The following is a 55,473-nucleotide window of genomic DNA, read 5'->3' as shown; positions in this document are numbered from 1 at the left end:
CGAGGCGGCGATCCAGACCGAAGACCAGGCACTTTCGGCCCGCCTGACCCATCTGGCCGGCGAGAAGCTGGAGCAGTTCAGCATCGTCAACGAGGCGCAGGCGCAGGCCACGCGGCAGAGTCTGCTGGACCAGGCCCGCGGCAAATTGCGGGTAGTCCGGGTCGAGGAGAGGGAACGCAAGCGCAATCCTGCCGCGCCTTTCACGACCTCGACCCTGCAGCAGGAAGCGGCCAGGAAGCTCGGCTTCACCACCCGCCGGACCATGACCGTGGCCCAGCAGCTTTATGAGGGTATCGACCTGGGCGGCGAGGCGGTGGGGCTCATCACCTACATGCGTACCGATTCGGTCAATCTCGCCCAGGAGGCCGTCCAGGAATTGCGCGCGCTGATCGAGTCGCGCTATGGCAAGGACAATTTGCCCGCGCAGCCGCGGCTTTACAAAACCAAGAGCAAAAATGCCCAGGAAGCACACGAGGCGATCCGTCCGACTTCGGCGTTCCGGACGCCGGAGTCGGTCAAGGCACATCTGACGCCGGATCAGTTCAAGCTCTACAGCCTGATCTGGAAGCGCAGCGTGGCCTGTCAGATGGTCCATGCCACCTTGAACACCGTCACCGTGGACTTCGCCTGCGGCAGCGTCGACAACCTGTTCCGCGCCACCGGTTCGACGGTGATCCATCCGGGCTTCATGTCGGTGTACCGGGAAGGACGGGACGACATGCCGGAGGAAAGCGACGAAATCTATCTGCCCAAGCTGGTGGAAGGGCAGGAAGTCGACCTGAAGGACGTGACTCCTTCGCAGCATTTCACCGAGCCGCCGCCCCGCTACACCGAGGCCAGTCTGGTCAAGGCGCTGGAGGAATACGGCATCGGCCGGCCGTCGACCTACGCGACCATCATTTCGACGCTGCAGCAGCGGCATTACGTCGAGCTGGAAAACAAACGCTTCCGTCCCACCGATCTGGGGCGGGTGGTGAACAAGTTCCTGACGGAGCATTTCAACCGCTACGTGGACTACAACTTCACCGCCAACCTCGAAGACGACCTGGATGCGGTGTCGCGGGGTGAGAAGGACTGGATTCCGCTGATGCGGGAATTCTGGGGACCCTTCCATGCCCTGATCGGCGAGAAGGATGAAAGCCTGAAACGGGCCGACGTGACGCACGAGGCGATCGACGAGAAATGCCCGGAATGCGGAAGCCCGCTTTCGATCCGGCTGGGGCGCAACGGCCGGTTCGTCGGCTGCACCAACTATCCGCAATGCAAATACACGCGGAATCTGGCCGGCAAAGAGTCGGAGCAAACCGAGCCCGAGGTCGTGGAGGGAAGGCAGTGTCCCAAATGCCATTCGCCGCTCGTCATCAAGACCGGGCGCTATGGCCGCTTCATCGGCTGCAGCGGCTACCCCGCCTGCCGCCACATCGAACCGCTGGAGAAACCCACCGACACCGGCGTGCCCTGCCCCGAATGCGGACAGGGGACCCTGACCAAGCGCAAGTCCCGCTTCGGCAAACTGTTTTACTCCTGTTCGACTTATCCCAAATGCAGCTATGCGGTGTGGAATCCGCCGATCGCCGAGGCCTGCCCCGCCTGTCAGTGGCCCGTGCTCACACTGAAGACCACCAAGCGCCGCGGCACCGAGAAAGTCTGCCCGCGCAAGGAGTGCGGTTATGCGGCGCCCTACGAGGGTGAGCCGTTGACCGATTTCGCTGCCTGAGCATCGGTTCCGCGCATGGGCTGGATTTCCGGCTTCCGCCTGAGGCTTGCCGCGAATGCGCTGCGCAACGGCCGGATCGTGGCCTACCCCACCGAGGCCGTTTACGGTCTGGGATGTGATCCGTTCAATGAGGATGCCGTCCGCAAGCTGCTGGCGCTCAAGCGCCGCAGCCAGACCAAGGGCCTGATCCTGATCGCGGCGGATGTGGAAGCCGTCGAGTCACTGGTCGACCTGGCCCGCGTGCCGCTCGGCGCCGAGGTCCGCGCGGGCTGGCCCGGTCCCACGACCTGGCTGATCCCGCCCCGCCCGGGCATTCCCGACTGGCTGCGCGGTGCCCATGATTCCCTGGCGGTCCGCGTCACCGCTCATCCCGTGGCGGCGGCGTTGTGCCGCGTTTTCGGCGGGGCGATCGTGTCGACCAGCGCCAATCTGTCTGGACACCGGCCCGCTCGAACTCCCGTGCGGCTGTGGTGCCAGTTTCCCCGGCGGGCGATCCATTTCCTGCCCGGCCGCCTCGGCGGCGCCGTTCGTCCCACCGCCATCTTCGACGCCATGAGCGGGCGGCGTATCCGCTGAGCGGCGTCTGTCGCAGATCCGACAAAGGCGCGTCCAGGCGCCGCCCGAATGTCGAAATCAGCCGGCACGGATGCTTCCGGCAGGATCGTACCGGAGCCTGCGAATCCCGCCAGACCACGGTCTTCGGAGCTCTTCGCGCACTCGCCGAGGCGATGGAACGCTGTTTGCTGGGAATCGTCAGACGATCCCGGAATGTGAGGAGCCACCATGCTCGAAATTGCCATCGTCGGCGGCGGACTGTGCGGCTTGGCGCTTGCGCAGGGCCTCGAGGCCAGGCGGTGCGACTTTGCCCTGTTCGAGGCTCGCGGCCGTCTGGGCGGACGCATCCTGTCGGTGCATAGCGAAAAGGCCGGGATGGCGCTGGACCTCGGGCCCGCCTGGTTCTGGCCGGATATTCAGCCGCGCATGTTCGAGCTGGTGACCGATCTCGGCTTGCGCAGCTTTCCCCAGCACGATACGGGGGAAGTCCTTTACCTCACCGATCACGACAGTGCGCCGGATACACTGAGCCGGCCCGGTCTGCACGGGGGCGCCCAGCGTGTCGAAGGCGGCATGGCGAGCCTGGTGGCGGCGTTGAGCCAGCGCCTTTCTCCCCAAGCATTGAGGCTGGGTCATGAGCTGACCGCCGTGACCGACCGCGGCGATCACGTGGAACTGTGCTTCGTCCATGGCGGGAAAACCATCGTCGTCGCCGCGCGCCGGGCGGTGCTGGCGTTGCCGCCGCGCCTGGTCGATGAGCGCATCCGTTTCGAGCCGGCCCTGGACGGCAAGGTACTCGAAGCCTTGCGTGACACCTATACCTGGATGGCCGACCAGGCCAAGGCACTGGTGGCTTACGACAAGCCGTTCTGGCGCACGGCAGGCCAGTCGGGAAATGCTTTCGTCCGGCATGAGCATGTTGTTCTGGGCGAAATCTTCGATGCCTGTGACGCCAACGCCATGCGGGCCGCCCTGGGCGGCTTCGTGGCACTGCCCCCGGCGGCGAGGGTCGCGTTGTTGCCGGGCATGCCCATGTTGGTTTCGAGCCAGATGGTACAGGTCTTCGGCAGTGCGGCCGAGCATGGCGAGCTGCACTTCCAGGACTGGGCGGCGGAGCCCTATACCTGCAGCCGGAGGGATCACGTGCCGCTGGACAACCAGCCGGAATATGGCCACCCTCTGTTGCGGCGGCCGCAATGGGGGGGGCGGCTGCATTTCGGTGGTTCCGAGACCGCGAGCTACGGCGGCGGCTACCTCGAAGGCGCACTGGAGGCGGCCGCCCGGCTCCAGAGGGGCCTCATCGTGGAGCAGTCTCCGCTCGCAGCGGCTGGCGGGTGGAACGAGCAGGCTGTTGCCGGCTTCGGCGAGTGGGTGGCTGCTCAGCGCGGGGTCGCGCTCGAACGCTACAAACGTCTGGTCCATCAGAATCTCGCGAGCCAGCGTGCCGAGCAGCTCACTCAGCGGGCCGTGCTCGGCGTCATGGAGCAGCTTTACAGCGAAGCCTTGGCAAGACTCGACGGGCTTTCCTTCCATCCCCCTGCCGGAAGTATCGAGACCGGCCTCGCGGCACTGGCGCAAGACCTGCTGGCGCCCTTCGTCGGTTTCAACAAGTTCCTGCTCGATGAAGCCATTGCATTCAATGGCAGTTCCTGTGCACTGTCCAATTTTCCGTCCGAGTGCCGGCCTTCGTCCGACTATCTGGAAACCACGGCGCGCGATCTGGCGGCCGCCTGGCGTGAGTTCGCCTACGACGTGAACGTCCTCCTGGCGGGCCGCTTCATCGTGCGGACGGCGGCATGATGGAGGAGCGCCCGATGCTTGAACTGGACGTGAAACTGAGCCGGGGCCATTTCGATCTGTCCGCCCGGCTTGCCATCGACAGCCCGATGACCGCATGTTTCGGACCGCCGGGCGCCGGGAAGAGCACCTTGCTGGGCATGATCGCCGGCGTCGTCATGCCGCAGCGGGGCTGGATCCGGCTGGGCGGCGAGACGGTCTTCGACAGCCGCCGAGGCGTGCGGATGCCGGCGGGCCGCCGCCGGATCGGCCTCGTGCGGTTCGATCCGGCCAGCCATCCCCGGCAGACGGTCGGCGAACTGCTTCGGGATACCCACCGGAATTCGGTTCGAAGGGGCACCTTCGGATTCGCCGGCGTGGTCGATCTCCTGGAACTGGAGCCTCTGCTCGACAGTGGCATTCAGTCCTTGCCCGCCGGCGACAGACAGCGGGTGGCACTGGCGCACGCGCTCATCCCGGCGCCGCGCCTGCTGCTGCTCGACGATCAGCTCGAAGTCTCGGGTGTCTCCAACTCGGCCCTGCTGCCCTATCTCACGCGGATCCGAGATGAACTGAACGTTTCCATCATCTACGTCAGCCATTCCCTGGGCGAGGTATTGCAGCTCACCAACCGCATGGTGCTGATGGTCAACGGGCGCATACTGGGATTCGGTGATCCGCATGAAATCATCACCGACAAGATCCTTTCCACCGGCGCCCCGTTACAGGGCATCGAAAACGTGCTTCCCGTGACCGTGCTGGGCCATGAAGCCGAAAATGGCTGCACGATCGGCTACTACCACGGCAGCGAGCTGGTGCTGCCGATGGCCGCGCATCTGGCGCCGGGTGATTTCGTCAATGTGTCCATCCGCTCCAGCGACATCGCGCTGTCGAAGCAGTATCTGCGGGGAACGTCGATCCAGAACCAGATCAAGGGCCGGCTATGCGCGGTCATCCGGACGCCGGGCCACGCGGTCGTGCAGATCGACTGCGGCATCACCCTGCTGGCGGGCATCTCGCTGAAAGCGCTCCACGCAATGGCTTTGCGGGAAGGAGACACCGTGTATTGCCTGATCAAGGCGCATGCGTTCTCCTACCTGGGCAACCCGTCAAGGGACGGACAATCCCTGGACTCCAGGGAAGTATCACTCGTTCACTGAAGCATCGGGCTCATTCCCAAGGCAGAGATCGATGAGTACCTTTATCAAGAGCACACAGGACGGCCGCAAGGTCGAAGTCATCGGACTGGCCGTATGCCTCGACGGCCACAAGGAAGCCACCCGTCTGGTTCCCGTCAGCGAGCACCCCAACCGGGAGGCGATCCTGGCGGCGGTGCCGGCGGCCACCCACATGGCGGGCCGGCTGCCCCTCACGGCGGAGGAGGCCGCCGCCGCCCAGGCGGCTCTGGATGCGGCGCGGGAAGCTTATGCGCGCAGCCCCAAGGGGCTTTCGGAACGCATTCGCGCGGTCCAGAACCAGGCCCTGGCCAACCGCGACGGCTGACCGTCCCGCATTCGGGGATGACGAATCCTTACGAAATCTACGACCTGCTGCAGGATTACGCCGGTGCGCCGGTGCCGGTGGGCACAGTCGTAATCGGTCTGGTCTGGACGCTTTGCGAAACCGATGCGGTGGGGCTCTCGATGAGCCCGGGCGTTCAGACCCGGACGCTTCCCTGGGCCGGTACGCTGCGCGGCAGGACTCTGTCCGAACTGGTCGCCTGGGTGCGGGAGTTCGACCCGTATCGGGCCACGGTGGGCATGGCGGCCGTCAATGCCGGCATCAACCGGCTCGGTAGGCTTCCGGACGGCGTGACGCTGGCGCCCAAAGACGGCGCGGACAACAACCTTGCCGTCTTCGAGCATTTCCTCGGCGAGATGCGCGGCAAACGGGTCGTGGTGATCGGCCGTTATCCCGGACTGGACCGCTTCGCTCATGCGCATGCCCTGAATCTGACGGTCCTGGAGCGCCAGCCCGGTCCGGACGACCTGCCGGATTCGGCCTGCGAATACCTGCTTCCGGAAGCGGACTGGGTGTTCCTCACCGCCACCTCGATTCCGAACAAGACCTTTCCACGTCTTGCGGCCCTGGCACGCGATGCCACCACGGTACTGATGGGGCCGACCGTCCCCTGGCTGCCGGAACTGCGGCATTTCGGCATCGACTATCTGGCCGGCGTGGAGATCGTCGATGCCGCAGTCCTGAGGGATACCGTGTGTGAAGGCGGGGGCGTGCGGATTTTCGATGCCGGGGTGCGTTACCGGATCGCGCCGATCGGCCCGGAATCCACCAAGGCATGGGCCCGCCATATGATCGCCCAGGCGACGGCGGAGCGGGAGCGTCTCAAAAAAGACATGGAGGCATGGTACGGCCGGGGCAACGCCGCCCGTTTTCCGCAGTATGCGCAACTGGAAGCGGTCGACCGCCGTCTGTCGCGTCTCGATACCTGTTTCAAGCGGCTCTGGGACGCCTCCCCCGACCCCTGACGGTACGGTTTTCCGCCGTTTCTCTACGAGCCGATGCCACCGGCCGTCATTGGATGCGTCAATAACCATTCAATTTGACGGGTTTTGTCGCGGCAGTACAATGCGGTCGGAATCAAGCCTTTTGTGGAGACGGTCTCGATGGTTGCTGAAGTCAGAGTTTCGCCCGAACACGATGCGGACGCGCCGGTCCGGTTCGACGGCCACCTGTTGGACCGGCTCTGTAAGGACACATTGGCTTCTCCCGGCGACGCAGTCCTGCTGGACCGGCTGCGCCAGGCCTATCCGGGCTATCCGCTGCATATCGCCCGCCTGGGGCACCAGTGGTACCGCCTGGGCGGCATCGTCAAGCCGAACGGCGCGAGAGTCGCGGCGGACATCGGTGAGTGGGCGGAGCGCACCTACATCGAATGCGGGCAGAATTTCAACACGCTGTTGGCCCACTGTGAGGAAGGCGGTTTCCTGGCCACCCACCACACCGGAGTGACCCTCTACCTGGTGGCCCAGACCGGACCCCGGGCGGAGGATTTCGTCCAGATCGAAGTGGACCGGACCCAGGAAACCGCGGACCGTTACCTGGTCGCCCCGGAAAATCCGCCGGAGGATCTGGAGGGGTTGATCGATCCCATCGACCCGGTGGGAGTCCAGCCGTTCGCAGTGGGGGCCGCCCGCTACACCTACCGCCGCAAGACCGAAGTGGCCCTGTTCATGCGTGAGCTGGGGCGGCATCGTGCAGACCGTCACCCCGCCCAGCGTTTCATGGACGACTGGAATGCCAGCAGCGCGGGCCAGCACAAGGCTTTCTGCGAAGACTGGAGTCTGCGCCTGTTCCAGCACATCGGCCGCCATGGCGAGCAGGTCATGAACGTCGAGATCGTCCTCAACCGCACCCGCGAAGTGCCGCGTCTGGAAGGCCCGGACGGCAAGAAAGGCAAGGCCCTGGCGGTGCTCCTCAACCGCTTCGATGCGCAGGCGGGCCATCCCTTCGCCTGGTACTTCTACATGCTCAAGGGGCTGGTTTCCCCGCATGTGGGCGAAGCGGTGCAGCGCGATCTGGCCAAGGACTACGCCTATCTGCCCGACCGCGACACCGTCGTGCTGAAGCAGTGGGCCACGGCGCCTTACTGTCTGTGAGTGGCGCTTGCCGTCGGCCTAGGCCGCGGTCCTGAACTGTGTTAGAAATCCCGGGAGGACGAACGGAGTGCAGGCAGACGAGAATGAAGTTCCTCCCTCAGTGGGTGCGCAGGTCGTGGTGCAAAGCGTTCGCGGTGGTGTTGGCGCTGACCGGACTGTACGCGCTGCTGGGGTTTCTAATACTGCCCAAACTGGTCGAGCAGTTTGCTCCGGAGCTGGCCGCCAGGTATCTCAAACGGCAGCTCTCGATCGCCGAAGTCGGCTTCAATCCGTTCCGCTTCAGTCTCGAGCTGCGGGGCTTCGTCCTGGCTGAGGTTTCGGGCGAGCCCTTGCTGAGTTTTGGCCGCCTTCTCCTCGATTTCGAGCCGGCCAGCCTTCTGGAAGACACCTGGACGTTTTCCGAAGTTCTGATCGAACAGCCGTCGGCCGACCTGGTGGTCGATGAGGAGGGGCGGCTGAATCTCGCAAGGCTCGGCGACGAGTTGCCCAAATCGCCGGAAGCCGAGAAGGGGGAGGGCCAGCCCCCGGCTCTCAGTTTCAAACATCTATCGATGGTCGGTGGCAAGGTCAGGTTCGCCGACCGGTCGAGGACGGCGCCTTTCGACGAGACCTTCGAGTCCATAGATATCGAAGTCGCCGACCTGTCCACCTTGCCCGAGGTCCAGGGAACCCAGCACTTGACCGCCAAATTCCGTGAGCGCGCCATCCTAGACTGGCAGGGCAGGGTATCGATCAATCCGCCCTATTCGGAGGGTCGATTGCGAGTCGGAAACTTCCCGCTCGCGGCCCTCTGGCCATTCGTGAAGGAAAGGCTCGCTCTGGCCGAGCCGGCCGGTGAACTGGGGGGCGTCGCGCACTACAGGCTGGCCGAAGGGCCGGCCGGACTCGCTTTGAGCGTGAGTGACCTGAGCGCGCAGATCGAGGGACTGAAGCTGACTCCGGAGGGAGGTTCGGAACCGATACTGGCGCTGGGCCGCCTCGAAGCGAGGGAGGCCGATTTCGACCCGGCAAACCGTCGGGTCCGCATGCCGAAGTTCGAGATCCGCGAAGGCCGCCTGCGGGCGGCCGTGGACGAAGCCGGCGAAATCGACTGGCTGAAATTGTTCAGGCCGAAGGCAGCGGCCGCCGCCTCCGCCATGTCGAACGATCAGCCGGAACCTCCGTGGCGGATCGAGGTCGGTGCTTTCGGTGCGGCCAAGATCGGCGTGGATTACGCCGATGTCAGCCGGCATTCGCCGATCCACCTCGGCATCGGCGCGCTCGATCTCGCGTTTGCCGCCGCCATCGAGGTTGGGACGGAGGATTGGAAGGCGGCGATAAGCCGCCTGGCCCTCCGCCTGGACAATATCGCGCTGAGCACGGCCGGCGCTTCAGGACAGGGGGATGACCTGGCGACCCTGGAATCGCTCACGGTCGAGGACGCAAATCTGGACTTGGCCAAACGCGAAGCCGCCATCGGCCGGATCGTGTTGAAAGGCGGCGGCACCCGCATCGTGCGCGAGACGACGGGCGGCATCATGCCGGCGACGGCGCTGGCGCCCACGTCCGCCGGCAGTCGTCCTCCTCGACCGTCGGAGCGGGGGGCATGGCGCTATGCAGTGCAGCAGTTCGTCCTCGAGGATTTCGGTTTGGCCTTGGCCGACCGGACCTTCGCCCCGGCAATCGCTTACGACCTGGAAAATATCCGGCTGAGCTTGGGGCCGATCGCCAGTGACGAGGGGAGACCGATGCGTTTCGACGCGGCATTCGTGGTCGGGCAGGGCGGGGAGTTCAAGGCTTCGGGCTCCCTTTCCCAAAGCTTGGACCAGGCCGAGGGGGCAGTCCGGCTGGGGCGGATCGATCTCAAGTCCCTGCATCCCCTGGTGGCCCGCTTCTCGGGCCTCGAGCTCGAAAGCGGGGATTTGTCCGCGCAGCTCGAATTCGGCTACCGGCGGGATGCCGGCACGGCCTTGAAGGCCAAGGGCGATTTGAGCGTAGGCGGACTGCTGTTGAAAGAGACCGCCACCGGCAAGCGTTTCCTGTCGTGGAAGAATCTGTCCGCGGAAGCGCTCGACTTTGGCCTGGCGGAAAGGCGGCTGGCGGTCAAACAGGTGCGCGTCGCCGAGCCGGGCTGGAATATCGAGATCTTCGAGAACCGCTCTACCAACATCCAGAGGGTTGTCGCCGGCGGCCGCCCGGCCGGCGCGGCCCCGAAACCGGTCGGAGGCCGGCGCCGGTCGGAAAAGCCCGAGCCGTGGCTCGTCACGGTGGAAGCCGTTCGGGTCGAGAAGGGCGACATCGATTTCAGCGACGGGTCGCTGGTTCTTCCCTTCGCCACCCATATTCACGATTTCTTCGGTACCGCGGCGGGCCTTTCGACCCGGTCCGAGGCGCGGGCGCTGCTCCAGTTCCATGGACAGGTCGACCGCTACGGCGCGGTCGACGTCTACGGTCAGTTGAGTCCACTGGCGCCGAAACATTTCGGCGACGTCAGCGTGGCGTTCCGCAACGTGGATATGCCTTCCCTCTCACCCTACAGCGCGACCTTCGCAGGCCGGGAGATCACCTCGGGCAAGCTCAATCTGGACATCCGTTACCAGATCGACGACGGCCGGCTGAGGAACGACAACCGGATCGTGCTGGAACGATTCGCCCTGGGTGAGCGGATCGAGAGCCCCAAGGCGGTCTCGCTGCCGCTCGACCTGGCGATCGCGCTGCTGACCGACGGCGATGGCAGGATCGACGTATCTGTTCCGGTCGAGGGTGATCTCGGCAATCCCAGATTCGACTACGGCAAGGTGATCTGGGAGGCTTTCGTCAACGTGGTTACCCGGACGGTCACCGCGCCGTTCAGGGCCTTGGGCCGCCTGTTCGGCGGCGATGGCGAGGAGATCGGGGGCGTGCTGTTCGAACCCGGCAGCGCCGACGTCGGGCCGCCGGAACGCGAGAAGCTCAACAAGGTCATGGTTGCCTTGGCACAGCGTCCTCGGCTCAGTCTGGAAGTGCATGGCGGAGTCGATCCGGAGTTGGATGGTCGTGCGCTGAAGTCCTCGCAGGTACGGCGGTCCGTTGCTGCAAAGCTGGGTTTCCGGTGGTCGCCGGAGGAGGAGCCGGGGCCGGTCTCCTTCGACAGTGCCGCCACCCAGTCGGCACTTGAAGAGCTGGCCGGCGAGCAGGGCGGCCCGAATGCCGTGGAGGAGGTTCAGTCCGCCTTCGCAAGGAAGGAAGGCAGAAAGGCCGAGCGCATCGGTCGCATTTCCGCACTGATGGGGCGCCCCAGCCCGGATTCGGCGTTCTATCGGGCCTTGTTCGACCATCTGGTCGAAACCGCGCCGCTGTCGGCCCAGGATTTGGCGACTTTGGCCGGCCGCCGTGCCCGGGCGGTGGTCGGCGTGTTGACGCAGCGGGGCGCGCTGGACCCGGGCCGCATCCGGATCGGCGAGACCACATCCGGTGATGTCAGGGACCGGCGGATCGTCACCCGGCTGGCCGTGAAGCCCGGAGGGAGCTGACCCCGCACGACATCGGTACGGGAATGAATGGGGCGGGCGGCGCCCGGGGCGATGGAATCAGCCGCGACGGGGGTACTCTCCGATTGGCATAGGCTCCGCATCCGCGTGTCCGGCCAAGGTGTCGGGCTCGAGTAACGTCGAGGTGATGTCGCATGACGATGCTACCGATCCACGCTCGTCCACTGCTTGCCGTCGGGGGAAGGTGTGGCCGCCGCCTGCTCGCAGCGGCATTCCTGCCGGTCGGCCTGTTGGCTCTCGCTTCGGTTCCCCCCGGCTGCGTTCTCGCCCAGCCGGACGACTACGCTGCGGCCCGCATCCGCATGGTCGAGCTGCAGCTCGAGGGCTCCGGGTGCGACGTCCGCGATCCACGGGTGCTCCAGGCGATGGCGGAGGTGCCTCGGCACGAATTCGTGCCTCCGCCACTGCGGGAATACGCCTATAGCGACAGCGCGCTGCCCATCGGCTTCGGACAGACCATCTCCCAACCCTATGTCGTCGCCTTCATGACCGAGCGGCTCGAACCCAAGCCCTCAGACAGGGTGTTGGAAATCGGGACCGGTTCGGGCTATCAGGCGGCGGTGCTCTCGAAGTTGGTGGCCGAGGTTTACACCATCGAGATCGTCGAGCCGCTGGGACGGAGGGCCGAGGCCGATCTTCGGCGTCTGGGCTTCGACAACGTGCGGGTCCGGATCGGAGACGGCTACCGGGGCTGGCCGGAAGCCGCGCCTTTCGATGCGATCATCCTGACCAGTGCGGTGAGCGAGGTGCCGCAGCCCCTCATCGGACAGCTCAAAGACGGTGGCCGCCTGATCGCCCCCCTTGGCCCGTCGTCTTACCAGGAGCTGTACCTGCTGAAAAAGCGCGGCGAGAAACTGGAACGGCGGGCGATCCTGCCCGTCCGGTTCGTCCCCATGACTGGCGAGGTCTTGAAGGGGGCGCCGCCGTGATGCGGCATCGAGCGCTGAGGATGCACGAGGTACGTCGATTGGGTCTGCCTTCCGCCAGCTTGCTGGTGGTGGCCAGCATGGTCGGTTCCGGTGTTTTCACCACCGGTGGCTTCCTGCTGGAGGCGTTGCGGTCGCCTTGGCTGGTCTTGCTGGCCTGGCTGGCCGGCGGAGCGATCGCCGCCTGCGGCGCCCTGAGTTACGGCGCGCTGGCGCAGCGTTTCCCGGAATCGGGGGGAGAATATCTGTTTCTGTCCCGTACCCTGCATCCCGCCGCCGGCAATGTGGCCGGGTGGGTGTCCGTGGTGGTGGGTTTTTCCGCGCCCATGGCTGCTGCCGCCTACGGTTTCGGTGAGTACCTGGCGCCCTGGATGCCCTGGCACGCGCCTCGGCTCACCGGAACGCTGCTGCTGGCCGCGTTCGCCTTGCTCCACGGCGCACACGGTCCAGCGGGTGCCTGGGTGCAGAACTTCGCCGTCGTGTTCAAGCTTGCGCTCATGGCGGGTTTCGTCCTGCTGGCCTGGCCGCGACTGGCCCTTGAAACGGGCGCCGCGGCGCGCGGCGAGGGGGGAGGCTTCGGCGCTTTTTTTTCTGCGCTCATCTGGGTGTCGTTCAGCTATTCCGGCTGGAATGCCGCCGTCTACCTCGGCGGGGAAGTGCGCGATCCCGAACGCAACCTGCCGCGGGCGTTGCTGCTGGGCACCGGCCTGGTCACCGTGCTTTATCTGGCGCTGAATACTGCCTTCATGTTTTCTGCCGCACCCGAGGCGCTGGCGGGCAAGGCGGACATCGGCCGCGCCGCGGCGCTCGCCCTGGGCGGCTCCGTCTGGGCGGATTTCATGACCCTGCTGGTGGCTTTCGCCTTGTCCCTCTCGGTCTCGGCCATGATGATGGCCGGGCCCCGCGTCAGTGCGTGCATGGCGCGGGACGGCCATCTGCCACCCTGGCTGTCGCTGCATGAAGATGGTACGCCCCGACGGGCGACCTTCCTTCAATGCGCTCTGTCTTTGCTGCTGCTGTGGAGCGCGGGCTTCAAGGACTTGCTGACCTACACCGGTTTTACCCTCGGGTTGAGCACTGCGGCGACGGTCTGCGGCCTGATCCGGCTCCGGCTCAAGGAAGGCGATGCCTGTCCCGTCATCGGCTGGCCCTGGGCGCCGCTGATCTACCTGCTGGCGGTCCTCGCCATGACCGCCGCCGCCTTGGTCCGCCAGCCCCAGGCCGCCCTCGGAGGTCTGGCCACGTTGCCGGCGGTGTGGGTGCTTCGGCGCATCGGTGCGAGCTGGTCTGGAAATGCCCGCTCCGAAACCCGGTAGATCGGTCCGGTTGACGGACTTCCCGGCCGGGGATGGCGCCTCGAAACCAAAAAAATCGCGTAGGAAAGACATGCCGAAAAGACCACACCCACCGCACGCAGGCGGGTGACCGGCCCGAGCATTGCGCGCCTTTCCTCGCGCGGTGACGGACATGGTTTGCGCGGCGCAAACGCCCCTGCCGGCCGAACCCGGCCAGCGCCACCCGCATCGTCGGTGGCGCGGCGCGGTGGGTCACCAGCGGACCGCGTAGTTCATGATGTCGATGTTCTTCTTGAAAATCTCGAGGGCGAAAGGCTGGGCGAGTTGGTAGAGATCCAGGATGGAATAATCGATGCCCGGTCGCGCGCCGCCCTTCTTCAGGCTTTCTTCCACGTTCCTGGCGATGACCAGCAGCAGGTCGTCCAGATTTTCCGGGGCCAAGGTTTCGATGTCTCGCAGCAGCTGATCACTCATGGTGGTTCCCCTCGAAAAAGCGTCGTCGGGATTCGCAGACCGGTGTTCATCCGATCAGGTGGTGTTTCCCTTCGACCCGTACCGAGCTGGCCTGGGGGCCTTCCTCGCCCGTTTCTTCGGCGAAGCGCACTGCAGTGCCGACGGTCAGCCGGTCGAAGTCAGAATTCACCACGCTGTGCCGGTGAAAATAGATTTCCCGGCCTTCCGGCGTCTCGATGATGCCGAAGTCTTCCGCCGGGATCAGCCGGGAAATCCGGCCGTGCGCCTGTACCTCGTGCGTCTTGACCTGAGAGCGCCGGCGCCGTTCCAGGTCTTCCAACTGCCTGCGCGCCGCGTCGAAGGCGTCCCGGATCGCGACATAGGCGTCCTCGTGGGCATGATCGAGCCCCGGGTCCCGGCTGACCGCCAGTTCATGGCCGGGCACGGTGAGATCGATCCGCACGTGGTAGACGTTGCCCTGATGGTGGTGCTTGTGGGATGCCTCGACCATGACCCGGCAGCTCATGATCCCGTCGTAGAACGAATCCAGCTTCTCGATCCGCTCCAGGATGTTCCGTTCCATCGCCTCGGAGGGCGACATGTTTCGAAACGTGATCTGCGGCGACAGTCTCATTGCCTTCCCCTCGCTCATCTCGGCCCGATGATCAACGATAGACCTTTTCGGTCCGCGTCGATAGGGCTTGTCTCCCCGCGTCCGGGGCGCGTTGGCTTCAAGGCGCCTCGCGCTGTTTCATCAGGGCCAGCACGTAGGCCACGGCAGACCTTGGGGGCTTGATTCCATGGCGGGCGCGCAGCTGGCGGACGGCCTCGTCCAGTGTCTCAGGGCGGGGTTGCATGGCAGCGATGAAACCGCTCAGATCCTCGGTGAGGGCCCAGGGATAGATGAGCCAGCGCCAGGAGACGATTCGCCGCCCGTAGTAGTCCGGCACGACGGGGGACACCTTTTTGTGATGGAGTACCGCAATCTTGATGTCCAGCGGCCCGCAGCATCGAAGCTGCTCCAGGGCCAGTCGGAGGGTGTCGCCGGTGTCGCTGCAATCGTCGGTCAGCAGCACTTTGAGGCCGCGAACGTTCGCGGGAGGCGGCGAATGACAGCGCGCCGTTTCGTTTTTGCGTGCTCCCCCCTCGTAGTGGCCGATACGGATGCTCTGGAGATCGTACACGCCCAGGGCATCGCACAGGAGCCGCGCCGGTACGTAACCGCCTCGGGCGATGGCCACCACGGCGTCGGGCCGGTAGCCGGACGCGCGGATGTTCTCGGCCAAGCGCCGGGACAACCGGCACACCTGGCTCCAGGTCACCAGCTCGCCGCGGAGGAAGGGATCGCTCATGGTCGGAGGCCCACCCATCATTTCAGGCATCGGGACGATTCAGCGGCGCCAGGATACGCGCAGCAGCGCCTCCTCGTCGGTGTAGCGTGACTCCAGCTCGCCCTGGTAGGCGTGCCGCAGTGCTTCCGCGGTGCCATGGGTGAGATGTTTGTCGGTAAAGGTGATGACGGTACGGTCGTCCTCCTCCTCGATGGTCATGATCCGCTCCAGCGGGTGCTCGGCACGGGCAGCGGCTTCGGTGTTCCGAACGAGGTTGAGGATTTCCGGGCGGTGGGCGCCGAAGAAAGGACCGCTCAGCGTCAGCTCGCCGGCTGGCAGACGATCGCGTATCCGTTGGCACGCGGGACAAAGGTGCCGTTCGGCATCCGGCACCGCCGCTCCCCACCGCCAGCGTCCCTGCTGGAAGACGGCGCCGCATTCGGGGCACACCGTCGGTTCCGGCCATTTGCCGCGAGCGCGGTAGGGATCCTCCACATGCTCTTCGAACATGCTGTCCCTGCGCGGTTGGTGCGCGGGGTCGAGTCGTTTGCCGGGTCCGGTCATGGGGTCACCTCGCATGGCTCAATGGGCAGTGGTCCGGACCGCATCATCGGCCCCCCTCACGCGCCCGTCAAGCCATGCCGGAAGGTGTCGCCGCGCTTTCCGGCGGTTCCGGACCGTCGTCCGCTAGCTGACCTCGTCGATCCATGCCATCTGGATCGCTTCCAGAATTTTCTCGTTGCATCGGTCGGTGCTGTCGGCGAAGCCGTCGAGCGCCGTGATCCATGCCAGCAGATCGGTGAAGCGTACGTACCGCGGGTCGACGTCCGAGTGCTTGTGGGCGAGGGCGGCGGCAATGTCGTAGGTGTCGTTCCATTTCATGGGCGGGTCCCGGAGTTTCTTCTGAAGAGGCAATGCCATCGACGGAGCAAATTCGCGGCCAGGCGTTTCCGTCCCGCGGATATCCCATGGGCTGACCTGCCGGGTTTGTCGTAAAGATGACAAAGCCCTATGAAACGGAGGGGCATGTGCAATTCCCGACAAGGCGGGGGCGGGCGGTCGCTGCGTGGGGTGCTGCAATGACCCAAGGTTGACGGGGGAAGGGCCCCGGTTTGCCATTGGCATGCGTTGTGCCTGAAGCTGGCTAAAACCCTCGAGGGAACCTTAGGCGTGAACGACTACCTGATGCTGCTGCTCGGCACGGCCCTGGTCAACAACGTGGTGCTGGTCAAGTTCCTCGGACTGTGCCCTTTCATGGGGGTGTCCAGGAAGCTCGATTCCGCCGTCGGCATGGGATTCGCGACGACCTTCGTGCTGACCCTGACCGCGGTGGCGAGCTGGCTCATCGAGCATTTCGTCCTGATGCCGCTGGGCATCGGCTTCCTGCGCATCCTCTCGTTCATCCTGGTGATCGCAGCGGTGGTCCAGTTCACCGAGATGGTGGTGAAGAAGACCAGCCCGGTGCTGTATCAGGTGCTGGGCATCTTCCTGCCGCTGATCACCACCAACTGCGCGGTGCTGGGAGTGGCGCTGCTGAACATCCAGCAGGAATACGATTTCATTCACAGCGCGCTGTTCGGTTTCGGTTCGGCGCTGGGGTTCACCCTGGTCATGGTGATCTTCGCCGGCATCCGAGAGCGGCTGGCCCTGATGAGCGTGCCCGAGGCATTCACCGGCCCGCCCATTGCCTTCATCACCGCGGGCATCCTCTCCCTGGCGTTCATGGGGTTCGCAGGATTGGCCACGCATTGAACCGACACCCGAAGGAGAGTCTATGTACATTCTGTTCGCCATCATCAGCCTCACCGGCATGGGGCTCGTGCTCGGGTTTCTGCTCGGTGCCGCGGCGCGTTATCTGAAAGTGGAAGAAAATCCGCTGATCGACGAAATCGAGGCCATGATGCCGGGGTCGCAATGCGGCCAGTGCGGGTATCCAGGTTGCCGCCCGGCGGCCGAGGCTCTGGTGGCGGGCGAGGCACCGGTAACCCTGTGTCCCCCAGGCGGGCGGGCGCTGGCCGAGCAGTTGGCCAGCAAGCTGGCGGTCGACCTGGATCTGTCGGAGGTGGAGGATCAGGTGCCGATGGTGGCGCGGGTGGACGAATCCACCTGCATCGGCTGCGCCCGCTGCTACAAGGTCTGTCCGACCGATGCCCTGGTGGGCGCGCCCAAGCAGATCCATGCCGTCATCGCCGATGCCTGTACTGCCTGCGGCAAGTGCGTGGACGTCTGCCCGACCGAGTGCCTGCGGCTCCATCCCGTCAAGGTGACGCTGCGTAATTGGCGCTGGCCCAGTCCGGACATGGTTCCGGCGAAGGCGGCTTGATCATGGCGGCGCTCAGCTTCTTCCCGTTCGGAGTCGCCGGCAGGATTCGCGGCGGCGTCCATCCGGAGCCGCGTAAGGAGTCCACCGCCGATCGGCCCATCGAAACCGCGTTTCCACTGCCGGAGCGGCTCTATCTGTCGCTGCAGCAGCATGCCGGCCAGCCCGCCGAACCCGTGGTCCGGGTCGGTGACAAAGTGCTCAAGGGCCAACTGTTGGCGGCGGGACAGGGCACGATTTCGGCACCGGTGCACGCGCCGACCTCGGGCGTGGTGACGGACATCCTGGAGTATCCCGCGGCCCATCCGTCCGCCTTGCCGACCCCGACGCTGCTGCTCGAACCCGATGGGGAGGATCGCTGGATAGAGACACGGGGGAGCGCCGATCCGTTCGGTCTGCCTCCCGAGGAAATCAGCGCCCGGGTCGGTGCGGCCGGGGTGGTGGGCATGGGCGGGGCGGCTTTTCCTTCCGCCGTGAAACTGAACCTGGGGCGCAAGACCCGGATCCAGACACTGTTGATCAATGGGGGCGAGTGCGAGCCCTATCTCACCTGCGACGACCGGCTGATGCGCGAGCGGGCGGCGGACGTCGTCGACGGCATCCTCATCATGCTGCACGGGCTGGAATGCGACCAGGCGATCGTCGGCATCGAGGACAACAAGCCCGAGGCCTTCGCCGCGATGTCGGCCGCCGCGGCGCCGCATGGCGGCAGGGTACAGGTGCGGCAGGTGCCTTCGCTTTACCCGATGGGCTGGGACAAGCAGCTCATCCGCTATTTCACCGGCAAGGAGGTGCCGGCCGGCGGGCGTTCCGCCGACATCGGCGTCCTGATGCACAACGTCGCCACGGCCTATGCGGTGCAGCAGGCGGTGCGGCACGGCCGACCGCTGGTCAGCCGTATCGTCACGGTCAGCGGTCTGGCGGTGAGCGCGCCGCGCAACGTCGAGGCACCGATCGGGACGCTCTTGGCCGACCTGCTGGCGTTCTGCGGCCATCGTCCCGAGGATACCGCGAGCTACGTCATGGGCGGTCCCATGATGGGCGATTTTCTCCCGCATCCCAGGGTGCCGCTGGTCAAGGGCGCCTGCGGCATCCTGGCGCTGTCGCGGCGGGAGGTGGCCGCGTCCGACGCCAAGGCCTGTATCCGCTGCGCGCGCTGCGTGAGCGCCTGTCCTGCGGGACTCCTGCCGCTGGAGATGGTGGCGCGGATCCGGGCCGGACAACTGGAGTCCGCGATTGGTTATGGCCTGAAGGACTGCATCAGTTGTGGGTCCTGCTCCTATGTCTGTCCTTCGGAAATCCCGCTCGTACACTATTTCAAGTACGCCAGCGGCGAGCTCGTGGCGCGGGAACAGATGAAGCATCGGACCGAGCAGACCAAGCGCCTGGCGGAGGAACGGCAGGCACGGTTCGAGCGCCAGAAGCGGGAGCAAGCGGCGCTGGCCGCCCAGCGCAAGGCACAGGCGCAGCGCAAGACGGAGGAGGCCGCATGAGTCTGTCGCTGTCGAGCGCGCCCTTCACCCGTTCGGACAGCCAGGTCCAGGGGATAATGGCGGCGGTGGTTCTGGCGCTGGTGCCGGCCACCGTGTTCGGTGTGGTGATCTTCGGCTGGCCCGCGTTTTTCCTGTGGACGGTGACCGTCCTCTCGGCTCTGGTGTTCGAGGCGGCTTGTCTCACCCTGGCGGGCAAACCGGTCAAGGCGGTTCTACTGGATGGCTCCGCCCTGCTGAGCGGTTGGCTGGTGGCCATGACGCTGCCGCCCTGGGCACCGTGGTGGATCGGCGTGGTGGGTGCCGGGATCGCCATCGTGGTCGGCAAACAGGTGTTCGGCGGTCTCGGCCAGAACCCGTTCAATCCGGCGATGCTGGCGCGTGTGGCCCTTCTGGTGGCGTTCCCCCTGGAAATGACCACCTGGGCGCTGCCTTCGCTGCCGTTTTCCTCGTCCGCGCCGGGACTGTCCGACGGCCTGGCCATCACCTTCGCCGGCGCGTCTGCGGTGGACGGCATGACCGGACCGACGCTGATCGGCAACTGGAAGACCGAACTTTCCCAGGGGCGGGGATTGAGCGAATCGCTGGTTTCCGGCCATTACAACGTAGTGGCTTCGCTGCTCGGCTGGAAGGCGGGCAGCCTGGGCGAGACCTCCTCCCTGCTGGTGGCCCTGGGCGGACTCTGGCTGCTGAAGAAAAAGATCATCGGCTGGCACATCCCCGTGTCGCTGTTGGCGACGGTGGCGGTCTTGGCCTCGGTCTTCGCCCTGATCGATGGTGAGCGCTACGCCGGCCCCGTCTTCCATCTGACTTCCGGCGCCGTGATGCTGGCGGCGTTCTTCATCGCCACCGATTACGTCACTTCCCCCAGCAGCCCGGCCGGCCAGTTGATTTTCGGCGCGGGTTGCGGCCTGTTCATCTTCGTCATCCGCACCTGGGGAGCTTACCCGGAAGGCGCCGGGTTCTCGGTGTTGCTGATGAACGCGCTGACGCCGGTCATCGACCATTACGTGCGGCCGCGCGTCTACGGACGCGATCTCAAAGGCCGGCCGCTGGACCTGCCGGGAGGGCGGCGGTGAGCAGCATGATGCCCAGGAATCTGCGGGGGGAAGCCATCAGCCGGTGGGTGCGGCTGCGGCAGCGGTTCGACGACATGGAGACTCTGCGCCAGCGGCTGGACTACCAGACCGGGCTGCTGGCCGCCGCCGGACTGCTGGCCAGTCTGCTCCTGGGGGTGGGAGACCTGGCCACCCAGGGAGCCATCGAGCAGCGCCAGGCCGAGGACCTGCTGGCGACGTTGGAACAGGTGCTGCCTCCCGATCTGCACGACAACGATCTGCTGCACGACGTGAAAACAGTGTCCGACACCGGGCTGGGCGAGACTCGGGTGTATCTGGCGCGTAAGGACGGCGAGGTCACCGCCGTTGCCTTCAGACTGTCGGCCACCGGCGGCTATTCCGGCCAGATCGTCCTGGTCATGGGGGTGAAGGCCGACGGTACGGTGCTGGGGGTGCGGGTGGTGGCCCATGCTGAAACCCCTGGGCTGGGCGACAAGATCGAAATCGCCAAGTCGGACTGGATCCTGTCCTTTTCCGGCCGTTCGCTGGACAACACCCCGGAAGAGCGTTGGCGGGTCAAGAAGGATGGCGGTGATTTCGACCAGTTCGCCGGCGCCACCATCACCCCGCGCGCGGTGGTGGGCGGGGTGTTCAGGGGCCTTGAGTTCTTCCGGCGGCACCGCATTGAGCTGATGTCGGCCGCAACAGGAGGTCAACGATGAATCCGGACTTTCGCAAAATCACCCGCGACGGCTTGTGGGACAACAACATCGTCTTCAGTCAGAGCATCGGCCTGTGTCCGCTGCTGGCCGTCACCGGCACCGCCACCAATGGGCTCGGCATGGGGCTGGCCACCCTGGCGGTCATGGTCGTATGCAACGTTCTGGTTTCCTGGGTACGGGTATTGATCCCCTCCGAGATCCGCATCCCGGTGTTCGTGGTGCTCATCGCCATGGTGGTGACGCTGGTGGACATGGTGATGAATGCCTGGTTACACGAGATGCACAAGGTGCTGGGCCTGTTCATCCCCCTGATCGTGACCAACTGCGCCATCCTGGGGCGGGTCGAGGCCTATGCTTCGCGCCATCCCGTGGCGCATGCGGCGATGGACGGGCTGATGATGGGACTGGGTTTCACCCTGGCTCTGGTGGTGCTGGGGGCGGCCCGGGAAGCGCTCGGCGCCGGCACGTTGTTCGCCAGTGCGCGCCTTTTGATGGGCGACTCGTTCGCGTGGCTGGAAACGACGCTCATTCACGGCTACCGCGGGTTCCTGCTGATGGCGCTGCCGCCGGGCGGGTTCCTCATGCTCGGTTTCCTCCTGGCCGGGAAGAAACTGATCGACAAGCGGTTGGCCGCCCGCCAGCGCCGGTCGATCGCGGTGGGCGAAACGCTGGTGGAGACTTGAGGGAGGACGGCATGAACGTGGGCGTGTGCTACGCGGACGCCGACCGCCAGCTGTGGCTCCGGATGGAAATGCCGGACGATAGCACGGTCGAACAGGCCATCCGCTATTCCGGCATTCTGGAACGGTTTCCGGAGATCGATCTGAGCGTACAGAAAGTCGGAATCTTCGGCAAACTGGTGAAACTCGACGCGCCGGTGAAGGAAGGCGACCGCATCGAGATATACCGGCCCATCACAGCCGATCCCAAGACGGTGCGGCGTCGCAAGATCGCTTCGGACGACGATGACGACGACGATTGACGCCGATGTCCGGCGCCGCGGCGAGGCCGTCTGCGCAAGGCTCCTGGACGAAATCGAGAAGTTGGGTATCGCCCCGGGCCGGCTCGCGCGGCTGCCCCTCTATGACCAGGCGGAGTTCGAATCCAGCCGGGACCCCTACAGCGGAGAAGAGACCCTCTGCGGCCGTTGGCGTGACGCCCGCGGTCATGGCATCGGGCAGATGAAATTCCATGGCGACGGCTCTTTCTACGCTGAATTCGACGTCGTCCTGCCTCACCCTACCGATCCGCATTGGTTTGTGGAGGGGGTGACGGTCTGGGGACGCGGCGATGTGATCAAGAGCGAGGCGAGGCTGCTGGAGGCTCCGAGGGAGTGATCCACCCCTATCGTGAAGCCTGGGTTCCCGTCAGTTCGTTTCGACGGCGACCGGTTCCTCCAGCCAGCCGCCGCCGAACGCCCGGTATAACGACACCAGTGCGACCAGCGCGGTGGTCCGGGCTTTGACGGCTTCGCCCAGGACGGACAGTTTCGAAGCTTTCGAGTCCAGCACCGCAAGGTAATTCGCCGCTCCCCGCCGATACAGCGCTTCGGTCGAGTGCCGGGCATGTTCCGCGGCGGCTTCCGCGTCCGCCAGATGGAGGCAGCGCTGGTTCGCCGTCCGGTGGGCGAGGAAGGCGTTTTCCACGTCCTCCAGCGCCTGCAGAAAGGTCTTTTCATAATTCGCGGCCACCTGGTCGAGCCTTGCGTCGGCGGCGGCGATCTGGGCGCGGATGCGTCCTGCGTTGAAAATCGGTGCAGTGAGGCCCGCGCCGAGGGCGTAGACGCTTTCGCTCAGGCTGGGGAACCCGCCGACCGCCAGGGCCCCGAAGCCGCCGCTGGCCGAGAGCACCAGTTTCGGCAGCAAGTCCGCACGGGCCGCTCCCAGGCCGGCCGCCGCGGCGATGACTTCGGCCTGGGCCTGGCGAAGGTCGGGGCGTTGCGCGAGCAGGCTGGACGGCAACAGCTTGGGGATGATGGGGGTCGATGCCGGCAACGGCCGGGGTTCGGCCAGGCTGGCCTGCAGCGTCTGCGGCGGCTGACCGGTCAGCACGCTCAGGCGCTGGATCAGGCGGATGGCGGTTTCGTTCAGTGCCGGCAGGGCCGCTTCCGCGCTTTGTAACAGTGCTTCCTGTCCGGCGACGGCGGCTTCCTCGGCGAGACCGGCGCGGTAGAAGGCCTTCAAGGTTTTCAGCCGCTCGCGCTGCACCTCGAGATTGTCTTCGAACAGGGCCGTCTGCCGCTGCACGCCGCGCAGTTCCAGGTAATTCGTGGCCACTTGCGCCAGCAGGCCGACCTGAGCCGCATGCAGCGTTTCTTCCACGCCCAGCGCCTGGGCCGCCGCCGCTTCCGCTTCCAGGTGACGCTGGCCGAAGATGTCCAGCTCCCAGCGCGCAGAGAGTCCGCCGGTCACCATGTCGGCGGTGGGGGTGATCAGCTGATAGCCCTGTTTTCCCGGCACGGCGATGATGCGGTCGATCCGCTTTTCACGTCCGCCGGAAGTGAAGAAATCGAGGCTGGGATAAAGTGCGGATTCGGCGACGACCACCATGGCCGCGGCTTCCCGGACCCTCGCCTGGGCACTCCGGAGGTCCGGGTTGGCGGCCAGCGCACGGTCGATCAGGTCGTCCAGAACCGGATCATCGAATTTCCGCCACCACTGCTTCAGGATGGCGGGGGCCGATACCGGCGTCTGGGGCGCCTGAGCCCAGTTTTCGGGGGCCGCCGGCGCCGGCGGGAGAGCGACCCGGGTCGGCGTGCAGCCGCACAGGAGAGTTGTGGCCAGCGTACCGGCCAATGCCTGACGGAACGGTCTCATGCGCGCCCTCCTGGATGAGGCCCTTCGGGTAGCCTCCGGCTGTCCGAATCCGCTCCCGACGAACTTGTCATGCCGCCCCCTCACGCCGTTCGACTTTGAACCAGGCCGCATACAGCGCCGGCAGGAAGAATACCGTCAGCAGGGTGGCGACCGTGAGCCCGCCCATGATGGCTATCGCCTGCGGGGCGAAAAAATCGTTGGTGGACAGCGGGATCATGGCGAGGATCGCCGCCGCCGCCGTGAGCATGATCGGCCGGAAACGGCGGACCGTGGATTCGATGATGGCGCGGCGGGTGTCGAGGCCGGCTTTTTCGTCCTGTTCGATCTGGTCGACCAGGATGACCGAATTGCGCATGATCATGCCGGCCAAGGCGATGATCCCGAGCAGCGCCACGAATCCAAATGGCGCCCGGAACAGGAGGAGGGCGAAGGCGGCGCCGATCACGCCCAGGGGCGCCGTGACGAAGACCAGAAAGGTCCGGGACAGATTCTGCAATTGCATCATCAACAGCAAGAGCGTGGCCACGAGCACCAAGGGAATCCAGACCAGGATCGATTTCTGTGCGGTCCACGCGTCCTCCCGGGCGGCGCCGGTTTCGACGAAATAGCCGGGCGGCAGTTCATCGATGATGGGCTTGAGCGCCGGTTCTATTTCCGCCGCGACGTCGGGTGCCAGCATGCCGTCCGTCACGTCGGCGCGCACCGAGATGGCGGGGAAACGGTTGCGTCGCCAGCGCACGCCGTCCTCGAACACGGTCTCGAACCGCACCAGTTGGGACAGCGGCACGGGTAGGCCGCTGCCGGTGGGTACGGCGAGGTCGGGCAGGCCGGCAGGGTCCGTGCGCAATCGGGTCTGGGCGCGCCAGACGATGTCGATGAGCTTGTTGCTTTCGCGGAGCTGCCCTACCGTCAGCCCGCTGTAATGAGCCTGCAGGGCGCGGGCGAGAGAGGCGGTGCTGACACCCAGGGCCCGCGCCTTGTCCTGGTCCAGCGCCAGCCGTAACGAAGGAATCCGTTCGTGCCAGTCGTCGTTCACGTCCACCGTATGCGGGTTGGCACGCACGACCGCCGCTACCCGGTCGGCGATGCCGCGGACGACGCCGGGGTCTTCGCCGAACACCCGGAACACCACGGGATAATCCATCGGCGGGCCGACATTGAGCCGCATGGCGCGGCCGCGCACTTCCGGAAAATCCGCGGCGAGCGCCTCGCGGATCCGTCGCATGACGCGTTCGCGGGCGCCGTTGTCTCCCGTCATCACCACGAATTCGGCGAGGTTGGCATTGGCGAGCTGTTGCACGATGAGCAGGAAGAAACGCGGGCTGCCGCCGCCGATGTAGGTCGCGTAACTCAACACGTCCGGGTCATGGGCCAGGACCGACTCCATGCGCTTGGCGGCGGCCTCGGTCTGGGCGAAGCTGCTTCCTTCGGGCAGCCACAGGTCGATCACGACCTCCGGCCGGTTCGACAGCGGAAAAAACTGCTCGGGTACCCGGCTCAAGGTCGCGATGCCGACGACGAACAGCGCGACCGTCGCCAGGATCACCTTGCCGCGGTGCTCCACGCAGGCCGCCACCCATCCACGCAGACGGTCGTAGAACGGGGTGTCGTAGATCTCGTGAGCCGATCCGGCGCCTTTCGGTCTGAGCGCCAAGAACCCCAGGTAAGGCGTGAAGATCACTGCGCCGAACCAGGACGATACGAGTGACAGCCCCACCACCTGGAAGATCGCCTGCGTGTACTCGCCCGCCTGGGAGCGGGCCAGACCCACCGGCAGGAAGCCGGCGATGGTGATCAGGGTGCCGGTGAGCATCGGAAAGGCGGTGGCGCGGTAGGCGAAAGTGGCGGCCTGCAGCCGGTCCCAGCCTTCCTCGAGCTTACGGGCCATCATCTCGATGGCGATCATGGCATCGTCCACCAGCAGACCCAGCGCCAGGATCAGCGCTCCCAGAGAGATGCGGTGCAGGGCGATGCCGGCCACCAGCATGCCGAGCAGGGTGGCGGCCAGCACGAGGGGCACCGTGAGCGCAACGACTGCGCCTGCCCGAATCCCCAGGCTCAGGAAGCTGACCAGGAGCACCGCCGCCAGCGCTTCGAAGAATGTGCGCTTGAATTCGCCGATGGAGCGGCGGACGACCTGGGCCTGGTCGGCGACCTTTTCCACCGTGATGCCGATCGGCAGCTCGCGTTCGATGCGCCCCAGCGTGGCGTCCACGGCCTTTCCCAGCGCCAGCACATCGCCCTTCCGGTTCATGGCGATGCCCAGCCCGATCACATCCTTGCCGTTGAAACGCATCCGGAATTCCGGCGGGTCGACATAGCCGCGCCTGACCTCGGCGAAGTCGCTGACCCTAAAGGTCCGGCCGCCGATGCGCACCGAGAGATTCGCCACGTTCTCCACCGAGTCGAAAGTTCCGGTGATCCGCACCGGCAAAGCGCCAGCCCCGGTGTCGACCGCTCCAGCCGGCGCCATGGCGTTCTGCGTCTGCAGGGCGGCGGCGACTTCGGTGGCGTCCAGTCCCAGGCGGGCCATCTTCTTGTCGGAGAATTCGATGTAGATTTTCTCCTCCTGGGCCCCGATGAGATCGGCTTTTTCCACGTCCTTGACCCGCAGAACCTGCTGTCGGACCGCTTCCACCCGGTCCTTGAGCCGGGCGTAGTCGAAGTCCTCGCCGGAAAAGGCGTAGATCAGGCTGTAGGTGTCGCCGAATTCGTCGTTGAAGAAGGGGCCGATGACTCCCTGCGGCAGCGTCATCCGGATGTCGCCGACTTTCTTGCGGACCTGGTACCAGATGTCGGCGACTTCTTCCGGGGAGGTGTCCTCGCGCGGCACCACGAAGATCAGCGATTCTCCCGGCTTGGAGTAGCTGCGCAGGTAGTCGAGATCCGGCAGCTCCTGGAGCTTTTTTTCGAGGCGGTCGGTGAGCTGCTCTTCCACCTCCCGCGCCGTCGCCCCTGGATACAGGGTCTTCACCACCATCAGGCGGAAGGTGAATTCAGGATCCTCCCGCTGTTCCAGCCGGAAATAGGCGAAAAGTCCCCCCAGCAGGACGAGCGTGATGAGGAAGCCGGTGAAGGCGCGGTGTTCCAGCGCCCATTGGCTCAGATTGAAACCTTTCATGGACGGCCGGCCGGGTCGGGGATGATACGTACTTTCTGGCCCTCGGTCAGGCGCTGTACGCCGGCACTCACCACCAGTTGGCCAGGCGCCACGCCTTCGACCGAAACGCGTTCCGCGCCCGTGACTTCGTTCAGCCGGACGGGCACCGACTTGACGGTGAGCCGTGCTTCGTCCACCAGCCAGACGCGAGGCGGAGCGGGCTGCTGCTGGGGACTGAACACGGCCGAAAGGGGGATCGTCGCCCGTTCCGTGCCGACGGCGTCGATCCAGAGGGTCGCGGTCATGCCGAGACGGACGGTCTCCTGGCCTTCGAGCAGCGTGGCCCGTACCCGGTAGGTTCGGCTCGCGGGGTCCGCCGCTGCGGCGATCTCACGGAGGCGCGCCTTGAGCCGCCGTCCGTCGGCCCAGAGCGTCACCGCTGCTTCCTGGCCCGGCTGGAGCAGGCCGACGCGGTGCTCGGGGACATCGACGCTGATCTCCGGTTCGTCGAGGCGGGCCAGCGTGAGCACCGGCTGGCCGGCGGCCAGCACCTGCCCGGTTTCCGCCGAGACCGCGGTCACCACGCCGCCCCGGTCGGCGCGCAGCGCCGTGTAGTCCACCCGGTTGGCCGCCTCGGTCGCCTGAGCCTCGAGCGCGGTCACACGCTCTTTCGCGGCGGTATAGGCGGTACGGCGGCGATCGAATTCGGGAGGGCTGACGACCCGCTGTTCCAGGAGTTCACGGTATCGCTGAAGGTCCTCGCGGGAGAATTCCAATTCTGCCCTGGCGGCTGCCAGCTGGGCTTTGGCTGACTGCACGGCCAGTTCGTAATCGGTGGGGTCCAGGGCGGCCAGTAGCTGGCCTTTCTGGACCCGGTCGCCCAGCTCGACCGGACGGGAAGCCAGTTTTCCGGCGACCCGGAAAGACAGGGTGGTTTCGTGGCGGGCCCGGATTTCGCCGGCGAAGCTCATGCCGGCGGAACCGGTTTCTGCAGCGACCCGGAAGGTGACGACCGGCCGGGTTTGCTCCGCGCCGCCGCGGCTGTCGGAACAGGCCGCGAGCGCAAGGATCACGAGAATGGCGGTGGGGACGAAGATTCCCGGTTTCCACGGGAGGGTGGCGTAGGTCATAGCGGTTCCCTGGCCCTGGTGGCGGAAGCGACCCAGCGAGGTCCTCCGCGGGCGTAAAGTCCTGAAGGTCGGACGGCATGGCCCGCAAGGCGGGCGAGGCATTTCATAACGTTTTTTCCCTGTTCATGGCAAGGGAAAATCACGTGGGAAAGCATCGACCGAATGCCAGAAGCAATCGCGGGGGGCCTTTGAACCGGATCTTCCTGCGCAGCAGTGCGCCGAAGAGGCTGACTTCTCCCGCCAGGAAGCCGAGCCAGGTCTTGCCATCGGCCGTGATCCGGAAATCGGGCCGGCCATGGAGCCCCTCCCTTACCGCGAGCGTCCGGTCCCTGATCACGACCGTGACGCCGAGCGTTTCCTCGCCAGTGAAGCTGAAATGGTAGGTCGCGTGCAGACCCGAGGCCCGCCCGCGCTGGAACACCAGCGGCAGTCCGCTCAGGAAGGTCCGTATCGAAGTGGGCCGGAGCGTGTTTCGCACCCGTTTGGCGGATTTATGCGGAAAACGGCGGCGGACGTGATCTTCCGCATCGGAACCGGCGATCACGTACACCGTTTCGGATTTGTCCTGCAGCGGGCGCATCACTTCGGCGATGAAGCGTCTCCGGTCCTCCAGGAATGGCCGCACCACGTCCTCCCCCGCCGGGCACACCGACAGGCAATAGGCAGCCTTGTAGTTCGCCCCGAAGGAGAGGCTCTGCCACAGGGACACCGATTCGGCGTAGCCGATCTTTTTCCGGTAATCCGACGCGCTGGTGCTGGCCGCGACCGTTTCTGCCCAGTCGCTGAAGCCTCCCATGAATTCGCGGTAGTTATGGGTGTAACAAGCGGAAAAATCGAAATGGCCATCCATCCCGATCGCTCCTGTCGGACAGGCTCCCACACAAAGTTTACATTCCAGACAGGGATTGTAGTCGATGGGGCGGGAGTCATTATCGATCCTGGCATCCAGGACCACGGTGCCGAGCAGGATGAAACTGCCGAATACCGGATGAATGATGTTCCGGTGCAATCCCATCCGGCCCAGTCCCGCGGCTTCGGCCACCGGTTTGTGGGAAATCACCCACATCCGTGCCGGCCACCGGTCCGCTTCCATGGGGAAGCCGACGGCGGTATGGGCCGCACGGATGCCGTGCCTTTCCAGGGTCTGGACGATCCGCCGGCCGGTCTGGTTGACTGCATCCGCCGACTGGTGGAATTCGAGATTGGCGATCGAACGGCTGGGAGTCCGGAGGTTTTCACGGTTCATGCGGCAGACGAAACTGAGCAGGGTTTTCGCGTAGGGGAATGCCTGCAGGATGTCGTCCCGCTGGGAAGCCATTTCCGCCCGTTCAAGGCCGACGCATCCGACGTCGTCGGCCCCTGCCTTCAGGGCGATCTCGCGCAGCCAGGCCGCTTCGAGCACTGGTGTTTCCGTGGGGTGGTGCGGAGACTCGTCCAGAATGCGCCTCACCGTGGGATGGTTTCTCAGGTATTTCGTATCCGTATGGTTCATGGAAATCGACCTCCGCCGTAGAGCCGGAATAAAAGTGTATATGCACCTAATAGGGCGAAAGATTTCACCGTGGCAGGGTTGCGTCGACCAGGGTCGCCATGTTTTCCCGCAGGGCTTGCAGCCGGTCGGCTCCGAGTTTCGCCGCCAGCCGGTCTTGGGCCTGCTGCCAGAGCGGGTAGGCCTGCCGCAGGACGGTGACCCCTCGTTCCGTGATCACGACCCGCCGGGTCCGGCGGTCCGCGCCCGGCACCACGGCCACGAGACCCTGTTTTTCCAGCACGTTCAGATTGCGGGTCAGCGTCGTCCGATCCATCACCGCCATTTCGGCCAGCCGACTCACCGTTACCGGGCCGGCGATTTTTGCCGCAGCCAGCAGGGAAAACTGGGTGCCCCGAAGGCCTGCGGGACGCAGGGCGTCGTCATAGTGCTGGCCAACCGCGCGCATGGCCTTGCGCAGGTTGAATCCTGTGCAGTCCATGCACGTACGGTAGTCCGGTTCGTGTTCGGCCGAGGTTTCCGAGGGAGTCACGATCTTGCGCTATGGAGTCGTCGATGAATATGAGTATATACACCTATTCGTTGGCGTCAACGCATCCGCGAGGCAAATGGAGGTGGCGGCTGTACCCGCCGCAAAAAATACAGGACGGATACGCCGTCCTGCCCAAAAACGATGGGGATTGAGGAAGTCCTTTGGTTTGTCGTGGGGATGGAGCCATCCCGCCAATCCTGGCGGGAGGTTTATCTGCCGCAGTCGTAGGCCTTGGCGGTGGCGATGCCGTTGAACGCTCCGGACGGCTTGAGGTCACTCCAGACGATGTGGCTTGCGCCGATCTGGGTCGCCTCTCTTTCCGCGGAAGCCTTGGCTTCGGGTTGCCAGCTCCCGAATTTCTTGCCGTAGCCGGAAGATCCCCGGACGGTTTTCAGGAACTGGCAGTTCTTGACGTCGTTTTCGGTGACGATGTCGGGTTTGGCATCGGCCTGCCCGGCCAGGAGGCCCATGGTCAGCACGATGCCTAAGGTGGTTGTCATTCTGGTAAGCATGGGGCGTTCCTCTTGGACGGGTCTGAGTGTAGCTGTCGAATGCATCATTATGGTGCATAAATCGATATTGCACCAACGATGTGCGTAATATCGTATGACGTTTCGCCTCAAAACGAAACCCCCGGCTTATTCTTTTTTCGGCTGGTCGAAGGTCTGATTATGCTCAGGAGCGTGCCTGGCCGTCTTCCCTGGCAAAGGGATGGGCAGTCCGGCAGGGACAGGAGGGTGAGTGGTCCATGATGGGGCGGCGCTCAGTGTTGGGGCAGAAATGCCCGGGCTGGAGCGGCGGGGGTGTCGGCTTTGCCGGGTGGCGCTGCCGGGTTTGGCAGTCCGGCCGGTTACTCTCTGTGGCAAATGCCGTTTTCGGGACGGTCGATCGGTTTTGGCGGTTCCGACACCTTCTCGCCGCCGTCGCAGGACGACACCTGCCACGGCCGCCGCCCAGGAGAGGCTTCAGTGTTTGGAGAAGAAGGCTTCGGCGCGCTGCTTGAGCTCCTCGGCCGGCACGTCCTCGATGTGGGTGGCGATCCACCAGATGTTGCCCGATGCATCGCGCACCCCGCCGTGGCGGTCGCCGTAGAACTGGTTGGCGAGCGGCGCGATCGAAGTCGCTCCCGCATCGAGCGCGCGCTGGTAGGCGGAGTCGGCGTCGGGGACATAGAGATAGATTGCGCCGGGCATCGGCTGCCACTCGCCTCGGGCCTCGCTCAGCATGATCACGGAGTCGCCGACCCGCATTTCGGCATGGCCGACGGTGCCGTCCGGCCGCATGATCCGTTCCCATTCCTTCGCGTCGAAGGCGGTTTTCATGAACTCGATCAACTCGTCGGCGCCCCGCACCACCAGATAAGGGATGACGGTGTGATAACCATCGGGGATAGCTTTAGCCATGTCTTGCCTCCTGTGCTCGCGACCTGGGACGACGTTTTGACGGACTAAGGATTCTAAGCGTAATCGCAGTCCTGCATGGAAGCCAACATTCCGCTCACGGTTCTGCGCCTTCGCCCCCGTGAATGAGGGATAGGAACGGTTTTGCCGCGAACCGTGCCGGTTCCCGCGTCGTCGCCCGTACCAGAGCGCCGCCCAGTCTCCGCGCGCCGAGCGCCTTCCAGAGCGCTTCGTACCAGCCGGTCACGTAGCCGTACCAGTCCGGGCCGTGCGTATCGACGATCCAGTCGCGCTCGCGGGCGAACCGCTCCAGGAGGTTCTCGTACCAGACTGTAAACCGGGGGGTCCAGTCTTCCCGAGTCTGGAGCTTCCAGCCGGTCGCGGCGAGGGTGTCGCCCACTGTTTCGAATTCGATCGGATTCCCGATCTCGGGGCCGAGTTCGGGGGGTGGGGGCTGGGCCGCAGGCCGGGTATAGTCGACGAGGAGCAGGATGCCTCCCGGCCGCGCGGCCATCCTCATTCGGCGCAGAGCCTCCGTCTGGTCGGGGATGGCGTACAGGGCCGTGAACAGATAGACGAGGTCGAATCCCTGGAATTGCGGCCGTTCCATGCGGCAGACGTCCTGCTGCAGGAACCGGACGCCGGGATAACGCATCCTGGCATACTCGATGGATGTGGCGTCGATGTCCACCCCCGTCACTTCGCCCCAGCCATGGCGCCAGAACCAGTCGGCGGTACCGCCGCGACCGCAGCCGACATCCAGCAGACGGTGAATCCTTTCCCGCGGGAGTCCATCGACCGCGGCGGCAATGGCCTCCTCTTCGCTGGGGTGGGCGTAGTCCCCGTTTCTGGCGCGTGCCAGGATGGCCTTGCCGGCGGGAGAGTTCATCCGGAAATCCATGCGGGTGCCTCGACAGGCTCAATGGTGTGGGAAGTATATCGTCCGCCCCCGGAGCTGGATCTCGGCGGGCGCTTGGTTTAGTTTGCTGCGATCGAGTGTTCCCGAACGGGAGCAGGGCAATGAGGACGGAGCGCGTGAACACCCATCATCGTCATTACAGCGAGATCCTGGATGCCCTGAAGATCTGTTTTCCCTCACCGGTATCCAATCCGGTCATGGACGGCTACTTCGTGCATACCTTGTCCTGTTTCCTCGACAGGGTGGATGGCCTCAAGTCGGCCTCACCCATCCTGGGTTCGACGCTGGATGGTGATTATTCCGCCCAGCGCGCCTTGCCGATGCCGGAGCGGATGAGTTCGATCGAGCAGATCACCGCGATGTTGGCGGACTATTGCCGTGGCATGGTGGTATGGGCACATCCCAATGCCCAGGCCAACGTGATACCGCCGCCCACCATCGCCAGCATCACCGCCTTCATCGCCAGCGCCATCTACAACCCGAACATCATCTGGGACGAATATTCGGCCCGCTTCGCCGAAGCCGAAATCGAAGCGGTGGCCATGCTGGCGGATCTGGTGGGCTACGAGCGTGAAAGTGCCGGCGGGGTGTTCACCTTCGGTGGCACCGGCACGATACTTTACGGCCTGAAGCTGGCCCTGGAGAAGATTTCCGGTGGCCGCGCCATGCATGAAGGCATCCGCAAACCGTACAAAATACTGGCTTCGGGGGTGTCACACTATTCCCGGGTGAACGCCGCTGGCTGGCTGGGGCTCGGTACCGAAAACCTGGTCACCGTGCCGACGACGCTGCAGAACGAGATGTCGCTGACTCATCTGGAAAGTGAGCTGCGGAGGCGGTTCGAAGCCGGCGAGGAGGTGGCGGCGATCATCGCCACCCTCGGCACCACCGACGCCTTCGGCATCGACGATCTCGCCGCCATCGCCGATATCCGGGATGCGCTGGCGGAGGAATACCGCCTGCCGTACCGGCCGCACCTCCATGCCGATGCCGTGATCGGCTGGCCGTGGTCGGTGTTCAAGGATTACGACTTCGAGCTGAATCCCTTGGGATTCCATGCCCGTACCCTGCGCTCGCTGCAGGATTCGGTGGAACGTATCGGCCTCCTGCACCGCGCTGACAGCATCGGGCTGGATTTCCACAAGACCGGCTACGTTCCTTACGTATCCAGTGCCGTGTTGGTCAAGAACCGCGACGACCTGGCATTGCTGAGTCGCGATCCGGCGCAGATGCCCTATCTGTACCAATTCGGCCATTACCATCCGGGGCTGTTCACCTTGGAATGCTCCCGCTCCGGCGCCGGCGCGCTCGCCGCGCTGGCCAATCTCCGGCTGCTCGGGAAGGAGGGCTACCGCGTCATCCTCGGCCACAGTGTGGAAATGTCGGAGCGCCTGCGCGAGCTGCTGGAGGAGCTGGACTTCGCCTATATCCTCAACGGCGGCAACTTCGGGCCGGTGACGCTGTTCCGTCTCTACCCGCCGGGCATCGAAGCGGCAGCGGCCTATCAGCGGGAACTGACCGATCCGGCGTACGCGGACATCCTGGAGCGCCACAACCGTTTCAACCGCGAAATCTTCGACCGCATGCATGCCAAGGCGGTGAAAGGCGAGGGCGTGCTGTTGTCCTGGACCGACGCCTATCGCGACGCGGGGCGCGGCAACGGCCGCATTGCGGCTATCAAATCCTTCATCATGAGTCCCTGGACCGACCGACGCACGATCGATCGGGTGGTGGACCAAGTGTGGCGGGCGTGGGAGGTCTGTGGGCCGGGTTTTTCGGCCTGAATGGCCGGACAGCGTCCGGGGGCTTATGCTCGTACCCTACGCGGTATATCATAGGCATTCCGACGGCCAGAACACGATTCATTCTTCCCTCCTCCATGAACAGGCGAACCGCTGAGGTCGAGCGTTATACCCTGGAAACGCAGATAAGGGTCCAGGTCGACCTGGACGGCACCGGCAAGGGTAAATTCCGTAGCGGCGTACATTTTCTCGACCACATGCTCGACCAGGTGGCGAGGCACGGCTGCATGGACCTGGAGGTCGAAGCGAAGGGTGACTTGCACATCGACGCCCACCACACCGTGGAAGACATCGGCATCGCGCTCGGCCAGGCTTTCGCCAAGGCGCTGGGCGACAAGCGCGGCATTCACCGCTACGGCCATGCCTACGTCCCCCTGGACGAGGCGCTGTCGCGGGTGGTGATCGATTTTTCAGGACGCTCCGGTCTGTTCTACGAGGTCGAATTTCCCCGCGACCGCATCGGCGACTTCGAGGTGGATCTGTTCGTCGAGTTCTTCCGTGGATTCGTGAACCACGCCCAGGCGACGCTGCACATCGACAATCTCAAAGGGCTGAACGCCCATCACGTCGCCGAGACCATATTCAAGGCGTTCGGGCGCGCGGTGCGCGCGGCCGTCGAGCGCGATGCGAGAACCGCCGGCGTCCTCCCTTCGACCAAAGGTCTGCTCTGAGTCCGACCCTCGATCCATCTTTACTTTTCCGACAGAACCTGAGCTTATGTCTTCGGTGGCGGTCATCGATTACGGCATGGGGAATCTCCACTCCATCGCCAAGGCGCTCCAGCATGCAGACGCAAACGCCGCTGTCACGGTCACGTCCGATCCGGACGTGATCCTTGCGAGTGATCGCGTGGTGTTCCCCGGGGTGGGAGCCATGCGTGACTGCATGGCGCACCTCGCCGAGCGGCGATTGGAGCAGGTTGTCCGCCGCGCCGCCGCTGAGAAGCCGTTCCTCGGCATCTGTCTCGGCATGCAGGCGTTGCTTGAAGAGAGCGAGGAGAACGGCGGCACCCGCTGCCTCGGCCTCATTACGGGCCGGGTGCTGCGGTTCCCGGAAGGGCTCACCGGTGCTGCCGGCGAACCGCTCAAGATCCCGCACATGGGCTGGAACCGTGTTCATTTCAGCGACCCATCCCATCCGCTTTGGGCCGGTATCCCGGCGGAGAGCTGGTTCTATTTCGTGCATAGCTATTACGCGGCGCCCGCCGATCCGGCCGACGTCGCCGCGACCAGCGACTATCCCACCCCGTTTGCGGCGGCCGTGGCGCGGGGCAAGGTTTTCGCGGTGCAGTTTCATCCCGAAAAGAGCCAGGCCGCCGGTTTGCGTCTGCTGGCCAATTTTCTCCGGTGGGAACCTTGGTCATCCCGTTGAAAAACCCGCTACTGAGGGCGTTGAGGGCCTTACGTTTATGCTGCTGATACCGGCTATCGACTTGAAAGACGGCAAATGTGTCCGCCTGCGGCAGGGCCGCATGGAAGACGATACGGTGTTTTCCGATGATCCGGTGGCGGTGGCCGGCCGCTGGGTCGCTGCCGGTGCCCGGCGCCTGCATCTGGTGGACCTGGACGGGGCTTTCGCTGGCAAGCCGCGCAATGCCGAGACCATCCATGCCATCCGCGAGGCCTGTCCCGACGTCGAGATCCAGGTCGGCGGCGGTATCCGCGACGAGGAGACCATCCAGGGTTATCTGAACGCCGGGGTCGATTTCGTCATCATCGGCACCAAGGCGGTCAGCGCGCCCCATTTCGTGAGCGATGTCACGGCCGAATTCCCCAACCACATCATCATCGGCCTGGACGCCCGCGACGGCAAGGTCGCCATCGACGGCTGGTCCAAACTCTCACACCATGACGTGATCGACCTGGCGCAGAAATTCGAGGCGGATGGCGTGGAGGCGATCATCTATACCGACATCAGCCGCGACGGCATGATGGGCGGCGTGAACATCGAGGCCACCTCCCGGCTGGCGCGTGCGATCCACATCCCCGTGATCGCCTCCGGCGGCATCACGACGATCGACGACATCAAGGCGCTGGGCGAGATCGTCGGCGACGGCGTCATTGGTGCCATCACCGGCCGGGCGATCTATGAAGGCACGCTGGACTTCGCCGAGGGTCTCAAGCTGGCGGAAACCTTCTAGCATGCTGGCCAAGCGCATCATTCCCTGCCTTGACGTCGACAACGGGCGCGTGGTCAAAGGCGTCCGTTTCGTCGACATCCGCGATGCCGGTGATCCGGTGGAGATCGCCCGGCGCTACGACCGGGAGGGAGCGGATGAGCTGGCCTTTCTCGACATCACCGCCAGTTCCGACGACCGCGAAACCATGGTGCACGTGGTCGAGCAGGTCGCCGGCGAGGTGTTCATCCCGCTGACGGTGGGGGGCGGCATCCGTACCCTGGACGACATCCGCCGCATGCTCAATGCCGGTGCCGACAAGGTCAGCATCAACACCGCCGCGGTGTTCAATCCCGAGTTCGTGCGCGAGGCCGCCGAGCGTTTCGGCTCGCAGTGCATCGTGGTGGCCATCGACGCCAAGCAGGTGAGCGAGGACCCGCCACGGTGGGAGATTTTCACCCACGGCGGACGCAAGCCGACCGGGCTGGATGCCGTGCAATGGGCGCGGCGCATGGTCGAACTGGGTGCCGGTGAAATCCTCCTCACCAGCATGGACCGCGACGGTACCCGTTCCGGCTTCGACCTGGGACTGACCCGGGCGGTCAGCGACGCGGTCGGCGTGCCGGTCATCGCCTCCGGCGGCGTGGGCAATCTCCAGCATCTCGCCGACGGTATCCTGCAAGGCCGGGCCGATGCCGTGCTCGCCGCCAGCATTTTCCATTTCGCCGAGTACAGTCTCGGCCAAGCCAAGGATTTCCTGGCCACCCAGGGCATCGAGGTGCGCCGGTGAGCGCCTGGCTCGACGAGATACGCTGGACCGCTGACGGTCTGGTGCCGGTGGTGGCGCAGGAAGCCGGGACCGGCCAAGTGCTGATGGTGGCGTGGATGAACCGCGAGGCCTTGGCTTTGACCGCCGCGGAAGGCTACGCGGTGTACTGGTCGCGCTCGCGCGGCCGGCTGTGGCGCAAGGGCGAGGAGTCCGGCCACCGCCAGAAGGTGCTGGAAATCCGCATCGACTGCGACGAGGACGTGGTGCTGCTCAAGGTCGAACAGGCCGGCGGCATTGCCTGCCACACCGGCCGCCACCACTGCTTCTACCGCGTGCTGCAGGACGGCCGCTGGGTGACGGTCGAACCCGTCCTGAAGCCGCCCGATTCGATCTACGGAGCCTGAGTGATGGACGTCCTGCACCGGTTGGCGGAAATCCTGGAACAGCGCAAGACCGAAGCGCCGGACAAGAGCTATGCGGCGAGCCTGTATGCCAAGGGGCTCGACACCATCCTCAAGAAGATCGGTGAAGAGGCCACCGAAACCGTGATCGCCGCCAAGGACGGGGAACCCGGAAAGATCGTCTACGAAATGGCCGACCTGTGGTTCCACTGCTGCGTACTGCTCGCCCAACAGGGGCTCGGGCCGGACGATGTGCTGCGGGAGCTGGGCCGGCGCTTCGGTATGTCGGGTCTGGAGGAGAAGGCTTCGCGCAAACTCGGTTGAGGGGGCGTTGCGGCTTTTTCCCTTCTCCCACTGGGACGAAAACGCCGGGAGCGATTTTGGTCGAGCGAAGCTCGCCGGCAGGGTTTCGGGCTAGATTGTCCGGAAAACAAAGGTCGCCCGTGGGGCCGGATGAGGGAGGGCGCTTCCCGTCACTCAACCATTCCACAGCCTGGCCGACACCGCGCCGCCCAGGCTCGCGGCGACCAGGAAACCCGTCAGCCAGGCCAGCCCTAGCCACAAATGGCGCCGGGCCAAGTGATCCTGGGACAGCGCCGAGATCAGGAATCTCGACCCGTCACGCGGTTTCCTCAGCACGTTGAGCTCCACCGAATGGGCTGCGGTGCCGCGCCGTCGAAACACCTCGTCGCGGGCCGATTCCCGCGCCTTCTCCCATTCCGCCAGGTCGATGTCGCCATCCTTGTTCTCGTCGAAGCGCCGCAGCAAAGCCGTCTTGTCCCGTTTCCAGGCTGCCAGCAGATCCCGGGTCTCTTCCTCGGGGGAGCAATCGCCGCCGCCGATGCCGGCGAACTGGCCGGAAACGAAAAGCCACTCGCCTTCGGGGATGCGGGACTCGGTATAACGGTAGGGTCCGGCCGGAAGCAGGACCTCCCAGACACTTCGGCGGCCGCGCGGCGGGCCGCCGGGCTGCGGGTAGAGGCCGCGCCAGCTCAGGCGGATGGGCGGCAGTACCTCGGCGTCCTCGGGATCGACGACACAGCGACCGGTTTCATCCTCGATTTCGAAGATGGCCGTGCTGGTGCCCGCGTCGATCGTTTGCCAGCTTGAGTCTCCGCTGCCCCGGTCTTTGCGTTCCAGCGTGTAGCGGTACCACACGCAGCGTTTCCCGCTCAAGGGTGCGATGATGGGGGCGCCCGCCATCATCCGGGCGCGTCCTTCCAGTTCGACGTATCCCTGGGCAGCCGAGCGAATGCGCGAAGTCGGCCGGTCGGTGATCGCCCGGCCATGGCCCAGATGGCGGAAACCCTGCCACAGGCACAGCGCCGCCATGGCGGCGCTCAGCCAGGTCAGCAGCCAGATTTCGTGTTCCCCCGCCGCCGCGAGCCAGCCGGACATACCCATCAGCCGAACAGGGCGCGCAGGTCCGGGTTGCTGGTGTCGGTATCCGAGAATTCCAGCAGGTCGAACGGCTTGAAGCCGAACAGGCGGGCGATGACGAGGTCGGGAAACTGGTCGAGCCGTACATTGTTGGCGTTGACGTGATCGTTGTAGAACTCGCGGCGGTCGGCGATCGAGCTTTCCAGCTCGGTGATGCGACGCTCCAGCATCCGGAACGACTGGTCGGCTTTCAGTTCGGGGTAGTTCTCGGCTACGGCGAAAAGGCTCATCAAGCCTTGACGCAGCTCGCCCTCGGCTGCGCCCAGGGCGCGGACGTCGTGATGTTTGCGGGCCGCGGAGACGCCACCGCGGGCCTGGATCACCCGTTCCAGCGTTTCCTTTTCGTGCTTCATGTACTGCTTGCAGGTTTCCACCAGCTTGGGCAGCTCGTCGTGGCGCTGGGCCAGGAGCACGTCGATGTTGGCCCAGGCTTTTACGGTATCATGCTTGAGTTGCACGAGACGGTTATAGATCAGGATCACGTACAGGGTGATCAGGATCAGCACCCCGAAAAATATGAAACCGGCGATGGGCATGGCGACTCTCCTCCTGCGTGGGGTCCAGTATAGCGGCCGGCGGCCATCGCCAGAACGCCGACCGGCAGAGAGGAAAGATGGCGATTCAGACCTACAATGGTATCCACCCCACACTGGGCCATAACGTATTCGTGGCGGAAAGCGCCTTCGTGGCGGGCGACGTGAGCCTGGGCGACGATGTTTCGATCTGGCCCTGCGTGGTCGCCCGCGGCGACGTCCACCGCATCGAAATCGGCCCCGCCACCAACATCCAGGACGGCAGCGTGCTGCACGTCACCCAGCCCAGCGCCTTCAACGAAGCCGGATTCCCCTTGATCGTCGGCGCCGGCGTCACCGTCGGCCACCGCGCCGTGCTGCACGGCTGCACCATCGGCGACCTGTGCCTGATCGGCATCGGCGCCATCGTCATGGACGGCGCCGTCATCGAGGACCGCGTCATGGTCGGTGCCGGTACCCTGGTCCCGCCGGGCAAGCGCCTGGAAAGCGGCTACCTCTACGTCGGATCGCCCGTCAGACAGGCGCGGCCTCTGAAGGACTCCGAACTCGAGTTCCTCGTCCATTCCCGCGACGGTTACGTCAGGCTAAAGGAGCGGTATTTGCGCGACGGTGTTATGTTGTGACCCAACATGCGCAAGACTCGCGGGCCGAGGGCAAGGTCATCCTGAGTTCCGTAAGCTTTGTGCCCATAGGGATGGAGACCTCCTGCCGGGAAAAAACGCAACACCGTTTGCGGTCCGTCCGATCTCGGCTCCCCATAGGGCTTTCTGCAGTTCCATGGGTGACCAGACATGGATGGATTTTCCGGGAGGGCGCTCCCGCCGAATTTTGCAAGGATTCATCTTGACAAGCCCAAAAAAGCTGGTTTTAGAATTCCGACTCCTATTCTAGGAAAGCGGAATCTCGTATGTGAGCTTGTTGGCAGACGTAGGCAATTTGGTGCCATTCGTCAAGGAGCTTACCATGTCACGAACCATCCATCTCGCACTCATACTCGCAATCGCTCTGCTGGGTCTTGTTCCGGCCAAGCCCTGCTCAGCCGACCCGGACTTCTCCAAGATCGGCGACATCCTCTCCGGCAAGCGCCGTCTGTTTCCGGTGGACGACCTCATCGTCACCCAGATGAACCCTACGGGATTGCAGGTCCAGACGATCGTGCAAACGAAAAACGGTGGCCTGGGTTCGCAGCAGAGCTATAGCAATCTCCCCAATCCTGGAAGCTACGCCACAGGGATCGGGCGCATGTTCAAGCTGCCGCGCGACGTGTTGGTCACGGTGGTCCAGGATTCGGTCGTGATCCAAGATCAGAATCCAAACGGCACGGTGACCCGCACCTTCCCTCTCAACGTAAGCGGCACTCCGAACTTGAACCAGTTTCCGAGGGCGGATTTCACAGGCGACGGTTATGCGGATTTCGCCTACCTCGTCGGCAACAGCATCTATATCCTCACCGCAAAAAACGTCGAAAAAATCGACGATGGGCTGTTCTACAGCGAAGCCGGTGCGGCACCCTTCGACTTGACCAACAAGTGGGCAGTCCTGGCCGCCGGGGATTTCGACGGCGATGGCATACCGGAAGTGGCGCTCGCCGCCGCCCAGAACAATAACGTCACCGTCACGATTTACACCGTGACGGTGACTCACGACAGCCAAGGGCGCCTCGCGAACATCTCGCTCGCGCCTTCCGGCTCCACGGCATTCACCATTCCATCGAGTACCAATTTGGAGATGGCCATGGTGGCCGGCGTGTACAGCGGTGCCGTCAATCCGCAGACGGCGCTGCCGCTTTCCGATCTCGTCCTCATGTACAAATACAGCCTTGGCGACACAGATCATGTGGACCTGCGTTCGCTGCAGGTCGAAGTGGCCAGCACCAATCCCACCGTATACAGCATCGCGGTGGCCGATACGGAAAACTGGGGCGCGACCGGTAACGGCGTTTGGAAGATTGCGATGGTGAGCGACAATCTCGACTTTTTTGGTGACTCGGAGCAGATCGTCGCCACCACCACGGAAACGCCAGGAGAATATGCGCATGTCGCGGTGTTTACCCTCGACGGCAATCTCAACATCTATAAACCCAGGGAGCAGATTTTTAGCTTATTGGAACACGATCAGGAGGGAAATCCCGTATACTCCGCTGGAATCTATTCGGTCGCCGTCGGCAACTTCGATCAGGAAATCGAGCAGAACCAGCCGATCCAGCTCGAGATCGCGCTACTTTGGTACAAGGGCACTTATAATCCTCCCCCTGTCCACCAGCCCGTGTATCAAGCCCAGCTTTGGCTGTTCCACGTAGACCCGTCCAACGATTATGCGCTGTCGCCGGTTCCGGGCGGGAATGTCCAATTTACCGGACCACAAGGCGGCCTCTCGCATCTGATGGCGGGCGATACCCAAGGCCGCTCCGCCTTGCTCGGGAATCCGACGAAGCTCACTTCGACTTTCACGCAGCCCCTGACGATCCTCTCCATGCCGCCCCAGCACGTGGACTGGATCACCCCGGCCGATGGAACGCAACCTGAAGTGTTGAATCTATCTGGTCATAAGGGTTTCTCCAGCACCTACCAGATGGAGCAATCGCAATCCAATCAATCCTCGTCAGAAAGCACCACCAGCTTCAGTCATTCCATTACAGAAAGTATTTCTGGATCTTACTCGTGGGGCGTGCCAGACGTATCTACTATATCGATCACAGTAAAAGCCGGATCTACTCAGCAGTGGCAGGACTCGGTGGCAAAAAAATATAATAAATACTCCAAGTACGCGTTTGATTTGAGTGTGCAGACCACCATAGATGACGATATCTGGATCAAAGATGAAACGCAAAACATATACGTCTATCCAGTCATCGGACAGTATGTTTGCCCGCCGAAGCCAGGCTCGCCGACGCCTCTGTGCAGCCCCAGCGAACTGGTGCAGCTCAATGTGATGTTTTCCGGGCCGAGCGATGTCAGCTATGCTCATTTGGACGGCGCCAAGGTGGAGTGGTACCAGCCCGTACACGAACCCTTCAATGTTTTCTCCTATCCTTGGAGTTTGCAGCAGCTCCAAAAACTCGAACCGAACATCGATTTATTGACTTCGAACTCCCCGCAGCTTTTCGCCACTGACGGCTCTCAGCAGACGCAAAAAACGAACTGGTCGGCTGGTCAAGGCAGTACCGTGACCGTGGGTTCGGCTCACAACTATTCCTGGTTCCTGGACCTTAGCATTTCGCGAAACGCCAAGGTGGGAGCCGGTGGCTCGTTCAACTTTTCGTACAATGGCAGCAAATCGATCAGCAATCTCAATACCTCGACGATTTCAGTGGGGGCGTCCACGGGGATCGGTATCATCAAACCCGGTACCTTTGTTGACCCCCAAAACTACCAGTACATGGTAGGTTCGTACATCTTTGGCACCAAGCCGGATCCTGACACGCAACAGCTTGATCTCGGTACCGACGTGCAGACGAACGGCATCCTGCGCGCAGAATATACAGCCGATCCAACGAACCCAAACAGCGGTTCGTGGTGGCAGACAAACCCCTATTCGCTGCCCGACGTCGCGCTGAACCATCCGGCTCGCTGGACCATCGTCCAGGGTAACAAGCTTGCTCCCAATTGCCTGTTGGTCCAGCCCGGGTTGCCCGGAACCTGGTGTGCGAACTTTAACGCCCCGGATTGGGATCCTGATGATCTCTGGACCAGTCAATTCTTATGGATGAAAGGCTTGCTGATCTCGCCCGGGGAAGCAAACGGGGAGGGTCCACAGATCGCGAAGGCGCGCGCGGGCGAAAAAGTGCGACTGCAGGCCCGCGTCTACAACTATTCGACGACCGATGTGCCGCCGGGAAGTTCGGTGCAGGTTCGATTCTACGGCCAGCCATTCGATGAGACGACGAAAATACCGGCCGGCGATGCCTTCCTGATCGATCAGGTTTCGCTCGCGCCGATCCCGGGGTTCAATTCGCAAACCAACTCAGCCGAGGAGCAGCAGCCGAACTGGGTCTTGGCCAGCACCGACAAACTGGACACCACCGCCCATGCCGATCAGTATCTCGCGTTCTGGGTGCTCGTATGGATGCAGGACGCCCAAGGCAACCTCATCGGGGAGATGCCCGGCCACGGTCTCTACCAACTACCCGGTACGTTTACCAGCATCACCGATGCCGCCGGGCTGGTCGAAGCGTACAGCAACAACGTCGGTTTCTATCCCAGTTTGTTCTACGTCGCCCCGCCCAATGCCCCAGGCGCGAGCCACGCCGGCAATGGCAGCGGAGACGTGCGACTCGATCGGATCCAGCTTTCGAGGCGAATCGCGCTCCTCGGAGACAAAGTGACCGTCCGAGCGAACGTACATGCCGAAAACGACCACGATCACCTCACCGCCCTTTTCTACGATGGCAATCCGGAAAAGGAAGGCAAGGCCTTTGAGTACGAAACCGTTTCCCATATCCGGGGCGGCAGTTTCTATCATCTCAAAACGATCTACGACGCTGATGATTGCGGGATTCACGACATCTATCTCGACCTTTGGCCAGAAGGTATCCGCACCCATACCAAACTCTATGTGACTCTGGATCCACGCCCTATCATTTCCGACATGCTTGGATACCTGCCGCAGCCACTCTCTGCTTCTTCCATCGATCCTCCATTGTCACTGCGCCCTGTAACGTCTATGCGTTTGCTGCATCGACTGGTTCCAACTGAAGCTTTTCCATTCGAAGAGCACAGCGGGGACGCGGTTACACATTTGCAGGCAGCGAAAAAGTTCTTTGGGGAGAGGGATAACGCCTCGGCGCTTGCGTCCCTGCAGAAATTCGAAGCGCATCTGAGGAGCCAAAGCGTCAAGTCCTTGTCCGCCCGGCAGATCGAAATCCTGCTTGGCCAAACGCAGCGCATTCTTGACTGCGTGAAGCCGTGGCCTCTTTGAGCTGTCGTCAAAAAGGAGAACACCATGCCATACCTGAAAATCCATATGAACCGTGAGCTCGAACCGGGGAAGTCGAAAGCGCTGCTGGCTGCGGCTTCCCAAAGAATGGCCAGCGAACTGGGCAAGCCGGAACGCTATGTGATGGTGGAACTCACCTCGAATCCGGCCATGCTTTTCGCCGGCACGGACGAGCCGGCGGCTTTCGTGGAACTGAAGAGCATCGGCCTCCCCGCCGGCAAGACCAAGGCCCTGTCCCAGACCCTGTGTTCGCTGCTGCAGGATTCCGCCGGGATAGCGCCGGCGCGCGTCTATATCGAGTTCACCGATGTCGCCGGGGGATTCTGGGGATGGAACGGCTCCACCTTTTGACGGGGTAGGACGCGTTCCCGGCCGGATTTTTCTTCGAGTGTTGCTCCGTCGGATCACTTCGCGGTTCGTCGCTCGGCTTCGAGCGTCTCGATCACCGGGCGTGTTTGCGGGCGCACACCGCGCCAGAGCAGGAAGGCTTCGGCGGCCTGTTCCACCAGCATGCCGATGCCGTCGGCACTGACGACCGCTTGCTTTTCCTGGCCCCACCGCACGAAGGGCGTCGGTTCGGCGGCATAGGCCAGGTCGTAGCAACTGCCGCCGGGGGCGAGTATGTCGGCGGGGAGCGGCGGGAGTTCGCCGCTCAGACTGGCGGCTGTGGCGTTGATGATCAGGTCGAAGCGGCGACCGGCCAATGCAGCGAAGCCGCAGCCTTCGACGGGGCCCAGGTCGCCGAATTCCACGGTCAGGGTTTCCGCCGTGGCGACGGTGCGGTTGGCGATCACCAGCCGGTCCGGCCGCTCGGCCAGCAGGGGCGCCAGGATTCCCCGCGTCGCCCCGCCGGCGCCGAGTATGAGGATTTTCGTGCCCGCGAGGTTCAGCCCGAGGTTGTCCCGCAGGTCGCGGAGCAGACCGATGCCGTCGGTGTTGTCGCCGAAGATCGAGCCATCGCCCCGCAGGAGCAGCGTGTTGACCGCACGCGCCCGCTTTGCCCTGGCGCTGCGGTTGTCCGCGAGCAGCCAGGCCATCTCCTTGAGCGGGATGGTGCAGTTGAGGCCGCGGCCACCGCCGTCGAAGAACGCGCGGACGCAGGATTCGAACCGGTCGGGTGGCACGTCCTCGGCGGTGTAGATCAGGTCCTGGCCGGTCTGGGCGGCGAACAGGGCATGGATGCGGGGTGACTGGCTGTGTTCGATCGGGTGCCCGAACACGGCGTACCGGTCGGGCTGGGTCATTTCAGCCAGGTCGCCACGTCCTTGGCGAAATAGGTGAGGATGCCGTCGGCGCCGGCGCGCTTGAATGCCAGCAGGGACTCCAGGACGACCGCGCGCTCGTCCAGCCAGCCGTTTTGCGCAGCGGCCTTCAGCATGGCGTATTCGCCGCTGACCTGGTAGGCATAGGTGGGCACGCCGAAGCGATCCTTCACCCGCCGCACGATGTCCAGGTAGGGCATACCGGGCTTGACCATGACCATGTCCGCGCCTTCCTGCAAGTCCAGTTCGACTTCCCGCAGGGCTTCGTCGCCGTTGGCGGGGTCCATTTGGTAGCTGTATTTGTTGCCGCCGCCGAGGTTCGCGGCCGAGCCTACCGCGTCGCGGAACGGACCGTAGAAGCTGGAGGCGTACTTCGCCGAGTAGGCGAGGATGCGGGTATTGACGAACCCCTCGGCTTCGAGCGCCTGGCGGATGGCGCCGATGCGCCCGTCCATCATGTCGGAAGGGGCGACCACGTCGGCGCCGGCGGCGGCGTGGGACAGTGCCTGCTTCACCAGGGTTTCCACCGTCTTGTCGTTGACCACGTAGCCGTCCTCGTCGATCAGTCCGTCCTGGCCGTGCGAGGTGAAAGGGTCCAGGGCGACGTCTGTGATGACGCCCAGTTCGGGGAGCCGGGCTTTCAGTATCCTGACAGCGCGCTGGGCCAGACCTTCCGGATTCCAGGCTTCGCTGGCCTCCAGATCCTTCTTGTCCGCGTCGATCACGGGAAACAGTGCGACCGCCGGAATGCCCAGCTCGAACGCGGCCGTTGCTTCGTCCAGCAGAAGGTCCAGGCTGAGGCGCGCCACGCCGGGCATCGATGTTACCGGTTCGCGGAGCCGGCTGCCCTCGGTGACGAACAAGGGGTAGATCAAGTCGTCCGCCGTCAGCCGGTTTTCCCGCATCAGGCGGCGACTGAAGTCATCCCTGCGCATGCGGCGGAGGCGGATGGACGGGAAGCGTCCGGGGCGGGTCTCGGGCATGTCCTTGAACTGGGTGGTTTCCGAATCGAATGGTATAGTGTACTCAAGGCTTGCACGCTATGATACCGCGTGCTTGACGCCCCTGTTTTTTTCCCCTCATTCCCTTCAGGAGTCTTTCATGAATGCCAAGGCCGTATTGCGTTACGCGAGTTGCTTGCAATTCGTGCTATTGCTATGCGGGGTGTCTGCAGCATCGGCCTTTGCCGAGCAACTCTCGCCTCCGCAGCAAGTGATTCAGCAGACCTCGAACCAGCTTCAGAGTTCACTGCAAAAGCCCGAGTACAAAGAGGATTTCCGCAAGGCGACCGAACTGGTCGAACGCATCATCGATCCACACGTGGATTTCGAGCGGGTCTCCATCCTGGTGCTGGGGAAGTACTGGAAGACGGCCACGCCGGATCAGAGGGAGCGGTTCAAGAAGGAGTTCAGGACGCTCCTGGTCCGGACCTACACCACGGCGTTTACCGAGTATTCCAACTGGAACATCCGCTATCTGCCGATGCAGGAAGGCGCCGAGCCCGGCAAGACGATGGTCCGGACCGAGGTCCTGCAGGAAGGCGCGCAGCCGATCGCGGTCAACTACCGTATGGTCCAGACGGGGGGTGAATGGAAGGTCTACGACGTGCTGATCGAAGGCATCAGCCTGCTGCAGAACTACCGCACCAGTTTCACCCAGCAGGTCGCTCAGACGGGTCTGGAGCCGCTGATCAAGGAACTGGTGCAGCGCAATGCCAACGCGTTCAAGGAGCCGTTGGCCCACAAGGAATCATGATTCGAGCCACTCCTTGGGTTTCAGGTAGTTGAGATAGAGGTTTTCCTCGGCACTGCCTCGCTCCGGCCGCCAGTCGTAGCGCCAATGGGCGACGGGGGGCAGTGACATGAGGATGGACTCGGTTCTCCCCCCCGACTGGAGTCCGAACAGGGTTCCGCGATCGTAAACCAGGTTGAATTCGACGTAGCGTCCGCGCCGGTAAAGCTGGAACTCCCGCTCCCGCTCCCCATAAGGTATCGCCTTCCGCCGTTGGACGATGGGGAGGTAAGCCTTCAGGTAATGGTCGCCCACGCTGCGGAGGAAAGCGAAGCTGCGTTCGAATCCCCATTCGTTCAGGTCGTCGAAGAACAGGCCGCCCACGCCGCGGGTCTCGTTGCGATGCTTCAGGAAGAAATACTCGTCGCACCAGCGCTTGAACCGGGGATAGACGTCTTCCCCGAACGGAAGGCAGGCGCTCCGGGCCGTCCTGTGCCAATGGATCACGTCTTCCTCGAACGGATAGAAAGGTGTGAGGTCGAAGCCGCCTCCGAACCACCAGATCGGTGTCTCGCCTTCCTTCTCGGCCAGGAAGAACCGCACGTTGGCGTGCGAGGTGGGGACATAGGGATTCAGCGGATGGATGACCAGCGACACGCCGGTGGCCTGGAATCCGCGGCCGGCCAGTTCCGGCCGGTGTGCCGTCGCCGAGGCCGGCAGGCTGGCGCCGCGGACATGGGAGAAGTTGACGCCGCCCTGTTCGAAGGTTTCTCCGCCGCTCAGGACACGGGTCCGACCGCCGCCGCCGGCGGCGTGCTCCCAGCGGTCCTCGACGAAACGGGCGCGCGGCTCTTCCGTTTCCAGCGCATTGCAGATGCTCTCCTGAAGATCCAGCAGATAGGACTTGACGGCTTCGATGTCGGGGCCGGCCATGTCTTGATTCCTCCGTGTCGTGGTGCGGCTCGGCACCGTGCCGAGGCCTCGGCGGATTCTAGCACGGCCGGCCCGGCGGACCGGGCGGGGGGGACGTGAGCGATCGCGATCTGTTTGCCGGGCTGCTGGCCCCCCGGTCTTTTCCGGGCTGGGTCGAGCTTCTTCTGCCCAGGATCGAGGCCCGTTTTCAGGAAGGGCGCCACGGCGACTGGCCGGCCTGGATGCAGCTCCTGGGGGAGTTGCCGAAGGTCGTCCCCACGCGGCTGGATTTCGCCCAGAACGCCGTGAGGATAGAAGGCGATACGGATTGCGACGGTGCTACCCGCCGCTCCATCGAAACCGCTCTGCGCCGACTCCACCCCTGGCGCAAGGGGCCATACGACATTCACGGCATCTTCATCGACGCCGAATGGCGCTCCGACCTGAAATGGCGGCGGCTGGAGGGGGCCATCGCGCCGCTCGCGGGGCGGCGGGTGCTCGATGTCGGCTGCGGCAACGGCTATCACGCCTGGCGCATGCTGGGGGCCGGTGCGAAGTCGGTGATCGGTATCGATCCCACTCTGCTCAGCGTGGTGCAGTTTCTCGCGGTGCGGCATTTCGCCGGGGACTGGCCGGTCGCCGTGCTGCCTTTGGGTATCGAGGACGTTCCGGCCGAAACCCGGGCCTTCGACACGGTGTTCTCGATGGGCGTGCTGTATCACCGCCGCTCGCCGTTCGACCATTTGGTGGAATTGAAAGGCTGTCTGCGGCCGGGCGGCGAGCTGGTGCTGGAAACCCTGGTCGTCGAAGGCGAGGCGGGCCGGGTGCTGGTGCCCGAGGGGCGTTATGCCCAGATGCGCAACGTCTGGTTCGTTCCGTCGCCGCCGACGCTGTCGTCCTGGCTGACGCGAGCGGGCTTCCGCCAGGCCCGGCTGATCGACGTGTCCCCGACGACGACCCAGGAGCAGCGCTCGACCGGCTGGATGCGGTTCCAGTCGTTGGCGGACTTCCTCGATCCGGAGGATCCGTCCCGCACGATCGAAGGCCATCCCGCGCCGCGTCGGGCGATCTTCCTGGCCGAGGCGCCCTGAGCCGAGTCGGTCCTCGCCCTTTCTCCCGCTGCGGAATGTCCGGATAATGGCGGCCCGTGACTCAGAACGCTTCAACTGCCGATGGCCGTGGTTCCGCTCATGCGTTTCGTCTTGCTGCTGCTTCCCGCGCTGCTGTCCGGCTGCGCGAGCACGCCCGAGGTGACGCGGAGTGCACCGGCTGCCGCCAATGGCCACGTCGTGCCCTATGCGCTGAGTCTGCAGGGGGTGCCCTATGTGTGGGGCGGAGCCTCACCGGCACAGGGATTCGACTGCAGCGGTTTCGTCCAGCACGTCTATCGGCGACACGGCATCGACCTGCCGCGCACAGCCCGCGAGATGGCGAGCAAGCTGCCGGAGGTTCCCAAGCATTGCCGCCTTCCCGGCGACCTCCTGTTTTTCCGGACCGACGGACGCTCGTATTCCCACGTCGGCATCTACATCGGCAACGAATCCTTCGTCCATGCCTCCAGCAGCCATGCCGGCGTCATGATTTCCAGCCTGAGCAAACCGTACTGGCTGAGCCGCTTCCTGGGCGTGCGGCGGCCGCATTCCCGATACCGGTTGCCGGACGACGCCATGGCCGCCGCCGATCACCGCCAACGAACCCAACGGAGAGGACATCCATGAAAGCCATCGTCATGACCCGGCCCGGCGAAGCCGCCGAGGTGCTGGAACTGCGCGACCTGCCCGAACCGGCGTTGACGGCGCCGACCCAGATCAAGGTGCGGCTCCGGGCGGCGGGGGTCAATCCCATCGACACCAAGGTTCGCCGCCGCGGGCTGTTCTACGACGATGCCCTGCCGGCGGTCCTCGGCTGCGATGGAGCCGGCGAGGTGGTCGAAGCCGGGGCGGAGGTGGACCGCTTTCGGATCGGGGACCGGGTCTGGTTTTGCAACGGCGGCCTCGGCGCCGAGCAGGGGAACTATGCCGAATATACCGTGCTGGATCAGCGCTGGGCGGCGCCCATGCCGGCATCGAGCGCGTTCGCCAGTGCGGCGGCCGGTCCGCTGGTCCTGATCACGGCCTGGGGTGCCTTGTACGATCGGGGACGGCTGCAGCCCGGCCAGACCGTGCTGGTCCATGCGGCCGCCGGCGGCGTCGGCCATGTCGCCGTGCAGTTGGCCAAACTGCGCGGGGCGCGCGTCATCGCCACCGTGGGTTCCGAAGACAAGGCCGCGCTGGCCAGGGGCTGGGGCGCCGATGAGACCATCGACTACCGGACTCAGGATTTCGTCGCCGAAGTCAACGCTCTGACCGGCGGGCGAGGCGCCGATCTGGTGCTGGATACGGTCGGTCCCGAGGTGTTTCGCCGCAGCGTCGAATGCACAGCCCATTTCGGCGACCTGGTGACCCTGCTCGACACCGGCGCCACCTCCCTGGCCGAAGCGCGGATGCGCAACTTGAGGATCGGCTTCGAACTGATGCTGGTGCCGATGCTGCGCAAGCTGGACGCAGCGCGGGACCATCACGTGGAAATCCTCCGTGCCTGTGGTGAATGGATCGATGACGGCAAGCTCGAACTGTACGTGAGCGGTGTCCATCCGCTCGAGGAGGCCGCTCGGGTACACGACATCATCGAAGCCGGACATACCACCGGCAAGCGGGTGTTCTGCATCGACTGAGCGACGCATGGGGCTTCGACACGGCTGGAAGCGCTGGCCTTCGCTGTGGGTGCTGGCCGTCTGCATGGCGCTGCCGGGCGCCGCAGTAGCGGAAGGCTCTCCAAGCGGTGCAATGGTTCAGCCGACCCCGGCGGACGTCGAAGCTTTCGTCCGCGAAGGCTGTCCGCATTGCGAGCGAGCCGAAGCTTTTCTCGCGACGCTTGGCCGCGAGCATCCCGGCCTGCGTATCTTGGTCCGCGACGTCACGCGAGACCCGCGCGCTCTGGCCCGGTTGCAGGCGCTGGCGGCCGAACACCGCGAGACTCCGCGGGTTCCTTCGTTTTTGGTGCGGGGACAGTGGATCGTCGGCTATTCGGGTGAATCAGGGGACGGGCAGCGGATCGTCGCTGCGCTGGGCGACGCGGGATTGGCCGGACCGGCCGGGTCGCAGAGCTGCGAAGCCGAAGCGGCCCTGAGCTGCGGCCCGGAAACCGCGGCTCCTGCAGCTTCCGAGGTCTTCGCGGTCGAGCTGTTCCGGCGACGCATCACCCTCGAACAGGCTGGATTGCCCGTCTTCACCGTCGTCCTGGGACTCCTTGACGGCTTCAATCCGTGTTCGCTGTGGGTGCTGATCCTCATGATCTCGCTGCTGGCGCCGATGAAAGACCGGCTGCATATGCTGGCGATCGCGGGCACCTTCGTGGCGGTCGAAGGAATCGCCTATTTCGCATTCATGGCCGCCTGGCTCAATCTGTTCGTGTGGATAGGCGTTTCGCGGGTATCGGAGCTCGTCATCGCCGCGATCGCCCTTCTGGCCGGATCGATCCACCTCAAGGACTTCTGGACCTACGGCCGTGGCATTTCGCTGTCCATACCGGCGAGCGCCAAGCCGGGCATCTACGCCCGCATGCGGCGCATCCTGCAGGCGGAAAACCTCTGGGGCGCCATGGTCGGTGCCATCGTGCTCGCCGTCCTGGTGCAGTTCGTCGAACTCCTTTGCACCTCGGGGTTCCCGGCCCTGTACACCCGGATCCTGACCCTGCGGCAGTTGGGCGGCGCCGAATACTACGCGTATCTCCTGCTGTACAACCTCGCCTACATGCTGGACGACGTCATCGTGCTCGGCATTGGCGTCGTCACCCTGAGCCAGCGCCGGCTCCAGGAAAACGAGGGCCGCTGGCTCAAACTGGTCAGCGGGGCAGTCATGGTGGGGTTGGGGCTGTACCTGATCGGCATGCCGAGGTAAGGTTGGGCCGTCTGGTCGCCATGGCTTGGCGGTCAGGTTTATGACGAATCGGCGGAGCCGGGGGACGAGGGCCGTCCTTCACCTGAATCGGGAGGGATCCGATGCTGCTCCCCTACACGGCGCAGCAATGCTTGAATTTCCTCCCGCTGCCGCAGGGGCAGGGCTCGTTCCGGCCGACGGCGGTTTCGCCGCTGTCGGGATGGATTTCGCCGTCGAGATAGACCCAGGCGCTTTGCTGCCGTACGAACCGGCTGGTTTCGTGGAGGGTTCCGCGGCGTGAGCCGGCGAGGTAATGCGCCCGGAATTCGACTTTACCCTCGGTATCCGACGGGCCGCCGAGGCGGGTGAGCAGGATGTCCAGCCTCAGCCAGCGTGTGGTATCGGCGGCGATGTTCAACGCCGCTGGCCGGGTTCGGGCATCCCAGGTCCGCAGCAGATAGGCTTCGTTTTTCGATGCGTAGGCGCTGTAGCGCGAACGCATCAGCGCTTCGGCGGTGGGGGCGGTGCTCGGGCCGGTATGGAAGGCGCCGCAGCAGTCCGAATACGTCAGGCCGCTGCCGCAGGGGCAGCTCGATTTCGCGCCGGTCATGGGCTCAGAGCAACCCCCGCTCGGCAAAGGAATAAGGCATGCCGTCGCCGATGATGAAATGGTCGAGCACGCGGATGTCGACCAGCCCCAGCGCCTGCTTCAGCCTTTGCGTGAGCATTCGGTCGGCGTCGCTGGGTTCGCAGATGCCGGAGGGGTGGTTGTGGGCGAAGATCATGGCCGCCGCGTTCTCGGCGAGGGCCTGCTTGACCACTTCCCGAGGATACACCGAGGCCCCGTCGATGGTGCCGCGGAACAGTTCTTCCGCACGAATCACCCGGTGCTGGTTGTCCAGGAACAGTCCGACGAACACCTCGTAAGGTTTGCCTTTCAGCCAGTTCGAGAGATATTGCCGCGTCAGATCGGGGCTGGTGAGCGCATCCTCGCGCTTCAGGCATTCTTCGAAATGGCGCCGCGCGAGTTCGAGCACGGCCTGAATCTGTGTGTACTTGGCCGTGCCCAGTCCGGCCGATCGCACGAAGCGCTGGTGGTCCGCGTTGAGCAGGGCGGACAGCGAGCCGAATTCCTGGAGCAGGTCGCGGGCGAGGTCGACCGCGCTTTTGCCCGCGATCCCGGTGCGCAGAAAAATGGCCAGCAATTCGGCATCGGACAGCGCGGCGGGGCCGAGCTTCAGCAGCCGTTCGCGCGGGCGTTCGTCGGCGGGCCAGTCGGTGATGGGCATGGTTTTGGCGTTCTTCCGTGTCGGGTCGTTTCAAGCATAGAAGGGCTGGATTAAACTTGCCATAATGTCGCCCCAAACCGCCCCTTCCTCAAGATTTCCGTCTTTGGCCGATCTCCACCACAAGCGCATTCTCCTCGGCGTGACCGGCGGCATTGCGGCCTATAAGGCCGCAGAGGTCAGCCGTCGGCTGCGTCTGGCCGGGGCCGAGGTGCGGGTGGCGATGACGCCGGCGGCCTGCCGGTTCGTCCAGCCTTTGACGTTCGAAGCCCTCTCCGGTCATCCGGTCGCGTACGACATGTTCGTGCCCGGCGCCGAGGCGGCGATGGGGCACATCCAGTTGTCCCGCTGGGCGGACGCCATCCTGGTCGCTCCGGCATCGGCGGATTTCCTGGCCCGGATCAGCCTGGGGCTGGCCGACGATCTGCTGGCCACCCTGTGTCTGGCCGCGGAAGTACCCCTGTTTCTTGCGCCGGCGATGAACCGCGCGATGTGGCTGCACCCGGCGACCCGCTCTCACGCCGCCGCCTTGGCGGGAAGGGGTGCCGTCCTGTTGGGACCCGACGAAGGCGATCAGGCCTGCGGTGAGACGGGGCCGGGCCGGATGCGGGAGCCGGCCCGGCTCGTCCTCGATCTTGCCGAGGCGTTGGCGGCGGAGCGCCTGCTTTCAGGCATCCGGGTCTTGATCAGCGCGGGTCCGACCCGTGAGCCCATCGACCCGGTGCGTTTCATCGGCAACCGCAGTTCCGGCAAAATGGGCTACGCCCTGGCTGCTGCGGCGCGGAACGCCGGCGCGGAAGTCACCCTGGTCAGCGGGCCGGTGGCACTTGATGCGCCGGCCGGGGTCGAAACCGTGCAGGTGGAAACCGCCGCCGAGATGCATGCGGCCGTCATGGCCCGGACCGGGGGGGCGGACATCTACATCGGCACCGCCGCCGTGGCGGACTACACGCCGGGTCGGGTGGCCGACACCAAGATCAAGAAACACGGCGAGCAGCTGGAGCTGACCCTGATCCGGACGCCAGATATCCTCCGCAGCGTCGCAGCCTTGGCGGACAGACCCTTTGTCGTGGGATTCGCCGCCGAGACCGGCGAGGTCGAGACCTACGCCCGCGCCAAGCTGGAAGCCAAAGGCGCCGATATGGTGGCCGCCAACGAAGTCGGTAGCGGGGCTCCGGGGGGGTTCGAGCGGGATGAAAATGCCCTGTTCGTGTGCTGGCGGGGCGGAGAGTGCCATTTGCCGCTGGCCAGCAAGACCGAGATCGCCCGCCGACTGATTCGATTGATAGCCGATCGCTACTATGCCGAAAATACAGATCAGGATCCTTGATTCCCGCCTTGGCAACGAAATCCCGTTGCCCCACTATGCCACGCCGGGTGCTGCCGGCCTCGACCTCCGGGCTTGCCTCGATGCCCCCCTGGTGTTGCAGCCGGGCGAGACCCGACTGATCCCGACCGGCTTCGCCATCCACATCGGCGACCCGGATTTGGCGGCGGTACTGTTGCCGCGCTCCGGACTCGGCCACAAGCACGGGATCGTCCTGGGCAACCTGGTGGGTCTGATCGATTCCGACTACCAGGGCCAGGTGCTGGTGTCCTGCTGGAACAGGGGGCCAGAACCCTTCGAAATCGCCGTGGGTGAGCGGATCGCACAGATGGTGTTCGTGCCGGTGGCCCAGGTGTCGTTCGAGCAGGTCGAAGCGTTCGCCGAAAGCCGGCGGGCCGAGGGCGGCTTCGGCCATACCGGCCGGCATTAGCCGTGCCCTCGCTGAGCATCCGCAGACTCCTTGGGGCGGTCGGCCTGGTGTCGATGCTGACGGTCGCCGCGACCGCAGCGGGTCTGGTGGCGGTCGAGCGGCACCGCATCGAAGTCTCCAGCCGGCAGGCGATGTCGGCGGCGGCGGATGCCGCGGCCTTCAATGTGCGCGACCGCCTGGGCTGGTCCTTCCGCGCGCTGAGCGGCATGGCGGGCGATGCCCGGCTGACCGAGGCACTGGCGGCTGGCGATCCGGCGGCCATCGCGGCGGAGGAAGCGCGGCTCACCGGTTCTCTGCCGGGTTCGCTGTTGGTACGCCTGATACCCAATCACAGCGAGCTGTTGGATACCGGCCGCGCGCCGGCGATGGGCTATGCCGACCTCGAGGCGGTCCGCGATGCCCGGCTCGGCCAGTCCGTGCCGGCCATGCATGCCGCCAACAGTCCGAATGTGCACAT

Annotated in this window: 56 protein-coding genes (2 of these 56 only partly in view); 36 read left to right on the top strand and 20 right to left on the bottom strand. The window is 64.6% G+C overall.

Annotated elements, in window-relative coordinates:
- From topA to H156_RS0110860, 10 genes are all read left to right on the top strand, one after another.
- Positions 1-1,717, top strand: partial view of a type I DNA topoisomerase gene (gene topA, locus H156_RS0110905; protein ID WP_017365594.1) — the 3' portion only. Its footprint begins 590 nt before the window's first position; the window shows 1,717 of its 2,307 coding nt (coding positions 591-2,307); its start codon lies beyond the left edge, outside the window; the stop codon is at positions 1,715-1,717.
- Between the two features lie 15 nt (positions 1,718-1,732).
- Entirely contained in the window at positions 1,733-2,293 is a 561-nt protein-coding gene (gene tsaC, locus H156_RS0110900) for an L-threonylcarbamoyladenylate synthase type 1 TsaC (RefSeq protein WP_017365593.1), read from the top strand.
- 207 nt (positions 2,294-2,500) lie between these two features.
- A complete protein-coding gene (locus H156_RS0110895) occupies positions 2,501-4,072 on the top strand; it encodes a flavin monoamine oxidase family protein (protein ID WP_017365592.1) in 1,572 nt (523 codons plus the stop codon).
- A gap of 14 nt (positions 4,073-4,086) precedes the next feature.
- Positions 4,087-5,208 (top strand): molybdenum ABC transporter ATP-binding protein, encoded by a 1,122-nt coding sequence (locus H156_RS0110890; protein WP_017365591.1) that lies wholly within the window; start codon positions 4,087-4,089, stop codon positions 5,206-5,208.
- Between the two features lie 31 nt (positions 5,209-5,239).
- Positions 5,240-5,551, top strand: a complete 312-nt coding sequence (locus H156_RS0110885; RefSeq protein WP_017365590.1) for a hypothetical protein — start codon at positions 5,240-5,242, stop codon at positions 5,549-5,551.
- 17 nt (positions 5,552-5,568) lie between these two features.
- Entirely contained in the window at positions 5,569-6,534 is a 966-nt protein-coding gene (locus H156_RS0110880; RefSeq protein ID WP_017365589.1) for a DUF364 domain-containing protein, read from the top strand.
- Between the two features lie 138 nt (positions 6,535-6,672).
- Positions 6,673-7,665: a hypothetical protein gene (locus H156_RS0110875; RefSeq protein WP_010962032.1), complete on the top strand. Its 993-nt coding sequence runs from the start codon at positions 6,673-6,675 to the stop codon at positions 7,663-7,665.
- Positions 7,666-7,748: 83 nt separating this feature from the next.
- Positions 7,749-11,156 carry a DUF748 domain-containing protein gene (locus H156_RS0110870; protein WP_017365587.1) on the top strand — a complete coding sequence of 1,136 codons (3,408 nt, stop codon included), beginning with the start codon at positions 7,749-7,751 and terminating at the stop codon, positions 11,154-11,156.
- Between the two features lie 152 nt (positions 11,157-11,308).
- The gene (locus H156_RS0110865) at positions 11,309-12,103 is read left to right on the top strand and encodes a protein-L-isoaspartate(D-aspartate) O-methyltransferase (RefSeq protein WP_017365586.1); all 795 of its coding nucleotides are present in this window, start codon (positions 11,309-11,311) and stop codon (positions 12,101-12,103) included.
- 20 nt (positions 12,104-12,123) lie between these two features.
- Positions 12,124-13,416 carry an APC family permease gene (locus H156_RS0110860; RefSeq protein WP_026045980.1) on the top strand — a complete coding sequence of 431 codons (1,293 nt, stop codon included), beginning with the start codon at positions 12,124-12,126 and terminating at the stop codon, positions 13,414-13,416.
- Between the two features lie 231 nt (positions 13,417-13,647).
- Here the strand turns inward: H156_RS0110860 and H156_RS0110855 are convergent, their stop codons facing one another.
- The 5 genes from H156_RS0110855 to iscX form a co-directional block, all read right to left on the bottom strand.
- The gene (locus tag H156_RS0110855; RefSeq protein ID WP_010962028.1) at positions 13,648-13,869 is read right to left on the bottom strand and encodes a hypothetical protein; all 222 of its coding nucleotides are present in this window, start codon (positions 13,867-13,869) and stop codon (positions 13,648-13,650) included.
- A gap of 46 nt (positions 13,870-13,915) precedes the next feature.
- Complete coding sequence (locus H156_RS0110850) at positions 13,916-14,482, bottom strand: HPF/RaiA family ribosome-associated protein (protein ID WP_026045979.1); 567 nt, start codon at positions 14,480-14,482, stop codon at positions 13,916-13,918.
- Between the two features lie 97 nt (positions 14,483-14,579).
- A complete protein-coding gene (locus tag H156_RS0110845; protein WP_036246419.1) occupies positions 14,580-15,200 on the bottom strand; it encodes a phosphoribosyltransferase in 621 nt (206 codons plus the stop codon).
- A gap of 39 nt (positions 15,201-15,239) precedes the next feature.
- Positions 15,240-15,689: a BCAM0308 family protein gene (locus H156_RS0110840; RefSeq protein ID WP_238536874.1), complete on the bottom strand. Its 450-nt coding sequence runs from the start codon at positions 15,687-15,689 to the stop codon at positions 15,240-15,242.
- A gap of 177 nt (positions 15,690-15,866) precedes the next feature.
- Entirely contained in the window at positions 15,867-16,061 is a 195-nt protein-coding gene (gene iscX, locus H156_RS0110835; protein ID WP_010962024.1) for a Fe-S cluster assembly protein IscX, read from the bottom strand.
- A gap of 288 nt (positions 16,062-16,349) precedes the next feature.
- Here iscX and rsxA point away from each other — a divergent pair, with 288 nt between their 5' ends.
- The 8 genes from rsxA to H156_RS0110795 are packed head-to-tail and all read left to right on the top strand — an operon-like array spanning position 16,350 to position 22,106.
- A complete protein-coding gene (rsxA, locus tag H156_RS0110830) occupies positions 16,350-16,931 on the top strand; it encodes an electron transport complex subunit RsxA (RefSeq protein ID WP_010962023.1) in 582 nt (193 codons plus the stop codon).
- Positions 16,932-16,953: 22 nt separating this feature from the next.
- Positions 16,954-17,502 carry an electron transport complex subunit RsxB gene (rsxB, locus tag H156_RS0110825; protein WP_010962022.1) on the top strand — a complete coding sequence of 183 codons (549 nt, stop codon included), beginning with the start codon at positions 16,954-16,956 and terminating at the stop codon, positions 17,500-17,502.
- Positions 17,503-17,504: 2 nt separating this feature from the next.
- Positions 17,505-18,992, top strand: coding sequence for an electron transport complex subunit RsxC (gene rsxC / locus H156_RS0110820; protein ID WP_010962021.1), 1,488 nt, complete (start codon positions 17,505-17,507; stop codon positions 18,990-18,992).
- Positions 18,989-20,068 carry an RnfABCDGE type electron transport complex subunit D gene (locus tag H156_RS0110815; RefSeq protein WP_010962020.1) on the top strand — a complete coding sequence of 360 codons (1,080 nt, stop codon included), beginning with the start codon at positions 18,989-18,991 and terminating at the stop codon, positions 20,066-20,068. Before rsxC ends, H156_RS0110815 begins: the two co-directional genes overlap by 4 nt.
- Before the next feature lie 5 nt (positions 20,069-20,073).
- A complete protein-coding gene (gene rsxG, locus H156_RS0110810; RefSeq protein ID WP_238536876.1) occupies positions 20,074-20,769 on the top strand; it encodes an electron transport complex subunit RsxG in 696 nt (231 codons plus the stop codon).
- Positions 20,766-21,452 (top strand): electron transport complex subunit E, encoded by a 687-nt coding sequence (locus H156_RS0110805; protein ID WP_017365578.1) that lies wholly within the window; start codon positions 20,766-20,768, stop codon positions 21,450-21,452. The genes rsxG and H156_RS0110805 overlap by 4 nt, the downstream gene beginning before the upstream one ends.
- 11 nt (positions 21,453-21,463) lie before the next feature.
- Complete coding sequence (locus H156_RS0110800; protein ID WP_010962017.1) at positions 21,464-21,751, top strand: RnfH family protein; 288 nt, start codon at positions 21,464-21,466, stop codon at positions 21,749-21,751.
- Positions 21,735-22,106: a hypothetical protein gene (locus H156_RS0110795; RefSeq protein WP_017365577.1), complete on the top strand. Its 372-nt coding sequence runs from the start codon at positions 21,735-21,737 to the stop codon at positions 22,104-22,106. Before H156_RS0110800 ends, H156_RS0110795 begins: the two co-directional genes overlap by 17 nt.
- A 30-nt stretch (positions 22,107-22,136) precedes the next feature.
- On the opposite strand, the gene H156_RS0110790 is transcribed toward H156_RS0110795, so the two are convergent.
- From H156_RS0110790 to H156_RS16070, 8 genes are all read right to left on the bottom strand, one after another.
- Positions 22,137-23,585: an efflux transporter outer membrane subunit gene (locus tag H156_RS0110790; protein WP_017365576.1), complete on the bottom strand. Its 1,449-nt coding sequence runs from the start codon at positions 23,583-23,585 to the stop codon at positions 22,137-22,139.
- A gap of 67 nt (positions 23,586-23,652) precedes the next feature.
- Positions 23,653-26,706 carry an efflux RND transporter permease subunit gene (locus H156_RS0110785; RefSeq protein ID WP_017365575.1) on the bottom strand — a complete coding sequence of 1,018 codons (3,054 nt, stop codon included), beginning with the start codon at positions 26,704-26,706 and terminating at the stop codon, positions 23,653-23,655.
- A complete protein-coding gene (locus H156_RS0110780; RefSeq protein ID WP_017365574.1) occupies positions 26,703-27,815 on the bottom strand; it encodes an efflux RND transporter periplasmic adaptor subunit in 1,113 nt (370 codons plus the stop codon). Before H156_RS0110780 ends, H156_RS0110785 begins: the two co-directional genes overlap by 4 nt.
- A 139-nt stretch (positions 27,816-27,954) precedes the next feature.
- On the bottom strand, positions 27,955-29,307 hold the full coding sequence (locus tag H156_RS0110775) for an SCP2 sterol-binding domain-containing protein (RefSeq protein WP_017365573.1): 1,353 nt from the start codon (positions 29,305-29,307) through the stop codon (positions 27,955-27,957).
- A gap of 64 nt (positions 29,308-29,371) precedes the next feature.
- Positions 29,372-29,836 carry a MarR family winged helix-turn-helix transcriptional regulator gene (locus tag H156_RS0110770; RefSeq protein ID WP_228370223.1) on the bottom strand — a complete coding sequence of 155 codons (465 nt, stop codon included), beginning with the start codon at positions 29,834-29,836 and terminating at the stop codon, positions 29,372-29,374.
- Positions 29,837-30,045: 209 nt separating this feature from the next.
- The gene (locus tag H156_RS0110765) at positions 30,046-30,336 is read right to left on the bottom strand and encodes a hypothetical protein (RefSeq protein ID WP_017365572.1); all 291 of its coding nucleotides are present in this window, start codon (positions 30,334-30,336) and stop codon (positions 30,046-30,048) included.
- Between the two features lie 465 nt (positions 30,337-30,801).
- Entirely contained in the window at positions 30,802-31,239 is a 438-nt protein-coding gene (locus H156_RS0110760) for a VOC family protein (protein WP_010962009.1), read from the bottom strand.
- A gap of 94 nt (positions 31,240-31,333) precedes the next feature.
- Positions 31,334-32,125: a class I SAM-dependent methyltransferase gene (locus H156_RS16070; RefSeq protein WP_238536873.1), complete on the bottom strand. Its 792-nt coding sequence runs from the start codon at positions 32,123-32,125 to the stop codon at positions 31,334-31,336.
- Positions 32,126-32,271: 146 nt separating this feature from the next.
- On the opposite strand from H156_RS16070, the gene H156_RS0110750 reads away from it, so the two are divergent.
- The 7 genes from H156_RS0110750 (at position 32,272) to H156_RS0110720 (ending at position 37,567) form a co-directional block, all read left to right on the top strand.
- Complete coding sequence (locus H156_RS0110750) at positions 32,272-33,939, top strand: pyridoxal phosphate-dependent decarboxylase family protein (protein WP_238536872.1); 1,668 nt, start codon at positions 32,272-32,274, stop codon at positions 33,937-33,939.
- Positions 33,940-34,034: 95 nt separating this feature from the next.
- Positions 34,035-34,628 carry an imidazoleglycerol-phosphate dehydratase HisB gene (hisB, locus tag H156_RS0110745; protein ID WP_010962006.1) on the top strand — a complete coding sequence of 198 codons (594 nt, stop codon included), beginning with the start codon at positions 34,035-34,037 and terminating at the stop codon, positions 34,626-34,628.
- Positions 34,629-34,674: 46 nt separating this feature from the next.
- On the top strand, positions 34,675-35,328 hold the full coding sequence (hisH, locus tag H156_RS0110740) for an imidazole glycerol phosphate synthase subunit HisH (RefSeq protein ID WP_010962005.1): 654 nt from the start codon (positions 34,675-34,677) through the stop codon (positions 35,326-35,328).
- A 37-nt stretch (positions 35,329-35,365) separates the two neighbouring features.
- A complete protein-coding gene (gene hisA / locus H156_RS0110735) occupies positions 35,366-36,097 on the top strand; it encodes a 1-(5-phosphoribosyl)-5-[(5-phosphoribosylamino)methylideneamino]imidazole-4-carboxamide isomerase (protein WP_010962004.1) in 732 nt (243 codons plus the stop codon).
- A gap of 1 nt (position 36,098) precedes the next feature.
- Positions 36,099-36,863, top strand: coding sequence for an imidazole glycerol phosphate synthase subunit HisF (hisF, locus tag H156_RS0110730; protein ID WP_010962003.1), 765 nt, complete (start codon positions 36,099-36,101; stop codon positions 36,861-36,863).
- Positions 36,860-37,246 (top strand): phosphoribosyl-AMP cyclohydrolase, encoded by a 387-nt coding sequence (gene hisI / locus H156_RS0110725; protein WP_010962002.1) that lies wholly within the window; start codon positions 36,860-36,862, stop codon positions 37,244-37,246. The genes hisF and hisI overlap by 4 nt, the downstream gene beginning before the upstream one ends.
- 3 nt (positions 37,247-37,249) lie before the next feature.
- Positions 37,250-37,567, top strand: coding sequence for a phosphoribosyl-ATP diphosphatase (locus H156_RS0110720; RefSeq protein ID WP_010962001.1), 318 nt, complete (start codon positions 37,250-37,252; stop codon positions 37,565-37,567).
- 153 nt (positions 37,568-37,720) lie between these two features.
- Here H156_RS0110720 and H156_RS0110715 read toward each other — a convergent pair whose 3' ends face one another.
- Both H156_RS0110715 and H156_RS0110710 read right to left on the bottom strand, forming a co-directional pair.
- Positions 37,721-38,641 carry a GIDE domain-containing protein gene (locus tag H156_RS0110715; RefSeq protein ID WP_017365569.1) on the bottom strand — a complete coding sequence of 307 codons (921 nt, stop codon included), beginning with the start codon at positions 38,639-38,641 and terminating at the stop codon, positions 37,721-37,723.
- A gap of 5 nt (positions 38,642-38,646) precedes the next feature.
- Positions 38,647-39,219, bottom strand: a complete 573-nt coding sequence (locus H156_RS0110710; RefSeq protein ID WP_017365568.1) for a LemA family protein — start codon at positions 39,217-39,219, stop codon at positions 38,647-38,649.
- 77 nt (positions 39,220-39,296) lie between these two features.
- On the opposite strand from H156_RS0110710, the gene H156_RS0110705 reads away from it, so the two are divergent.
- The 3 genes from H156_RS0110705 (at position 39,297) to H156_RS0110695 (ending at position 44,502) form a co-directional block, all read left to right on the top strand.
- Entirely contained in the window at positions 39,297-39,839 is a 543-nt protein-coding gene (locus H156_RS0110705) for a gamma carbonic anhydrase family protein (RefSeq protein WP_010961998.1), read from the top strand.
- Between the two features lie 340 nt (positions 39,840-40,179).
- Positions 40,180-44,133 carry an FG-GAP-like repeat-containing protein gene (locus H156_RS0110700; RefSeq protein WP_050998198.1) on the top strand — a complete coding sequence of 1,318 codons (3,954 nt, stop codon included), beginning with the start codon at positions 40,180-40,182 and terminating at the stop codon, positions 44,131-44,133.
- 24 nt (positions 44,134-44,157) lie between these two features.
- A complete protein-coding gene (locus H156_RS0110695; protein WP_017365566.1) occupies positions 44,158-44,502 on the top strand; it encodes a phenylpyruvate tautomerase MIF-related protein in 345 nt (114 codons plus the stop codon).
- 53 nt (positions 44,503-44,555) lie between these two features.
- On the opposite strand, the gene aroE is transcribed toward H156_RS0110695, so the two are convergent.
- Complete coding sequence (gene aroE / locus H156_RS0110690) at positions 44,556-45,395, bottom strand: shikimate dehydrogenase (protein ID WP_017365565.1); 840 nt, start codon at positions 45,393-45,395, stop codon at positions 44,556-44,558.
- A complete protein-coding gene (gene hemB / locus H156_RS0110685) occupies positions 45,392-46,396 on the bottom strand; it encodes a porphobilinogen synthase (protein WP_017365564.1) in 1,005 nt (334 codons plus the stop codon). Before hemB ends, aroE begins: the two co-directional genes overlap by 4 nt.
- A 118-nt stretch (positions 46,397-46,514) precedes the next feature.
- On the opposite strand from hemB, the gene H156_RS0110680 reads away from it, so the two are divergent.
- Positions 46,515-47,168: an MlaC/ttg2D family ABC transporter substrate-binding protein gene (locus H156_RS0110680; protein ID WP_010961993.1), complete on the top strand. Its 654-nt coding sequence runs from the start codon at positions 46,515-46,517 to the stop codon at positions 47,166-47,168.
- Here H156_RS0110680 and hemF read toward each other — a convergent pair.
- Complete coding sequence (gene hemF, locus H156_RS0110675; protein WP_017365563.1) at positions 47,163-48,077, bottom strand: oxygen-dependent coproporphyrinogen oxidase; 915 nt, start codon at positions 48,075-48,077, stop codon at positions 47,163-47,165. The genes H156_RS0110680 and hemF overlap by 6 nt on opposite strands.
- A gap of 95 nt (positions 48,078-48,172) precedes the next feature.
- Here hemF and cmoB point away from each other — a divergent pair, with 95 nt between their 5' ends.
- The 4 genes from cmoB to H156_RS0110655 all read left to right on the top strand — a co-directional run bounded on the left by cmoB (position 48,173) and on the right by H156_RS0110655 (position 51,994).
- The gene (gene cmoB, locus H156_RS0110670) at positions 48,173-49,147 is read left to right on the top strand and encodes a tRNA 5-methoxyuridine(34)/uridine 5-oxyacetic acid(34) synthase CmoB (RefSeq protein ID WP_017365562.1); all 975 of its coding nucleotides are present in this window, start codon (positions 48,173-48,175) and stop codon (positions 49,145-49,147) included.
- An 81-nt stretch (positions 49,148-49,228) separates the two neighbouring features.
- Complete coding sequence (locus H156_RS0110665; RefSeq protein WP_017365561.1) at positions 49,229-49,774, top strand: C40 family peptidase; 546 nt, start codon at positions 49,229-49,231, stop codon at positions 49,772-49,774.
- On the top strand, positions 49,771-50,769 hold the full coding sequence (locus H156_RS0110660; RefSeq protein WP_017365560.1) for a zinc-dependent alcohol dehydrogenase family protein: 999 nt from the start codon (positions 49,771-49,773) through the stop codon (positions 50,767-50,769). Before H156_RS0110665 ends, H156_RS0110660 begins: the two co-directional genes overlap by 4 nt.
- A 7-nt stretch (positions 50,770-50,776) precedes the next feature.
- Positions 50,777-51,994 (top strand): glutaredoxin family protein, encoded by a 1,218-nt coding sequence (locus H156_RS0110655; protein ID WP_017365559.1) that lies wholly within the window; start codon positions 50,777-50,779, stop codon positions 51,992-51,994.
- 112 nt (positions 51,995-52,106) lie between these two features.
- Here the strand turns inward: H156_RS0110655 and H156_RS0110650 are convergent, their stop codons facing one another.
- A complete protein-coding gene (locus H156_RS0110650; protein ID WP_017365558.1) occupies positions 52,107-52,583 on the bottom strand; it encodes a YchJ family protein in 477 nt (158 codons plus the stop codon).
- Positions 52,584-52,587: 4 nt separating this feature from the next.
- Entirely contained in the window at positions 52,588-53,262 is a 675-nt protein-coding gene (gene radC, locus H156_RS0110645) for a RadC family protein (protein ID WP_017365557.1), read from the bottom strand.
- Between the two features lie 64 nt (positions 53,263-53,326).
- Between radC and coaBC the strand changes: the two genes are divergently transcribed.
- The 3 genes in view from coaBC to H156_RS17660 are tightly spaced (at most 2 nt apart) and all read left to right on the top strand, a layout consistent with a single transcriptional unit that may run on beyond the window.
- Complete coding sequence (gene coaBC, locus H156_RS0110640; RefSeq protein ID WP_017365556.1) at positions 53,327-54,589, top strand: bifunctional phosphopantothenoylcysteine decarboxylase/phosphopantothenate--cysteine ligase CoaBC; 1,263 nt, start codon at positions 53,327-53,329, stop codon at positions 54,587-54,589.
- On the top strand, positions 54,561-55,016 hold the full coding sequence (dut, locus tag H156_RS0110635; protein WP_017365555.1) for a dUTP diphosphatase: 456 nt from the start codon (positions 54,561-54,563) through the stop codon (positions 55,014-55,016). The genes coaBC and dut overlap by 29 nt, the downstream gene beginning before the upstream one ends.
- 2 nt (positions 55,017-55,018) lie before the next feature.
- Positions 55,019-55,473, top strand: partial view of a phosphomannomutase/phosphoglucomutase gene (locus tag H156_RS17660; RefSeq protein ID WP_017365554.1) — the 5' end (the start) only. The gene runs 1,951 nt beyond the window's last position; only the first 455 of its 2,406 coding nucleotides appear in the window; it begins with the start codon at positions 55,019-55,021; the stop codon falls past the right edge of the window.

This window comes from Methylococcus capsulatus str. Texas = ATCC 19069 (assembly GCF_000424685.1).
Classification (GTDB): Bacteria; Pseudomonadota; Gammaproteobacteria; order Methylococcales; family Methylococcaceae; genus Methylococcus; species Methylococcus capsulatus.
The sequence above is the reverse complement of the archived record's forward strand: the minus strand, read 5'-3'. Positions and strand labels throughout refer to the sequence as shown.

Bases quoted from the DNA above. Each gene is read 5' to 3' on its own strand.
- tsaC (WP_017365593.1), top strand. From the start codon at position 1,733: ATGGGCTGGATTTCCGGCTTCCGCCTGAGGCTTGCCGCGAATGCGCTG.
- H156_RS0110895 (WP_017365592.1), top strand. From the start codon at position 2,501: ATGCTCGAAATTGCCATCGTCGGCGGCGGACTGTGCGGCTTGGCGCTT.
- H156_RS0110890 (WP_017365591.1), top strand. From the start codon at position 4,087: ATGCTTGAACTGGACGTGAAACTGAGCCGGGGCCATTTCGATCTGTCC.
- H156_RS0110885 (WP_017365590.1), top strand. From the start codon at position 5,240: ATGAGTACCTTTATCAAGAGCACACAGGACGGCCGCAAGGTCGAAGTC.
- H156_RS0110880 (WP_017365589.1), top strand. From the start codon at position 5,569: ATGACGAATCCTTACGAAATCTACGACCTGCTGCAGGATTACGCCGGT.
- H156_RS0110875 (WP_010962032.1), top strand. From the start codon at position 6,673: ATGGTTGCTGAAGTCAGAGTTTCGCCCGAACACGATGCGGACGCGCCG.
- H156_RS0110870 (WP_017365587.1), top strand. From the start codon at position 7,749: ATGAAGTTCCTCCCTCAGTGGGTGCGCAGGTCGTGGTGCAAAGCGTTC.
- H156_RS0110865 (WP_017365586.1), top strand. From the start codon at position 11,309: ATGACGATGCTACCGATCCACGCTCGTCCACTGCTTGCCGTCGGGGGA.
- H156_RS0110860 (WP_026045980.1), top strand. From the start codon at position 12,124: ATGCACGAGGTACGTCGATTGGGTCTGCCTTCCGCCAGCTTGCTGGTG.
- H156_RS0110855 (WP_010962028.1), bottom strand. From the start codon at position 13,869: ATGAGTGATCAGCTGCTGCGAGACATCGAAACCTTGGCCCCGGAAAAT.
- H156_RS0110850 (WP_026045979.1), bottom strand. From the start codon at position 14,482: ATGAGACTGTCGCCGCAGATCACGTTTCGAAACATGTCGCCCTCCGAG.
- H156_RS0110845 (WP_036246419.1), bottom strand. From the start codon at position 15,200: ATGAGCGATCCCTTCCTCCGCGGCGAGCTGGTGACCTGGAGCCAGGTG.
- H156_RS0110840 (WP_238536874.1), bottom strand. From the start codon at position 15,689: ATGTTCGAAGAGCATGTGGAGGATCCCTACCGCGCTCGCGGCAAATGG.
- iscX (WP_010962024.1), bottom strand. From the start codon at position 16,061: ATGAAATGGAACGACACCTACGACATTGCCGCCGCCCTCGCCCACAAG.
- rsxB (WP_010962022.1), top strand. From the start codon at position 16,954: ATGTACATTCTGTTCGCCATCATCAGCCTCACCGGCATGGGGCTCGTG.
- rsxC (WP_010962021.1), top strand. From the start codon at position 17,505: ATGGCGGCGCTCAGCTTCTTCCCGTTCGGAGTCGCCGGCAGGATTCGC.
- H156_RS0110815 (WP_010962020.1), top strand. From the start codon at position 18,989: ATGAGTCTGTCGCTGTCGAGCGCGCCCTTCACCCGTTCGGACAGCCAG.
- rsxG (WP_238536876.1), top strand. From the start codon at position 20,074: ATGATGCCCAGGAATCTGCGGGGGGAAGCCATCAGCCGGTGGGTGCGG.
- H156_RS0110805 (WP_017365578.1), top strand. From the start codon at position 20,766: ATGAATCCGGACTTTCGCAAAATCACCCGCGACGGCTTGTGGGACAAC.
- H156_RS0110800 (WP_010962017.1), top strand. From the start codon at position 21,464: ATGAACGTGGGCGTGTGCTACGCGGACGCCGACCGCCAGCTGTGGCTC.
- H156_RS0110795 (WP_017365577.1), top strand. From the start codon at position 21,735: ATGACGACGACGATTGACGCCGATGTCCGGCGCCGCGGCGAGGCCGTC.
- H156_RS0110790 (WP_017365576.1), bottom strand. From the start codon at position 23,585: ATGAGACCGTTCCGTCAGGCATTGGCCGGTACGCTGGCCACAACTCTC.
- H156_RS0110785 (WP_017365575.1), bottom strand. From the start codon at position 26,706: ATGAAAGGTTTCAATCTGAGCCAATGGGCGCTGGAACACCGCGCCTTC.
- H156_RS0110780 (WP_017365574.1), bottom strand. From the start codon at position 27,815: ATGACCTACGCCACCCTCCCGTGGAAACCGGGAATCTTCGTCCCCACC.
- H156_RS0110775 (WP_017365573.1), bottom strand. From the start codon at position 29,307: ATGAACCATACGGATACGAAATACCTGAGAAACCATCCCACGGTGAGG.
- H156_RS0110765 (WP_017365572.1), bottom strand. From the start codon at position 30,336: ATGACAACCACCTTAGGCATCGTGCTGACCATGGGCCTCCTGGCCGGG.
- H156_RS0110760 (WP_010962009.1), bottom strand. From the start codon at position 31,239: ATGGCTAAAGCTATCCCCGATGGTTATCACACCGTCATCCCTTATCTG.
- H156_RS16070 (WP_238536873.1), bottom strand. From the start codon at position 32,125: ATGAACTCTCCCGCCGGCAAGGCCATCCTGGCACGCGCCAGAAACGGG.
- hisB (WP_010962006.1), top strand. From the start codon at position 34,035: ATGAACAGGCGAACCGCTGAGGTCGAGCGTTATACCCTGGAAACGCAG.
- hisH (WP_010962005.1), top strand. From the start codon at position 34,675: ATGTCTTCGGTGGCGGTCATCGATTACGGCATGGGGAATCTCCACTCC.
- hisA (WP_010962004.1), top strand. From the start codon at position 35,366: ATGCTGCTGATACCGGCTATCGACTTGAAAGACGGCAAATGTGTCCGC.
- hisF (WP_010962003.1), top strand. From the start codon at position 36,099: ATGCTGGCCAAGCGCATCATTCCCTGCCTTGACGTCGACAACGGGCGC.
- H156_RS0110720 (WP_010962001.1), top strand. From the start codon at position 37,250: ATGGACGTCCTGCACCGGTTGGCGGAAATCCTGGAACAGCGCAAGACC.
- H156_RS0110715 (WP_017365569.1), bottom strand. From the start codon at position 38,641: ATGTCCGGCTGGCTCGCGGCGGCGGGGGAACACGAAATCTGGCTGCTG.
- H156_RS0110710 (WP_017365568.1), bottom strand. From the start codon at position 39,219: ATGCCCATCGCCGGTTTCATATTTTTCGGGGTGCTGATCCTGATCACC.
- H156_RS0110705 (WP_010961998.1), top strand. From the start codon at position 39,297: ATGGCGATTCAGACCTACAATGGTATCCACCCCACACTGGGCCATAAC.
- H156_RS0110700 (WP_050998198.1), top strand. From the start codon at position 40,180: ATGTCACGAACCATCCATCTCGCACTCATACTCGCAATCGCTCTGCTG.
- H156_RS0110695 (WP_017365566.1), top strand. From the start codon at position 44,158: ATGCCATACCTGAAAATCCATATGAACCGTGAGCTCGAACCGGGGAAG.
- aroE (WP_017365565.1), bottom strand. From the start codon at position 45,395: ATGACCCAGCCCGACCGGTACGCCGTGTTCGGGCACCCGATCGAACAC.
- hemB (WP_017365564.1), bottom strand. From the start codon at position 46,396: ATGCCCGAGACCCGCCCCGGACGCTTCCCGTCCATCCGCCTCCGCCGC.
- H156_RS0110680 (WP_010961993.1), top strand. From the start codon at position 46,515: ATGAATGCCAAGGCCGTATTGCGTTACGCGAGTTGCTTGCAATTCGTG.
- hemF (WP_017365563.1), bottom strand. From the start codon at position 48,077: ATGGCCGGCCCCGACATCGAAGCCGTCAAGTCCTATCTGCTGGATCTT.
- H156_RS0110665 (WP_017365561.1), top strand. From the start codon at position 49,229: ATGGCCGTGGTTCCGCTCATGCGTTTCGTCTTGCTGCTGCTTCCCGCG.
- H156_RS0110660 (WP_017365560.1), top strand. From the start codon at position 49,771: ATGAAAGCCATCGTCATGACCCGGCCCGGCGAAGCCGCCGAGGTGCTG.
- H156_RS0110655 (WP_017365559.1), top strand. From the start codon at position 50,777: ATGGGGCTTCGACACGGCTGGAAGCGCTGGCCTTCGCTGTGGGTGCTG.
- H156_RS0110650 (WP_017365558.1), bottom strand. From the start codon at position 52,583: ATGACCGGCGCGAAATCGAGCTGCCCCTGCGGCAGCGGCCTGACGTAT.
- radC (WP_017365557.1), bottom strand. From the start codon at position 53,262: ATGCCCATCACCGACTGGCCCGCCGACGAACGCCCGCGCGAACGGCTG.
- coaBC (WP_017365556.1), top strand. From the start codon at position 53,327: ATGTCGCCCCAAACCGCCCCTTCCTCAAGATTTCCGTCTTTGGCCGAT.
- dut (WP_017365555.1), top strand. From the start codon at position 54,561: ATGCCGAAAATACAGATCAGGATCCTTGATTCCCGCCTTGGCAACGAA.